51 protein-coding genes (2 of these 51 running past the window's edge) are annotated in these 56948 nt (G+C 63.3%); 31 read left to right on the forward strand and 20 right to left on the reverse strand.

The annotated features are described in order from the left end of the window. The 3 genes in view from AVE30378_RS18325 to AVE30378_RS18335 are tightly spaced (at most 23 nt apart) and all read left to right on the forward strand, a layout consistent with a single transcriptional unit that may run on beyond the window. Window positions 1–358, forward strand: partial view of a shikimate kinase gene (locus AVE30378_RS18325; protein ID WP_129242277.1) — the 3' portion only. 284 nt of this gene lie to the left of the window's left edge; 358 of the gene's 642 nt are visible here — the last part of the coding sequence; the start codon falls outside the window, past its left edge; the stop codon is at window positions 356–358. Beyond that, window positions 355–1431 (forward strand): 3-dehydroquinate synthase, encoded by a 1077-nt coding sequence (gene aroB / locus AVE30378_RS18330; protein ID WP_129242278.1) that lies wholly within the window; start codon window positions 355–357, stop codon window positions 1429–1431. Before AVE30378_RS18325 ends, aroB begins: the two co-directional genes overlap by 4 nt. A gap of 23 nt (window positions 1432–1454) precedes the next feature. Beyond that, a complete protein-coding gene (locus tag AVE30378_RS18335; protein ID WP_129242279.1) occupies window positions 1455–2582 on the forward strand; it encodes a deoxyguanosinetriphosphate triphosphohydrolase in 1128 nt (375 codons plus the stop codon). A gap of 28 nt (window positions 2583–2610) precedes the next feature. Here the strand turns inward: AVE30378_RS18335 and AVE30378_RS18340 are convergent, their stop codons facing one another. Beyond that, the gene (locus AVE30378_RS18340; RefSeq protein ID WP_129242280.1) at window positions 2611–3804 is read right to left on the reverse strand and encodes a M20 aminoacylase family protein; all 1194 of its coding nucleotides are present in this window, start codon (window positions 3802–3804) and stop codon (window positions 2611–2613) included. A gap of 32 nt (window positions 3805–3836) precedes the next feature. Continuing rightward, complete coding sequence (locus AVE30378_RS18345) at window positions 3837–4838, reverse strand: tripartite tricarboxylate transporter substrate binding protein (protein ID WP_129242342.1); 1002 nt, start codon at window positions 4836–4838, stop codon at window positions 3837–3839. A 129-nt stretch (window positions 4839–4967) separates the two neighbouring features. Here AVE30378_RS18345 and AVE30378_RS18350 point away from each other — a divergent pair, with 129 nt between their 5' ends. Continuing rightward, window positions 4968–5870, forward strand: a complete 903-nt coding sequence (locus AVE30378_RS18350) for a LysR family transcriptional regulator (RefSeq protein WP_129242281.1) — start codon at window positions 4968–4970, stop codon at window positions 5868–5870. Window positions 5871–5878: 8 nt separating this feature from the next. Here the strand turns inward: AVE30378_RS18350 and AVE30378_RS18355 are convergent, their stop codons facing one another. Further along, window positions 5879–6541, reverse strand: a complete 663-nt coding sequence (locus AVE30378_RS18355; protein WP_129242282.1) for a glutathione S-transferase family protein — start codon at window positions 6539–6541, stop codon at window positions 5879–5881. A 4-nt stretch (window positions 6542–6545) separates the two neighbouring features. Next, a complete protein-coding gene (gene uvrA, locus AVE30378_RS18360; RefSeq protein WP_129242283.1) occupies window positions 6546–9431 on the reverse strand; it encodes an excinuclease ABC subunit UvrA in 2886 nt (961 codons plus the stop codon). Window positions 9432–9608: 177 nt separating this feature from the next. On the opposite strand from uvrA, the gene AVE30378_RS18365 reads away from it, so the two are divergent. Both AVE30378_RS18365 and ssb read left to right on the forward strand, forming a co-directional pair. Continuing rightward, window positions 9609–10793 carry an MFS transporter gene (locus AVE30378_RS18365; RefSeq protein ID WP_129242284.1) on the forward strand — a complete coding sequence of 395 codons (1185 nt, stop codon included), beginning with the start codon at window positions 9609–9611 and terminating at the stop codon, window positions 10791–10793. Window positions 10794–11095: 302 nt separating this feature from the next. Beyond that, on the forward strand, window positions 11096–11611 hold the full coding sequence (gene ssb, locus AVE30378_RS18370) for a single-stranded DNA-binding protein (protein ID WP_129242285.1): 516 nt from the start codon (window positions 11096–11098) through the stop codon (window positions 11609–11611). Window positions 11612–11715: 104 nt separating this feature from the next. On the opposite strand, the gene AVE30378_RS18375 is transcribed toward ssb, so the two are convergent. Beyond that, complete coding sequence (locus AVE30378_RS18375) at window positions 11716–12813, reverse strand: glycosyltransferase (RefSeq protein WP_129242286.1); 1098 nt, start codon at window positions 12811–12813, stop codon at window positions 11716–11718. After that, window positions 12813–13175 (reverse strand): hypothetical protein, encoded by a 363-nt coding sequence (locus AVE30378_RS18380; RefSeq protein ID WP_129242287.1) that lies wholly within the window; start codon window positions 13173–13175, stop codon window positions 12813–12815. Before AVE30378_RS18380 ends, AVE30378_RS18375 begins: the two co-directional genes overlap by 1 nt. Before the next feature lie 402 nt (window positions 13176–13577). Here AVE30378_RS18380 and AVE30378_RS18385 point away from each other — a divergent pair, with 402 nt between their 5' ends. From AVE30378_RS18385 to AVE30378_RS18395, 3 genes are all read left to right on the forward strand, one after another. After that, window positions 13578–13883, forward strand: coding sequence for a DUF4148 domain-containing protein (locus AVE30378_RS18385; RefSeq protein WP_129242288.1), 306 nt, complete (start codon window positions 13578–13580; stop codon window positions 13881–13883). Window positions 13884–13955: 72 nt separating this feature from the next. After that, a complete protein-coding gene (locus AVE30378_RS18390) occupies window positions 13956–14261 on the forward strand; it encodes a DUF4148 domain-containing protein (RefSeq protein WP_129242289.1) in 306 nt (101 codons plus the stop codon). Window positions 14262–14392: 131 nt separating this feature from the next. After that, on the forward strand, window positions 14393–14989 hold the full coding sequence (locus AVE30378_RS18395; protein WP_129242290.1) for a TetR/AcrR family transcriptional regulator: 597 nt from the start codon (window positions 14393–14395) through the stop codon (window positions 14987–14989). A 79-nt stretch (window positions 14990–15068) separates the two neighbouring features. Here AVE30378_RS18395 and AVE30378_RS18400 read toward each other — a convergent pair whose 3' ends face one another. From AVE30378_RS18400 to AVE30378_RS18410, 3 genes are all read right to left on the reverse strand, one after another. After that, window positions 15069–15929 carry a cysteine hydrolase family protein gene (locus AVE30378_RS18400; protein ID WP_129242343.1) on the reverse strand — a complete coding sequence of 287 codons (861 nt, stop codon included), beginning with the start codon at window positions 15927–15929 and terminating at the stop codon, window positions 15069–15071. 258 nt (window positions 15930–16187) lie between these two features. Next, the gene (locus AVE30378_RS18405) at window positions 16188–16805 is read right to left on the reverse strand and encodes a TetR/AcrR family transcriptional regulator (RefSeq protein ID WP_129242291.1); all 618 of its coding nucleotides are present in this window, start codon (window positions 16803–16805) and stop codon (window positions 16188–16190) included. A gap of 111 nt (window positions 16806–16916) precedes the next feature. Continuing rightward, the gene (locus AVE30378_RS18410; RefSeq protein ID WP_129242292.1) at window positions 16917–19091 is read right to left on the reverse strand and encodes a malate synthase G; all 2175 of its coding nucleotides are present in this window, start codon (window positions 19089–19091) and stop codon (window positions 16917–16919) included. Window positions 19092–19329: 238 nt separating this feature from the next. On the opposite strand from AVE30378_RS18410, the gene glcC reads away from it, so the two are divergent. Further along, window positions 19330–20094: a transcriptional regulator GlcC gene (gene glcC / locus AVE30378_RS18415; protein ID WP_129242293.1), complete on the forward strand. Its 765-nt coding sequence runs from the start codon at window positions 19330–19332 to the stop codon at window positions 20092–20094. Window positions 20095–20120: 26 nt separating this feature from the next. Here the strand turns inward: glcC and AVE30378_RS18420 are convergent, their stop codons facing one another. From AVE30378_RS18420 to AVE30378_RS18440, 5 genes are all read right to left on the reverse strand, one after another. Further along, window positions 20121–21242, reverse strand: a complete 1122-nt coding sequence (locus AVE30378_RS18420) for a saccharopine dehydrogenase family protein (protein WP_129242294.1) — start codon at window positions 21240–21242, stop codon at window positions 20121–20123. Window positions 21243–21446: 204 nt separating this feature from the next. Further along, the gene (locus tag AVE30378_RS18425; RefSeq protein WP_129242295.1) at window positions 21447–21839 is read right to left on the reverse strand and encodes a DUF4148 domain-containing protein; all 393 of its coding nucleotides are present in this window, start codon (window positions 21837–21839) and stop codon (window positions 21447–21449) included. Between the two features lie 320 nt (window positions 21840–22159). Then, complete coding sequence (locus AVE30378_RS18430) at window positions 22160–22564, reverse strand: DUF1090 domain-containing protein (RefSeq protein ID WP_129242296.1); 405 nt, start codon at window positions 22562–22564, stop codon at window positions 22160–22162. Between the two features lie 66 nt (window positions 22565–22630). Then, on the reverse strand, window positions 22631–23557 hold the full coding sequence (ubiA, locus tag AVE30378_RS18435) for a 4-hydroxybenzoate octaprenyltransferase (RefSeq protein ID WP_129242297.1): 927 nt from the start codon (window positions 23555–23557) through the stop codon (window positions 22631–22633). A gap of 285 nt (window positions 23558–23842) precedes the next feature. After that, window positions 23843–25039 (reverse strand): aminotransferase-like domain-containing protein, encoded by a 1197-nt coding sequence (locus AVE30378_RS18440; RefSeq protein WP_129242298.1) that lies wholly within the window; start codon window positions 25037–25039, stop codon window positions 23843–23845. Window positions 25040–25215: 176 nt separating this feature from the next. Here AVE30378_RS18440 and AVE30378_RS18445 point away from each other — a divergent pair, with 176 nt between their 5' ends. The 12 genes from AVE30378_RS18445 to clsB all read left to right on the forward strand — a co-directional run bounded on the left by AVE30378_RS18445 (window position 25216) and on the right by clsB (window position 38555). Continuing rightward, window positions 25216–25701, forward strand: coding sequence for a GAF domain-containing protein (locus tag AVE30378_RS18445; RefSeq protein ID WP_129242299.1), 486 nt, complete (start codon window positions 25216–25218; stop codon window positions 25699–25701). Window positions 25702–26199: 498 nt separating this feature from the next. Beyond that, a complete protein-coding gene (gene dapA, locus AVE30378_RS18450; RefSeq protein WP_129242300.1) occupies window positions 26200–27093 on the forward strand; it encodes a 4-hydroxy-tetrahydrodipicolinate synthase in 894 nt (297 codons plus the stop codon). Between the two features lie 125 nt (window positions 27094–27218). After that, window positions 27219–27995, forward strand: a complete 777-nt coding sequence (locus tag AVE30378_RS18455) for a sterol desaturase family protein (RefSeq protein ID WP_129242301.1) — start codon at window positions 27219–27221, stop codon at window positions 27993–27995. Then, on the forward strand, window positions 27955–28887 hold the full coding sequence (locus AVE30378_RS18460; RefSeq protein WP_129242302.1) for a fatty acid desaturase: 933 nt from the start codon (window positions 27955–27957) through the stop codon (window positions 28885–28887). The genes AVE30378_RS18455 and AVE30378_RS18460 overlap by 41 nt, the downstream gene beginning before the upstream one ends. A 34-nt stretch (window positions 28888–28921) precedes the next feature. Beyond that, entirely contained in the window at window positions 28922–30847 is a 1926-nt protein-coding gene (locus AVE30378_RS18465; RefSeq protein WP_129242303.1) for an iron-containing redox enzyme family protein, read from the forward strand. Beyond that, window positions 30844–31740, forward strand: a complete 897-nt coding sequence (locus tag AVE30378_RS18470) for a DUF6999 family protein (RefSeq protein WP_129242304.1) — start codon at window positions 30844–30846, stop codon at window positions 31738–31740. The genes AVE30378_RS18465 and AVE30378_RS18470 overlap by 4 nt, the downstream gene beginning before the upstream one ends. A 127-nt stretch (window positions 31741–31867) precedes the next feature. Further along, complete coding sequence (locus tag AVE30378_RS18475) at window positions 31868–33151, forward strand: putative Na+/H+ antiporter (protein ID WP_129242305.1); 1284 nt, start codon at window positions 31868–31870, stop codon at window positions 33149–33151. 222 nt (window positions 33152–33373) lie between these two features. Then, the gene (locus AVE30378_RS18480) at window positions 33374–33679 is read left to right on the forward strand and encodes an FmdB family zinc ribbon protein (protein ID WP_129242306.1); all 306 of its coding nucleotides are present in this window, start codon (window positions 33374–33376) and stop codon (window positions 33677–33679) included. 15 nt (window positions 33680–33694) lie between these two features. Next, the gene (locus AVE30378_RS18485; RefSeq protein ID WP_165360234.1) at window positions 33695–34360 is read left to right on the forward strand and encodes a DUF502 domain-containing protein; all 666 of its coding nucleotides are present in this window, start codon (window positions 33695–33697) and stop codon (window positions 34358–34360) included. A gap of 41 nt (window positions 34361–34401) precedes the next feature. Next, complete coding sequence (gene aspS / locus AVE30378_RS18490; RefSeq protein WP_129242308.1) at window positions 34402–36189, forward strand: aspartate--tRNA ligase; 1788 nt, start codon at window positions 34402–34404, stop codon at window positions 36187–36189. Window positions 36190–36480: 291 nt separating this feature from the next. Continuing rightward, window positions 36481–37347 carry an endonuclease/exonuclease/phosphatase family protein gene (locus AVE30378_RS18495; protein WP_129242309.1) on the forward strand — a complete coding sequence of 289 codons (867 nt, stop codon included), beginning with the start codon at window positions 36481–36483 and terminating at the stop codon, window positions 37345–37347. Then, window positions 37344–38555, forward strand: coding sequence for a cardiolipin synthase ClsB (gene clsB / locus AVE30378_RS18500; RefSeq protein WP_129242310.1), 1212 nt, complete (start codon window positions 37344–37346; stop codon window positions 38553–38555). The genes AVE30378_RS18495 and clsB overlap by 4 nt, the downstream gene beginning before the upstream one ends. 11 nt (window positions 38556–38566) lie before the next feature. Here clsB and AVE30378_RS18505 read toward each other — a convergent pair whose 3' ends face one another. The 4 genes from AVE30378_RS18505 to AVE30378_RS18520 all read right to left on the reverse strand — a co-directional run bounded on the left by AVE30378_RS18505 (window position 38567) and on the right by AVE30378_RS18520 (window position 42568). Beyond that, a complete protein-coding gene (locus AVE30378_RS18505) occupies window positions 38567–39436 on the reverse strand; it encodes a DMT family transporter (RefSeq protein ID WP_129242311.1) in 870 nt (289 codons plus the stop codon). 19 nt (window positions 39437–39455) lie between these two features. Next, complete coding sequence (locus AVE30378_RS18510; RefSeq protein ID WP_165360229.1) at window positions 39456–40808, reverse strand: MFS transporter; 1353 nt, start codon at window positions 40806–40808, stop codon at window positions 39456–39458. A 99-nt stretch (window positions 40809–40907) separates the two neighbouring features. Next, complete coding sequence (locus AVE30378_RS18515) at window positions 40908–41477, reverse strand: SRPBCC family protein (protein WP_129242313.1); 570 nt, start codon at window positions 41475–41477, stop codon at window positions 40908–40910. Between the two features lie 86 nt (window positions 41478–41563). After that, window positions 41564–42568 (reverse strand): acyltransferase family protein, encoded by a 1005-nt coding sequence (locus tag AVE30378_RS18520; RefSeq protein ID WP_129242314.1) that lies wholly within the window; start codon window positions 42566–42568, stop codon window positions 41564–41566. 203 nt (window positions 42569–42771) lie between these two features. Here AVE30378_RS18520 and pseG point away from each other — a divergent pair, with 203 nt between their 5' ends. Further along, entirely contained in the window at window positions 42772–44295 is a 1524-nt protein-coding gene (pseG, locus tag AVE30378_RS18525) for a UDP-2,4-diacetamido-2,4,6-trideoxy-beta-L-altropyranose hydrolase (protein WP_129242315.1), read from the forward strand. A gap of 46 nt (window positions 44296–44341) precedes the next feature. Here pseG and AVE30378_RS18530 read toward each other — a convergent pair whose 3' ends face one another. Next, entirely contained in the window at window positions 44342–45181 is an 840-nt protein-coding gene (locus tag AVE30378_RS18530; protein WP_129242316.1) for a hypothetical protein, read from the reverse strand. Between the two features lie 705 nt (window positions 45182–45886). On the opposite strand from AVE30378_RS18530, the gene AVE30378_RS18540 reads away from it, so the two are divergent. Then, window positions 45887–47893 carry an acyltransferase family protein gene (locus AVE30378_RS18540; protein ID WP_129242318.1) on the forward strand — a complete coding sequence of 669 codons (2007 nt, stop codon included), beginning with the start codon at window positions 45887–45889 and terminating at the stop codon, window positions 47891–47893. Window positions 47894–48078: 185 nt separating this feature from the next. On the opposite strand, the gene AVE30378_RS18545 is transcribed toward AVE30378_RS18540, so the two are convergent. Next, window positions 48079–49281 carry a phytanoyl-CoA dioxygenase family protein gene (locus AVE30378_RS18545; protein WP_165360230.1) on the reverse strand — a complete coding sequence of 401 codons (1203 nt, stop codon included), beginning with the start codon at window positions 49279–49281 and terminating at the stop codon, window positions 48079–48081. 480 nt (window positions 49282–49761) lie between these two features. Between AVE30378_RS18545 and AVE30378_RS18550 the strand changes: the two genes are divergently transcribed. The 7 genes from AVE30378_RS18550 to AVE30378_RS18580 all read left to right on the forward strand — a co-directional run. Further along, window positions 49762–50136: a hypothetical protein gene (locus AVE30378_RS18550; RefSeq protein ID WP_129242320.1), complete on the forward strand. Its 375-nt coding sequence runs from the start codon at window positions 49762–49764 to the stop codon at window positions 50134–50136. Between the two features lie 472 nt (window positions 50137–50608). Next, complete coding sequence (locus tag AVE30378_RS18555; protein WP_129242321.1) at window positions 50609–50965, forward strand: MarR family EPS-associated transcriptional regulator; 357 nt, start codon at window positions 50609–50611, stop codon at window positions 50963–50965. Beyond that, complete coding sequence (locus AVE30378_RS18560; protein ID WP_129242322.1) at window positions 50962–52128, forward strand: nucleotide sugar dehydrogenase; 1167 nt, start codon at window positions 50962–50964, stop codon at window positions 52126–52128. Before AVE30378_RS18555 ends, AVE30378_RS18560 begins: the two co-directional genes overlap by 4 nt. A 20-nt stretch (window positions 52129–52148) precedes the next feature. After that, window positions 52149–53147, forward strand: coding sequence for a UDP-N-acetylglucosamine 4,6-dehydratase (inverting) (gene pseB / locus AVE30378_RS18565; RefSeq protein WP_129242323.1), 999 nt, complete (start codon window positions 52149–52151; stop codon window positions 53145–53147). Then, window positions 53147–54313, forward strand: coding sequence for a UDP-4-amino-4,6-dideoxy-N-acetyl-beta-L-altrosamine transaminase (gene pseC, locus AVE30378_RS18570; RefSeq protein ID WP_129242324.1), 1167 nt, complete (start codon window positions 53147–53149; stop codon window positions 54311–54313). Before pseB ends, pseC begins: the two co-directional genes overlap by 1 nt. A gap of 14 nt (window positions 54314–54327) precedes the next feature. Next, entirely contained in the window at window positions 54328–55200 is an 873-nt protein-coding gene (locus tag AVE30378_RS18575) for an aldo/keto reductase (protein ID WP_129242325.1), read from the forward strand. Next, window positions 55197–56948, forward strand: the 5' portion of a protein-coding gene (locus tag AVE30378_RS18580; RefSeq protein WP_129242326.1) for an aminotransferase class III-fold pyridoxal phosphate-dependent enzyme. The gene runs 276 nt beyond the window's last position; the window shows 1752 of its 2028 coding nt (coding positions 1–1752); it begins with the start codon at window positions 55197–55199; its stop codon lies off the right edge, out of view. Before AVE30378_RS18575 ends, AVE30378_RS18580 begins: the two co-directional genes overlap by 4 nt.

Genomic DNA, 56948 nt, shown 5'->3' on the forward strand with positions numbered 1-56948 from the left:
TTTCCGTCGCCGGGAAGCCGCCGCCTTGGAAGAGTGTACCCAACGGCGCAACATTATTCTTGCCACCGGCGGGGGTGCCATCCTTGCGGCGGAGAACCGCCTGCGCCTGCGCGAGCGCGGCATCGTGGTCTATCTGCGGGCCAGCGTGGACGAATTGTTCCGCCGCACCAGCCGCGACCGCAACCGTCCCCTCCTGGCCACCGCGGACCCGCGCGGCACCCTGCGCGAGCTGATGACCCTGCGGGAGCCCCTCTACAAGGAAGTGGCCGACATGGTCGTGGAAACGGGGTCCATGCCCGTCCACACCCTGGTCAAGGCCCTGCTGCCGCAATTACAAGTCTTTGAGAAGCGCATATGAACGTTGTTCAAGTCGATACCCCGGGCGGAAGCTACCCCATCCACATCGGCCCGGGCCGCCTGGACGCCCTGGACCAGTGCATTCCCGCCGACGCCACCGCGATCGCCGTGGTGACCAACCCGACCGTCGCGGCCTTGTATGGCGAACGCGCCGAAGCCGCGCTGGCGCGGACGGGCAAGCGGGTGCTGCGCATTGAATTGCCGGACGGCGAGGCCCACAAGGACTGGCAGTCGCTGAACCTGATCTTCGACGCGCTGCTGGCCCAGCGCCTGGACCGCCGCTGCGTGCTGGTGGCGCTGGGCGGCGGCGTCATCGGCGACATGACGGGTTTCGCCGCCGCCGTGTACATGCGCGGCGTGCGCTTCCTGCAGGTGCCCACGACCCTGCTGGCCCAGGTGGATTCCTCGGTGGGCGGCAAGACCGCCGTCAACCATCCGCTGGGCAAGAACATGATCGGCGCGTTCTACCAGCCGATCGCCGTCGAGATCGATACCGACGTGCTGGGCACTCTGCCGGCGCGCGAGGTGTCCGCGGGCCTGGCCGAAGTGATCAAGTACGGGCTGATCCTGGACCCGGCGTTCTGGACCTGGTGCGAGGAAAACGCGCAGAAGCTGCGCGCGCTGGACCCGGACGCCATCGCCCATGCCATCCGCCGCTCGTGCGAGCTGAAGGCGCAGGTGGTGGGCAAGGACGAGCGGGAATCCGGCCTGCGCGCCATCCTGAACCTGGGCCACACGTTCGGCCACGCCATTGAATCGGGGCTGGGCTATGGCGCCTGGCTGCACGGCGAGGCGGTCGGTTGCGGCATGGTGCAGGCCGCCGAACTGTCCGCCGACGTCACCGGCTTCGACCGCGGCGACGTGGCGCGCGTGCGCGCCCTGGTGGCCGCCATCGGCTGCCCGGCCGTGGCGCCGGACCTGGGGGCGGACCGCTGGCTCGAACTGATGCAGGTGGACAAGAAGACCGAAGGCGGCTCGATCCGCTACGTACTCATGACCCGCATCGGCGCAGCCGTCATGCAGCCGGCCCCCGACGATGCCGTGCGCGCCGTCCTGGCCCGCACCACCCAATAGCCGCGCGGGAGACGGTGTTGCAGATGAAAGAACTGGCTTCCTATGCATCCCATCCGTCTCAATCGCGCGGGCGGACCTACGCCGAGCCGCCGCCGGAAAATCGGACGGAGTTTCAACGCGACCGCGACCGCATCGTCCATTCCGGCGCGTTCAGGCGCCTGGAATACAAGACCCAGGTCTTCGTGAACCATGAAGGCGACCTGTTCCGCACCCGCCTGACGCACAGCCTGGAGGTGGCGCAGATCGCGCGCACCCTGGCGCGCAGCCTGGGCCTGTCGGAAGACCTGACCGAAGCCATCTCGCTGGCCCACGACCTGGGCCATACGCCTTTCGGCCATGCGGGCCAGGACGAGTTGAACGCCTGCATGCGCGAGCTGGCGCCCGAGGCCGGCGGCTTCGAGCACAATCTGCAAAGCCTGCGGGTGGTGGACGAGCTGGAAGAACGCTACGCGGACTTCAACGGCCTGAACCTGTGCTTCGAAACGCGGGAAGGCATCCTCAAGCACTGCTCGGCCGCGCATGCGCGCCAACTGGGCGAAGTGGGAGAGCGCTTCCTGAACCGCACGCAGCCGTCGCTGGAAGCCCAACTGGCCAACCTGGCCGACGAAGTCGCCTACAACAACCACGACATCGACGACGGCCTGCGCTCGGGGCTGATCACGCTGGAACAACTGAAGGACGTGTCGATCTTCGAGCGGCACCACGCCTTCGTGCTGGAACGCTATCCCGGCCTGGCCCCGCGCCGCGCGGTGGCCGAAACCATACGCCGGATGATCAACACGCTGATCGTCGACCTGACGCAGACCTCGCTGGCGCGCATACGCGAGTTCGCGCCCGCCACCGCCGCCGACGTGCGCCGCGCGCCGCCGCTGGCGGGCTTTTCGGACGAGATCCGGCGCGAGGCGGACGAGTTGAAGAAATTCCTGTTCGACAACCTGTACCGCCATTACCGCGTCCTGCGCATGACGACCAAGGCGCGGCGCATCGTGCGCGAACTGTTCGTCGCGTTCCTGGACGACCCGCGCCTGCTGCCGCCCGACTACCGCCGGTCGGCGTTCAACGAACAGGCCCGCGCGATCGCCGACTACATCGCCGGCATGACGGACCGGTACGCCATCCGCGAACACCGGCGCCTGTTCGACATGAGCTGACGCACCCCGCCCGCGCGGCGCCGAGGCGTCAGCCCGCCAGGTAGCGCTGCGCCAGCAGCACCCAGTACGCCGCGCCCACGGGCAGGCTGTGGTCGTTGAAGTCGTAGCCGGGGTTGTGCACCATGCAGGCGCCGTGGCCGCTGTTGAAGCCGTCCGGCGAGCCGTCGCCGTTGCCGACCAGCAGGTAGGAGCCGGGCACTTCCTCGAGCATGAAGGCGAAGTCTTCGCTGCCGGTGAGCGGCCGGGTCTGCGGATCCACCTTGGCGGCGCCCACCAGCTCCACCGCCACCTGGCGCGCGAAGTCTGTTTCCGCCGGCGTGTTCACCAGCACCGGATAGCCGCGCAGGTAGTCGATAGTCGCCCGCACCTGGTAGCTGGCCGCCTGGCTGTGGACGAGTTCGGTGATGCGCGCCTGCAGCGTGTCGCGCACCTCGCGGTCGAGCGCGCGGACGCTGAGCTTGAGCGTCGCGGTCTGGGGAATGACGTTGTTGGCCTTGCCGGCATTGAATGCGCCGACCGTGATCACGGCCATGTGCAGGGGGTCGATATTGCGGGCGACGATGCTCTGCAATCCCAGGACGATGGCCGATCCGGCGACGATGGGATCGGCGGCGCGGTGCGGCACCGCGCCGTGCCCGCCCACGCCTTCCAGCACGATGGTGACGTTGTCGGACGACGCCATGGCGGGGCCGTCGCGCAGCAGGAGGTGGCCTTGCGGATGGCCCGGCATGTTGTGCATGGCGAAGATGGCGTCGCACGGATACTTGCGGAACAGCCCGTCTTCCATCATGCGCTTGGCCCCGCCCAGGCCCTCTTCGGCGGGCTGGAAAATCAGGTTCAGGGTGCCGCTGAAATCGCCGTCCCTGGCCAGGTGGTGCGCCGCCGCCAGCAGCATGGCGGTGTGGCCGTCGTGGCCGCAGGCGTGCATGACGCCTTCGTTGCGGCTGGCATGCTCCAGGCCCGTGGCTTCCTGGATGGGCAGGGCATCCATATCGGCCCGCAGGCCCAGGCGCCTGGCGCCGGCGCCGCGGCGCAACTGGCCGACCACGCCGGTTCCGCCCAGCCCGCGCTCCACCTCGTAGCCCCACTGCGCCAGGCAATGCGCCACCAGATCGCTGGTGCGGAATTCCTGGAAGCCCAGTTCGGGGTTGCGGTGGATATCGCGCCGGATCGAGACGAACTCGTCGGCCTGGGCGGTCACGGTCTGCAGAATGGGATGCATGGAAGGTCGTTCCTGGTGGGGAGGGCGCGCGGTCACGGGTTGCCGGCCAGTTGCACGTGGCTGGAGATTTCTCGGAAGCGCTCGGTCTCGGCGCGGTACATGGCGTCCGCCTGCTCCGCGCTCATCGGCGCGGAGACTTCGATGTTCTGGTATTGCAGGCTTTCCTTCACCGCGGGGTCCTGCATGGCGGCGTTGAGCGCCGCGTGCAGTTGCAGGACCACGTTTTCCGGGGTGTCGCGCTTGACGAAGTAGCCGGTCCAGGTGGTGAAGTTGAAGCCCTTGAGCGATTGGCCTTCGTTCACGGACGGCACCGCCTTGAGCGCTGGCAGCGCGCTGCGTTGCGGATCCAGGCTGGCCAGCAGCTTGATGCGGCCCTGCTCGGCCAGCGCCACCTGCTGCTGCGACAAGGGCAGGATGGCGATGTCCACTTGCCCGCCGCCGAGGTCCTGCATCAGCGGCGCGCCGCCCTTGTAGGGCACGTGGACCATGTTGGCGCCGATGGTGCGGGCCAGGTGCTCGCCCAGGACGTGATAGAGGGAGCCCACGCCCACGCTGCCGAAGGTGAGCGGCTGCGAGCCCGAGCGCGAACGCGCCAGCGCGACGAGTTCGTCGGCGTTCGCGGCCGGCAGATCGCTGCGCGCCACGACCACCAGGGGCGCCATGCCGATCATCTGCACCAGGCGGAAATCCTCGCTCTTGAGCTTGACCGCGGGATTGGCGATGGGCGCGAGGATCAGTTCGTTGGGAGACCCCTGGAACAGGTAATAGCCGTCGGGCCTGGCCGTCAGGACCTTCTGCGCGCCCAGCGCGCCGCTGACGCCGCCCAGGTTTTCCACCAGCACGGGCTGGCCAAGCTGTTTGGACACGGGCGGCGCCACGACGCGCGCAATGGCGTCGGACGCGCCGCCGGCCGGGTAGGGCACCATCATCATGACGGGCCGGCTGGGATAGTCCGCGGCCTGGGCGCCCTGGCCCAGCAATGCGGCGCCCAGCGCCAAGGCACAGCCGGCCAGGCGCAGGCGGTTGAAAAGCATGTTCACGGGTTCCCCTTTTTGGCATGGTGGTGTCGTGATCGCATGCTAGGGACAGCGCTCGCTAGTTGTCTAACGAATTGTTATTCTGGAAGCTAGAAAAAAAACTCATACTTGAGTGGAGGCCGGGCCATGAACCTCAAGCAGCTCGAACACCTGCTGGCGGTCGCCGAAGCGGGGTCCTTCAGCCGCGCGGCCGAACGCCTGCACCTGACCCAGTCGGCGCTGAGCCGCAGCATCCGGATACTGGAAGAGGACCTCGGGGCGCGGCTGCTGGACCGCATGGGCAAGCGCACGGAACTGACGCCGCTGGGCCTGACCGTCGCCGGCCGCGCCCGGCGCATCCTGTTCGAGTCGGCCGAATTGCGCCGCAGCGCCGAATTGCTGACCCAGGGAGACCGCGGCGCCATCAGTATCGGCCTGGGTTCGGGGCCGGGCGCCATGCTCATGACGCCCCTGCTGGCGCACGTCGCGCAGCGGTATCCGCAATTGCGCCTGGAGGTGATGCGCGGCTCGCTGGAGGCGCACCTGGCGCTGCTGCGCCAGCGCCGGCTGGACGCGCTGGTGGTGGATACCCGCGGCATCGTGCCGGCGGCCGACCTGCGCATCGAGCCTGTGTCGCAGATGCGGGCCGGCTTCATCTGCCGCCCCGGCCATCCGCTGGCGCGCGCCGCGCGCCCGCCGCGTTTCGCGGAGATCGCGTCCTATCCTCTGGCGTCCACCTTCCTGGCGGCCGACACCGAACGGATCCTCGTCGAGCATTTCGGCATCGAGGCGGATCCGCAAACCTCGGTGCGCCTGCGCTGCGACGAAATCGGCAGCCTGCTCGAAGCGGTGCGCGTGTCCGACGCGGTGTTCCTGGGCATCGTGGGCGCGGCCCGGGCCGGCATCGAGGCGGGAGAATTGGCGGAGCTGCCGGCCGACCCGCCGCTGCGCAGCCACGCCCTGTTCGCGCTGGTGACCCTGACCGGCCGCACCGAGGCGCCCGCGATGGGGCTGCTGCGCGAATTCGTGGCCGAGCGGCTGCGCGACTGAGCCGGGCTTCAGCGATGCTTGCGGTAGGGCTCATCTTCGGGCACGAAGGTGGCTTCGGCGCGCGCGTCCTGCATCCAGGACTGCATGGCCGGCAGGGCCAGCACGGCGTCCATGTAGTCGCGCACGGGGCCCGCCGCCGGGATGCCGTAGGTGGTGAACCGGGACACCACGGGCGCGAAGAACGCGTCGGCGATCGAGAAGGCGCCGAACAGGAACGGCCCGCCGCCGCCGAATTCGGCGCGCGTGTCCTGCCAGATGGCGTGCATGCGGGAAATGTCCTGGCTTGCGGCCTCGGGCAAATCGATGCCCGGCAGATGGGCTTCGATGTTCATCGGCAACGCCTCGCGCAGCGCGCCGAAGCCGCTGTGCATCTGCGCCGCCAGCGAACGCGCCCGCGCGCGGGCGCGGACGTCCTGCGGCCACAGGCGGGCCTCGGGATGGCGCTCGGCGGCGTATTCGCAGATGGCCAGGGAATCCCAGACGGCGAAGTCGCCGTCCAGCAGCACGGGCACCAGGCCGGCGGGCGACACCGCGCCCAGCCGGCGCGAGAATTTCTCGGTGAACAGGCCGAGCTTCTGCTCCGTGAACGGGACGCCCGCGGCGCGCAGGGCGATCCACGGGCGCATGGACCACGAGGAGTAGTTCTTGTTGCCGATGATCAAGGTGTACATGCCGCTATCCCTCATGCGTTGAGTGCACGGGCAGCCGGCCCGGCGCGCGGCGCAGGAGCTTGCCCAGGTATTGCCCGGTATGGCTGGCCTCGGTGGCCGCGACGTCCTCGGGCGTGCCCTGCGCCACCACGTAGCCCCCGCCATCGCCGCCTTCGGGGCCCATGTCGATGACCCAGTCGGCCGTCTTGATGACGTCCAGGTTGTGTTCGATGATCAGCACCGTATTGCCGCTGTCGACCAGTTGGTTCAGCACCTGCAACAGTAGCTCGATATCCCGGAAATGCAAGCCCGTCGTGGGTTCGTCCAGGATGTACAGCGTGCGGCCGGTGCTGCGGCGGGACAGTTCCTGCGACAGCTTCACGCGCTGCGCTTCGCCGCCGGACAGGGTGGTGGCGCTCTGGCCCAGCCGGATGTAGGACAGGCCCACGTCGATGAGCGTGTGCAGCTTGCGGGAGATGGCCGGCACGGATTCGAAATATTCGAGCGCCTGTTCGACCGTCAGGTCCAGCACTTCGCTGATGTTGCGGCCGCGGTAGCGGATCTCCAGCGTTTCGCGGTTGTAGCGCTTGCCGTGGCAGACGTCGCAAGGCACGTACATGTCGGGCAGGAAGTGCATTTCCACCTTGACCACGCCGTCGCCCTGGCAGGCCTCGCAGCGGCCGCCCTTGACGTTGAAGCTGAAGCGCCCCGGGTCGTAGCCGCGGGTCCGCGCTTCCGGCACGCCGGCGAAGAGTTCGCGGATGGGCGTGAACAGGCCCGTGTAGGTGGCCGGGTTGCTGCGCGGCGTGCGGCCGATGGGGCTCTGGTCCACGCTGATGATCTTGTCGAAATTCTCCAGCCCCTGCATCGACACGTAGGGGGCGGGCTCGCTTTGCGCGTGGTGCAGTTGCCGCGATACGGCGACGGCCAGCGTGTCGTTGACGAGCGTGGATTTGCCCGACCCGGAAACGCCGGTCACGCAGACCAGGCGGCCCGACGGGATGCGGAGTTCCACGTTCTTCAGGTTGTTGCCGCTGGCGCCCGACAGCTCCAGCCAGGGCAGATCGTCGCTGACGGGGCGGCGCGCCGGGATCGCGATGGCGCGCGCGCCGCTGAGGTACTGGCCGGTCAGCGAGGCGGGATCGCGCTGCACGGTTTCCGGATCGCCTTGCGCCACGACTTCGCCGCCGTGTTCGCCGGCGCCCGGCCCCATGTCCACGACCCAGTCGGCCATGCGGATCATGTCTTCGTCATGCTCGACGACGATGACGCTGTTGCCGAGGTCGCGCAGGTGCTGCAAGGTGCCGATCAGGCGGTCGTTGTCGCGCTGGTGCAGGCCGATGGAGGGCTCGTCCAGCACGTACATCACGCCGGTCAGGCCGGAGCCGATCTGGCTGGCCAGGCGGATGCGCTGCGCTTCCCCGCCGGAGATGGTGTCGGCGCTGCGGTCCAGCGACAGATAGTTCAGGCCCACGTTGTTCAGGAAGCTCAGGCGCGCCTCGATCTCGCGCACGATGCGCTGCGCGATTTCCTGCTTGGCGCCGGTCAGGCTCAGCTCGCGGAACCACGACAGGCAGGTCGACAGCGGCATCGCCTCGACCTCGTAGATGGCCTGGCCATGGCGCTCGCCGCCGCGCGGATCCTGGCCGATCAGCACGTTGCGCGCTTCCGGGCGCAGGCGCGAGCCGGCGCAGTCGGGGCAGGTCTTGATGTTGCGGTACTTGCCCAGTTCCTCGCGCACGGTGGCGGAATCGGTCTCGCGCCAGCGGCGTTCCAGGTTCGGGATGACGCCTTCGAAGGTGTGGCGTTTTACCGTGCTGCGGCCCTTCTCGTTCAGGTAGAGGAACGAGATCTCTTCTTCGCCGGAGCCGTACAGCACCTTCTCGCGCAGCGCTTCCGGCAGTTCCTCGAAGGGCGCCTCGATATCGAATTCGTAATGGGCCGCCAGGCTGGTCAAGAGCGAATGAGTGAACGCGTTGCGGCGGTCCCAGCCGCGGATGGCCCCCGCGGCGAGGCTCAACTCCGGAAAGGCGACCACGCGCTTGGGGTCGAAGAATCCGACCTGGCCGATGCCGTCGCAACTGGGGCAGGCGCCCATGGGGTTGTTGAAGCTGAACAGGCGCGGTTCCAGCTCGGGCAGGCTGTGGCTGCACACCGGGCAGGCGTAGCGGCTGGAGAAAACCTGTTCGCGCCCGCCGTCCATGTCCAGCGCCAGCGCGCGGCCGTCGGCCAGTTGCAGGGCGGTTTCGAAGCTCTCCGCCAGGCGCTGCTTGCTTTCGGGCTTGATGCGCAGCCGGTCGATCACGACATCGATGTCGTGTTTCTCGGTTTTCTTCAACGGCGCCATGCCGTCGATTTCCATCATCTGGCCGTCGACGCGCAGGCGCACGTAGCCCTGCGCCTGCAGGCTGGCGCATTCGTCCTCGAAACTGCCTTTCTTGCCCCGGGCGATCGGCGCCAGCACGGCCAGGCGTGTCTCGGGCACCCAGGACAGCACCGCGTCCACCATCTGGCTGACGCTTTGCGCCTGCAGCGGCAGGCCGTGGTCCGGGCAATAGGGCGTCCCGACCCGCGCATACAGGAGGCGCAGGTAGTCGTGGATCTCGGTGATGGTGCCGACGGTGGAGCGGGGGTTGTGCCCGGCCGCCTTCTGCTCGATCGAGATCGCGGGCGACAGCCCTTCGATCAGGTCCACGTCCGGCTTGTCCATCAGTTGCAGGAATTGCCGGGCGTAGGCGGAAAGGCTTTCCACGTAACGTCGTTGGCCCTCCGCGTACAGCGTGTCGAACGCCAGGGAAGACTTGCCCGAGCCGGACAAGCCGGTGACGACCACCAGTTTGTGGCGCGGCAGGTCCAGCGAGACGTTCTTGAGATTGTGGGTGCGGGCACCCCGAATGCGTATCGCGTCCATCGGGCTCTTAAGCGGTTTCAAAGGCCAACTTGGTACTATAGCGCGCCGAATCCCCCCGCGTTCGGGGCAGTCCTTCAGCCCGGATTGGCCCGGGGCCGGCGCCGCACCGTCAAATCAGACCGTGAGCGTATGAAATCCACGCGCGCGAACAGCCCTAGTCATTGTTGAAATTTCCGCATGCCGGCAGATAAAAAACTGAAATTGACTCCTTCCGAGCGTCGCGCCAGTGTGGCGCTGGCCGGCCTGTTCGCCGCGCGGATGCTGGGACTGTTCCTGTTGCTGCCCGTCTTCGCCGTGGCCGCCAGCGGCATGCCGGGCGGGGACGATCCGGCGCGCGTGGGCCTGGCGCTGGGCATGTACGGCCTGACCCAGGCCTTCATGCAGATTCCCTTCGGCCTGGCGTCCGACCGCTGGGGGCGCCGCCCCGTGGTGCTGTTCGGCCTGCTGCTGTTCGTCGCGGGCAGCATCGTCTGCGCGCAGGCCTCGGACGTGTACTGGATCACCATCGGCCGCGCCATCCAGGGCGCCGGCGCCATTTCCGCGGCGGTCACCGCCTGGCTGGCGGACGCCACCCGGGACGAAGTGCGCACGCGTGCCATGGCCATGGTGGGCGGATCGATCGGCCTGTCCTTCGCCGTGTCGCTCGTCCTGTCGCCCGTGCTGGTGGGCTGGTGGGGCCTGTCGGGCCTGTTCTGGACCATCGCCTGTCTGGGCGTCATCTGCCTGGGCGTGGCGCGCTGGGTCGTGCCCGTGGTGCCGCGGACCCAGGCCCGCGCCATGCAGACGGCCAGGCCGCGGGAAGTCCTGACCCACCGCGACCTGCTGCGCCTGAATTTCGGCGTTTTCGTGCTGCACCTGATCCAGGTGTCGCTGTTCGTGGTGGTGCCCGCGCTGCTGGCGAAGGTGGGCGGGCTGGACGCGCGCGAACTCTGGAAGGTCTATCTTCCGGTCATCCTGGTGTCCTTCGTGCTGATGGTGCCCGTGGTGTTCGTCGCGGAAAAGCGCCGCGCCCATCGCGGCGCCCTGCGCGCCGCCGTCGCGGGGCTGATCCTGGTGTGCGCCTTGCTGCCCGCCGCCAGCCACGGCTTTTACACGCTGGCCGCCGCGCTGACGGGATTTTTCGTTGCCTTCAATGTGCTGGAGGCCCTGCAGCCGTCGCTGGTGTCCCGAGTGGCGCCGCAGGCCTACAAGGGCCTGGCGCTGGGCTTCTACAACACAGCCCAGGCCGCGGGCCTGTTCGCCGGGGGCGCGCTGGGAGGCTGGCTGGCCGCGCATTCGGGGGCAAGCGCGGTGTTCCTCGCCGCGGCGGTCCTGTCCGCGGTCTGGCTGGCGGTGACCTGGGCGCTGCGGCCGCTGGCCTGAGGCCGCGCGGCGCTTCGGCTGCCCCCGGGGCCGGGAAAGTCGAGGATCGCACGCCGAACGGCGCTCAACAGCCGGCAAATCCAGCGGAGGGGCGGGTGGTTTTGTCACTATTTCCGTTTGGCGCGGCGCCCCCTTTTCGTCGATAATAGACATCAATCTAGGGCTTCACCCGGCGTCGCCGGTCATCGTGATGATGACCGGCGTGTTTCATGAAGCCGGTCTTCAACATCGCTTTTATGTTGTTGCCGGCGCGCTCGCGGCAACGCACAGGCGCAGGCTGTCAACAACAGAGGGACAACGGCATGGCATCGGTTAACAAAGTCATACTCGTGGGCAATCTGGGACGCGACCCGGAAGTCCGCTACAGCCCCGACGGGGCGGCAATCTGCAATATGTCCATTGCCACCACCTCCACCTGGAAAGACAAGGCTTCCGGCGAACGCCGCGAAGAAACGGAATGGCACCGCGTCGTCATGTACAACCGCCTGGCTGAAATCGCCGGCGAATACCTGAAGAAGGGCCGCTCGGTCTACATCGAAGGCCGCCTGAAGACGCGCAAGTGGCAAGACAAGGACACCGGCGCTGACCGCTACAGCACCGAAATCGTCGCCGACCAGATGCAGATGCTGGGCGGCCGCGAAGACGGCGGCGGCGGTGGCGCCAGCTATGGCGGTGGCGGCGGCTACGACGACGCGCCGCGCCAGCAGCGCGCCGCCCCGGCGCAGCGCCCGGCGCCCCAGCAGCGTCCGGCTCCCGCGGCGGCCCCGGCCAGCGGCGGCGCCAACCTGGCGGACATGGACGACGATATTCCGTTCTAAGCCGGGAACAGGCCTGGTTCTGTAAAAAATCTGAGCCCAACCATTGATTTGGTTGGGCTTTTTATTCGTTCGTGAAAGTTTGCGCTTCGCGCTTCAGTGGATCTTTAGCGCTTCAGCCAGGACAGGTAGGCACGTTCCATGGCTTCCGCCATCGCTGCGACCGTGAACTTTGGCTCCGTCGCAATATGGCGTGCCCCTGCTGCCCCCATGCGCGAACGCAGGGCTGAATCTTGAATCAGTCTTCCCAGCGCCTGTTCCAAGGATGCGACGTCTCCGTAGGGCACCAAAATACCCGAAACACCGTGCTGAACAACTTCAGGCACTCCCCCGACATCGGTTCCCACTATTGGGAGGCCATAGGCTGAAGCCTCGATAAATGAGGTACCCAGTGCTTCAAATTGAGTCGGCAGCGAAAAGATATCGGCCCCGGCAAGAACGTTGGGGATATCGGTCCGCCGGCCCAAAAAATGTGTGCGGTTCCCTATCCCGAGCGAATCTGCCAGGCGGGTCAATGGCTGGAGTTGTGAGCCTTCTCCGGCGAATACCAAGTGGAGATGCTCGTGGCTCCGCATAAGGGTCGCCATGGCTTCGATCAACAGCGCTTGGCCTTTCTGTTGCCGAAGATGCCCAACGCAGACTACTACGATGGCGAACTGATCCAGACCGAGTTCGGCTCGCAATGTTGAGCTTTCGGGACGAGGGGGCAGATTCACCGCAGTGAATACCGTTTGTAGGTCTCTTTTTGCGACGCCACGCTCCCGCATCTGTTTGGCTACGTATTCGCTTATCGCCACGACCTTATGAGGGAGTCCCGTATAACTCCATAGCGACCCGGGAGGCTTGGCCAGATGACGTGTCCGGACAATCAACGGGGTTCCCGCCAATCTTGCAGCCAACGCGGCTATGACTGTATCCCGGCGGCTATGTGTGTTTAGCACGTCGTAGCCACCGCGCCGCAGTATGCGCCAGATCTTGCACACGGACCGCAAGTACCCTGCGGCGCCGTCCATGCGTACCGTATGAACGACAAATCCCTCGTCGGTCAGCTTGGCCTGCAGACCGCTTCCTGGCTGGCAGATGGCTTCGACCAAGTGCCCGCGTTCGCGCATTCCCATCATTTCCTTGAGGATCCGATGCTCCTGCCCACCAAAGGAGGTTGCCGCTTCCGAGTGAATTATCCTTAGGGCTCGCTGGGTATACATCAGTAGTCCGCATCCCTCAAGATAGCAACCAAAAGCGTCTCGATATAAGTGACGTCCGCCAGGGAGAATCGCCCTATGTTGGGCACCTCCTGCCCTTCGGTTACCGAGACGATGGCGTCTCCCTTCTTGGCGACCATTCCACCAGAATCGTCAATAAAAAATATCCAGCCATTACTATGGATTTGAGCGACTGTATTCGAAGGGGTAAGCAATGTAGCCGAATATGGGGCCACTGCTTGCGTTGCGTATGCAGGAATCTGATCCCGCAACCAGGCATCGACCAGCCTTAGCGCCCGGTTTTTGCCCGGATCAAAGGTGTATCTGCATACTGGGGGAAGCGAAGTGCGGTGGTTTTCATGCATCGAACTAACTAGCGCTCAATTGTGAACAACCGAATATGTTAACAAACGTCAATGATTTGAAACGGAATCCCAAATTGCCAGCCCAAGGTATTGGGACCGGATGAAGGGTGCGGGGGCGCATTTCACAGCATATTTCTAGCTGTTCGTGGTTTGGACGGCTGATGGCGTGGGCTGACCGAAAGGGTTCGATAACCACATGCAAGAAATGTTTGGTTTCACAATTCTGCTTGGTTCATCTATCTAGTAGTAGGTAAGATTCATCCATCGACGCAGCGAACCCAACAGACCCGCCGCCGCCGACACCAGAAATACAGTAGTCCGCTTTTTTATTTCCCCGTTCATCTACCTACAAGTAGATAGTTTATCTGAAACCCAACACGAATCCTTATCCGGAGATTGACCATGAAGACCCTCGTATCCGCCCTGATCCTGTCCGCCTCGTTCATCGGCGCCGCCCAAGCAGGCGAACTGGACTATCCGCCTGCCCTGAATACGCAAAGCACGGTCACCCGCGCCCAGGTACAGCAGGAACTGGCCGCCGCCCGCGCCAACGGTGAACTGGTATCCGGCGAAGAAGGCTACGCCGCGACGACCTTTGCCGCCGCTGCCGACAAGACCCGCGCCCAAGTACAACAGGAACTGGCGGCCGCCCGCGGCCAAGGCCTGACCGAAAGCGCCGAACTCGCCTACCCGCCCGTGCAAGGCTGATTTTTTCCCTGGATATCTATCTACACATAGATAGCACCACAAATCCCATACCGACCCTTTTGGAGATTGACCATGAAGACCCTCGTATCCGCCCTGATCCTGTCCGCTTCGTTCATCGGCGCCGCCCAGGCCGGCGAACTGGACTATCCGCCTCCCCTGAACACGCAAAGCACGGTCACCCGCGCCCAGGTGCAGCAGGAGCTGGCCGCCGCCCGCGCCAACGGTGAACTGGTATCCGGCGAAGAAGGCTATGCCGCGACCGCGTTCGCCCATGCCGGCGACAAGACCCGCGGCCAGGTGCAGCAAGAACTGGCGGCCGCCCAGGCCCACGGTTTGACCGACAGCGGCGAACTGGACTATCCGCCCGTGCAAGGCTGATCAGGATGCCGACGCATGCGGGCCCCGGGGGGCGGGACGATTCCCGGCCGGGGTCCGCGCGGGCGTTATGGCGGCGACGAGAACCGCCGGAACCGGTGACGAACCGACCTATTAGTAGGTAATATTCAGCCATGGACACTCCTACCCCCACCACCACCCGCGAACTGCTTCTGGCCCACGCCGAGAAGCTGATTCGCACGCGCGGATGCAACGGCTTCAGCTACCGCGACCTGGCTGAGCACGTGGGCGTAAAGACGTCCAGCATCCACTATTACTTTCCGGGCAAGGACGACCTGCTCTACGAGGCCGTCGAAGCCTATAGCGCGCGCGCCCTGGCCGGAGTGCGCGGCATCGATACGACGCAGTCCGCGCAGGCGCAGCTCGACGAATACCTGTCGCTGATGGAATCGCGCGCCTGTGGATCGGGCGAACTCTGTCTGGGCGGCATGCTGGCCGCCGAGGTCAATTCGCTGCCCGAACGCGTGCGCGGCGCCCTGCAGGGATTTTTCCGGGCGCATGAAGCCTGGCTGGCCCGTGTGCTGGCCGAAGGCGCGGCGCAGGGCACGATGAAATTCTCCGGCACGCCCGAGGCGGCCGGCCGCGCGGTGTTCGCCACGGTGCAGGGCTGCATCCTGGTGTCGCGCCTGTTCCAGCAGCCGGCGGCATTGTGCGAGGCCATCGGCGCCCTGTACGTGCAATGCGAAGGAAAGGCGGACAAGGCCGGCTGACGCGCCCGGTCCCGCCTGTTGCCGACGGCCGCCATGCGCACTGCAGGCGGCCGTTGCGTTTGCGTTTGCGCTTCCGCGATCAGGCCGCCAGCAGGGCGCGCGCCATGTCAACGCTGGTCCGCTGCTGCACGCCCAGATCCCGCACGCGCTGCTGGAATGCCGCCTGTGCGTCGGCGAAGCCGGCGACGGGGCTCATGCAGTCCGTCAACAGCACCAGGCGGGACAGGTCGCGGCCGGGCAGATGCTCGGCCAGGTGTTCGACGGTGGCCTTGACGCAATGGCTGCCGGCTTCGCCCGCGATGAGGATGAGCTCGGCGCGGTCCAGCGAATCCAGCAGCCCGCGGTTGAGCTGGCTGCGGGGATCGTCGGCATCGGGCACTTCGGCCATCAGCGCGCTGTAGTGCTCGGTCCAGGGATTCGTGCCCTTGGGCACCTTGCGCACGATGAACTGGCGCTCGTCCTCCCAGCGGCTGTAGGCGGCCCGCACGTCCGCGTGCACGTTGTGGCCCCAGGTGCCGATCTCGCAATGCACGGGCCAGACCATCAGCGTATAGCGGCCGCGCGCTTCCAGTTCATCGAGGTAGGACAAAGTGCGCGGCAGGTCGTCGACATGACGGGGCCGGAACGCGCCCGCGCGCACCTGCGCCGCGGTGATGGGCGTGAACGGCGCGACGGACTGGCCGTCTCCGGTGCTCCAGAACGTCGGGTGCGCGATATCCAGCCGATGGTGCGAATCGAGCGTGACCGTGATCGACGTCAGCACGGACGCGGTGGCGTCGATGAAGCGCGCCAGCCGCAGCATGTCGGCGTGCGCGCCCGCGACCGGCAAGGCGGGCGCGCAGGGGATGCCCGTGAGCGGGTCCGCCGGCAGATAGGCCGGCGGCAGATCGCAGAAGTCGTTCTGCGGGTCGATGATCAATAGATGATTGGAGCGCGGCATGACGGCGTTCGGCGAAGGCGAACTGGAAATATAGAACGGGACGGCCATGGCGATCTAGAAAAGTACCAGATGCTCGGCGCGGTCCGGCAGTTGGCGCAGGAGGGCGCGCCATTGCAGCCAGATTCTTGCCCCGGCCGAGACGGCGATGATTGCGATGACGATCCACATGGTCAGAGACTCCATAAAATTTCGCACGAGTGTGCGAAATCAAGGGAAAGCAATGCGCCCTGCGGCAACCGCTGTGCGGGCCGGCGGGCGCTACTCGATGTACTTGAAACTGCGGTAGGTGGAAATCAGGCGTTCATAGGCGGCCCGCACACGCTCGTGGGCCTTCGGATCCCGCAGGAAGCGGGCGTCGTGCATCAGGCCGATCATCAGGCTGTAGACCTCGAACACGAGCTGTTCGGGATCCGTGTCCGGCCGCAAATGGCCGGCTTCCAGCGCCTGGTTCACGGTACGCACCATGGCCGCGCGCCACCGCTTGAGGTTGCTTTCCAGCACCGAACGCAGCGGCGAATCCACGTCGTCGTATTCGAACGCGCCCGCCACGTAGATGCAGCCCGTCAGCATTTCGACGTTGCTGGCGCGCTCTATCCACAGCGAGACCAGGGCATTCAGGCGCGGCAGGCCGCGGGGAAAGGCCAGGGCCGGCGTGAAGACGGCGGCCACGAAGCGGCGGTCGTATTCGTCCAGCACCGCCTGCTGCAAGGCCTCCAGCGAGCCCACCCGCGAGAACACGCCGCTCTTGCTGATGCCCAGGCGCTTGGCGACCTGGCCGAGCGACAGGCTTTCCATTCCCTGCGCGGCGGCCATGTCCAGCGCGGCATCCACGATGGCCGCGAAGGTCAGCTCGCTTTTTTCAGTCTTGGCAGTCATTGGCGAAATTTAGCACGACCGTGCGAAATTGACATCGTTTTCTTGGAATCCGCGCGCAAAAAAAACCGGACAGCGCCGCTGTCCGGTCGTCTTGCCTCGGGGGCCGGGAGGTCAGGCCTGGGCGGCCTTGAATTCCAGGCGGTACTTGTGCAGCAGCGGTTCGGTGTAGCCGTTGGGCTGCGTCAGCCCTTCGAACACCAGCGCGCACGCGGCCTTGAACGCGAGCGAGGTGTCGAAGTGGCCGGCCATCGGACGGTAGAGCGCGTCGCCGGCGTTCTGGCCGTCGACCACCTTGGCCATGCGCTTGAACGTTTCCAGGACCTGTTCGCGGTTGGTCACGCCGTGGCGCAGCCAGTTCGCGATGTGCTGGCTGGAGATCCGCAGCGTGGCGCGGTCTTCCATCAGGCCGACGTTGTGGATGTCGGGCACCTTCGAGCAGCCCACGCCCTGGTCGATCCAGCGGACCACGTAGCCCAGGATGCCCTGGACGTTGTTGTCCAGTTCCTGCTGGATGTCCTCGGCGGACCATTTGGACCGGTCGCCGACGGGGACGGTGAGCAGGCCGCTCAGCAGATCGTCGCGCACGCTGTCCAGCTTGATGCCTTCCAGTTCCTGCTGGACGGCCTGCACGTCGACCTGGTGGTAGTGCAGCGCGTGCAGCGTGGCTGCCGTGGGCGACGGCACCCAGGCCGTGTTGGCGCCGGCCCTGGGATGCGCGATCTTCTGTTCCAGCATGGCGGCCATCAGGTCCGGCATGGCCCACATGCCCTTGCCGATCTGGGCGCGGCCGCGCAGGCCGGCGTCCAGTCCGACCAGCACGTTGTTGCGTTCGTAGGCCGTGATCCAGGCGGTGGACTTCATGTCGCCCTTGCGCAGCATGGGGCCGGCTTCCATGCTGGAGTGCATTTCGTCGCCGGTGCGGTCCAGGAAGCCCGTGTTGATGAAGGCCACGCGGGCGGCGGCGGCCTCGATGCAGGCCTTGAGGTTGATGCTGGTGCGGCGCTCTTCGTCCATGATGCCCATTTTCAGGGTGTTGCGCGGCAGCTTCAGCAGGTCTTCGACGCGGTCGAAGAGTTCGCTCGCGAAGGCGGCCTCGGCCGGGCCGTGCATCTTGGGCTTCACGATGTAGACGGAACCGGTGCGCGAGTTCAGCTTGCGCTCGCGGTCCTGCAGCGCGGCCAGGCTGGTGACCACCGCGTCCAGGATGCCTTCGGGAATCTCGCGGCCGTCGCGGTCCAGGATGGCCGGGTTGGTCATCAGGTGGCCCACGTTGCGCACGAACATGAGCGAACGGCCGTGCAGGGCCAGCGCGGAGCCGTCGGGGCGCGTGTACTGGCGGTCGGCGTTCAGCTTGCGGGTGAAGGTCTTGCCGCCCTTGGTGACTTGTTCGGTCAGGTCGCCCTTCATCAGGCCCAGCCAGTTGCGGTAGATCTGGACCTTGTCGGCGGCGTCCACGGTGGCGACGGAGTCTTCGCAATCCATGATGGTGGTCAGCGCGGCTTCCACCAGCACGTCCTTGACGCCCGCGGCGTCGGTGCCGCCGATGGCGTGGGCGCGGTCGACCTGGATCTCGAAATGCAGGCCGTTGTTCTTGAGCAGGATGGCCGAGGGCGCGGAGGCGGAGCCCTGGTAGCCGACGAACTGCGAGCCGGACTTCAGGCCGGTTGCGCCGTCGGCCAGCGCGACGCGCAACTGGCCGTTTTCGACGGTGTAGCCGCGCGCGTCGGCGTGCGAGCCCTGGGCCAGCGGGGCGGCGGAATCCAGGAAGGCGCGGGCGCGGGCGATGACGGCGGCGCCTCGTTGCGGGTTGTAGCCGCCGCCCGTGTCGCCGGGCGTGGCGGGGATGGCGTCGGTGCCGTAGAGGGCGTCGTACAGGCTGCCCCAGCGCGCGTTGGCGGCGTTCAGGGCGTAGCGCGGATTGGACATGGGCACGACCAGTTGCGGGCCGGCCTGCTGCGAGATCTCGGTGTCGACGTTGTCGGTGGTGGCGCGCACCGTGGCGGGCTGCGGCAGCAGGTAGCCGATGCCTTCGAGGAACTTGCGGTAGGCGGCGGGATCCGCGATGGGGCCGGGATTGGCGCGGTGCCAGGCGTCGAGTTCGGCTTGCAGGCGGTCGCGCTCGGCCAGCAGCGTCCGGTTCTTGGGGGCCAGGTCTTGCACCAGGGCCGCGAATCCTTGCCAGAAACCGTCGGCATCCAGGCCGGTGCCGGGCAGCGCTTCCTGTTCGATGAATTGGTTGAGATCGGCCGCCACTTGCAGGCCGTGGTGCTGGATGCGTTGAGTCATGCGGTTCTCTAGCGGTAAGTGAAGCTGGCCGGCGCCGCGCGCCGGGCGGATCTGTCGTGACATCATCGTTCGCGCCTGCCGCAATGTCCATATCAAAACCCGCTGGTCATACCAGTTTATTTTTGCCGCCTCAGGCAAAGCGTCGATTTTTATGTTTTTATATCAGCTACTTACCGAGGCTTGATTTGCTGGCTCCTGCTGGGACCGAGCTTGGTCATACCACTGGTCCGGAGAGCGAATGTACGCGGAAACAGAAGAAAAACCCCGCCAGGTGGCGGACGAGGTCGCCGAGCGCATCGAACGCCTGATCCTGGACGGCGTGCTCAAGGCAGGCCAGGCGCTGCCGTCCGAACGGCGGCTGACCGAAAAACTGGGCGTGTCGCGCACGGCGTTGCGCGAAGGCCTGAAGCTCCTGCGCGCGCGCGAGATCATCCATACCTCGCAGGGCAAGGGGTCGTTCGTGGCGCAGATCTCGAAGGTGGACGCCGGGCCGTTGATGCATCTGTTCAATTCGCAGCCGCGCACCCTGTACGACCTGCTGGAAGTGCGTTCCCTGCTGGAGGCCGAATCGGCGCGGCTGGCCGCCATCCGCGGCACCGAGGCGGATTTCATCATGATCCGCCGGCGCTATGACGAAATGGTGGCGGCGCAGGGCGCGGACACCGACACGACGACGCACGCCCACCTGGACCACGCCTTCCACCTGGCGATTTGCGAGGCTTCGCACAATCCGGTGCTGGTCCATACCCTGCAATCGCTGACGGACCTGCTGCTGGGGTCCGTGTTCGCCTGCGTGAACAACCTGTACCACCGCCAACCCGAAAAGCGGCAGATCGACCGGCAGCACACGCGGCTGTTCAACGCGGTGACGGGGCGCCAGCCCGAACAGGCGCGCAAGGCGGCGGCGGATCACGTGGACAGCGTGCGCCAGAGCCTGTCGGACATCGAGCAGGAAGAGCAGCGCCTGGTGCGCGCCACGCTGCGCCTGGAAGGCTGGACCTAGGCGCAGCGCGCGCCGGATCGGCCGACTCAGCGGTCGGCCGTGGCCCTGCCCGCCAGGGCCAGCGGCTTGCCCGCGTAGACCCGGCCGTAGCGGTTGTGCGCGAAGGTCTCCAGGTCGATGGCTTCCTGGCCCACGAACCCGCGTTGCGGCAGGACGCCCTGCGCCACCAGGTCGAGCGCGGCGCAGATGCCCGCGGCGGTGGATAGCTGGATCGCGCTGAGGCGATGGCCGTCGACGTCCGCGCCGAAGATGCGGACCGGGTAGGACTCTTCCTCCAGCCGGCCGTTGCGGCGGCCCGACGCCGAGGCCTGGATCACGATCACGTCCTGTTCGGTGGTGGGGATGGCCGCCTCGAAGATTTCCTTGAGCAGATCGCGGCGGTCGCGCAGGCGCAGATCGTTGAGCAGCAGTTTCATGATGCCGCAGTGGCCGGGGTAGCGCACGGACTTGTAGTCCACGTTGCGCGCGCGGCCGAGCAGGGTGGCGGGCAGGGTGCCCAGCCCGCCCGAGGTGTTGAAGGCCTCGTATTCCACGCCGTCCAGCGCGAAGGTCTCGTAGCCTTCCAGGGCCGGCACGCTCGTGAGCTGCCCGTCGACGATGGCCTCGCACGGGTTGCAATATTCGTTGATGAGCCCTTCCGTGCTCCAGGTCAGGTTGTAGCGCAGGCTGTTGGAGGGATAGCGCGGCAGGGCCCCGACGCGCATGCGCAGGTCCAGCAGCGTATCGAAGCGGCGCGCCAGCGCATTGCCGACGATGCCGATGAAGCCGGGCGCCAGGCCGCATTGCGGCATCAGGACGCTGCGGGCATCCTCGGCCAGCGCCTGGATGGCATGCGTGCTGGCCACGTCCTCGGTCAGGTCGAAATAGTGCACGCCGGCCTTTGCGCACAGGCCGGCAACCGCGATGGCGCGGTGGAAGGGCAGTGCGTTGACGACGGCGTAGCGGCCCTCGATGCAGCGCGCCAGCGAATCGTCGTCCGAAATCTGCCGGGTTTCGCAGCCCAGCTCGGCCACGGCGCGCAGCCGGGCCGGATCCTGGTCGGCGACCAGCACCGAGTAGTCGCCGCTGCGTTCCAGCATCAGCGCGATGGCGAAACCGATTTTTCCGGCGCCCAGGAGGAGGACAGGACGGGGGGAGGCGGTGGACATGGTGCGGGCTCCTGCGGGTAAGAGGGAGGGAGTGGCCTCATCCTATGCCCGCGCACTGTCGATGTGTAGATATCAAATAGTCGTATCGGCCATAGGTAACGTTGATTCGACTTAATTGGATGTCGAATCGTCAAAAACAAAACCCCCCGGCATATGCCGAGGGGCTCTGGGGGGCGCTTGCGTGGCCGTGGCGGCCACGGGGAATTAGCTGCCCAGGGGCGGGTAGTCCAGGTTGCCGAAGGTGACCAGGCCTTCCGACTTGGCTTGCGCCAACTGGGTCTGGACCTGGGAGCGGGTCAGCGAGGTGGCGTGTTCGGCAGCGGCGACGGGCGGGTAGTCCAGGTTGCCGAAAGTCACTTCGCCGGCATTCCTGGCCTGGGCCAGTTCGGCTTGGACCTGTTGCGAAGTCAGGCCCGACGTCTGGGCGATGGGGGCGGGATAGCCTTCTTCGCCGAACGTGTACTGGCCCGACACCTTGGCTTGTTGCAGTTCGGCCTGGACCTGAGCGCGCGTGGGGCCCTGGTCGGCTTCGGCGGCTTGGGCGCCGGCGGCCAGAACGGACATGGACAGCATCAAAGCGGTAGCAAGGGTTTTCATGGCAGACCTCCGATGTCTTGAGCTTGGGAGCCGAACCGCTGACGTGATTGCCGGGGGTTCGCTTGCTGTGTCCCGATGAGATGCATTCTGTGCCCAAATAGTCCTGGGATAAACCCTTATTACCTGAAAACATCTTTCCAAAATATAGGCTAATCGGTTTTTATCTTACCGATTGACACCATGTATGGTGATATTTCCATTTGATGACGCAATGGCCGCGGCCCGCGCCTGAAGGCGGGCGCGAGGCGGAGGAGGAGGGGGAAGAGGGGGGAAAGCGGCGCGCGGCCCGGGACGAGGCCCGGGGCCGGCAAAGGGGAAGGTCAGCGGTTCAGTTCGGCCAGCGCGGCGTCGTATTCCGCCTTGGCCTCATCCAGCTTGCGCTGGGCCTTGTCGATCTTGTCCTGCTTGCCCTTGTCGCGGGCTTTCTTGAGTTCGCTTTCGCGCTCGGAGACCTTGCTCTGTTTTTCCCGCACGTCTGCCTCACGCTGGGATTGCAGGCGGCTGTCGGTGCAGTTTGCCTTCGCTTCCGCCAAGGCCTTGCGCAAGCCGGCTTCACGGCGGGTATTGTTCTGCGCCTGCGCGGCGGCGATGTCGTTTTCGATGTGGCAGAACTTGGCGGCGCAGCCGCGCTGGGCCGAGCAGTCGCCGGCGGCTTGCGCCGGGACGGCCGCGATGGCGGCGGCGGCCGCGGCCGCCAGGGCCAGGGGTTTGAGCAAAGCGGGCATGCGGGCCTCCGTAAGGCGTTGAGGAAGGGCTATCATCGCCCGGGCCGGCGCGCCAGGCAATGCGCTTCAGCGGATCAGCGTGCCGGCCAGCGCCGCGGCCACCAGCAGCGCGCCCAGCCAGAGGTTGGCGCGGAACAGCATGAAGTTGCGGTCGGGGCGCTGGATGTCGAACACCTTCAACTGCCATGCCAGATGCGCCGCCACCGCGGCGATGCCGGCCTGGTAGGCCCACGACAGGCCGATGGCGTAGCCGCCCCACGACCACAGCACGACGGTCGCCAGATAGAAGCCGCCGATCCAGAGCTTGCCCCGGTCGCCGAAGCGCATGGCGGTGGAATGCAGGCCCAGGCTGCGGTCGTCCCGCACGTCCACATAGGCATAGATGCTGTCGTAGCCCACTTGCCACAGCACGGCCCCCGCCCACATCGCGACGGCGGCGAGCGGCACGTGGTTCTGGGTATCCGACCAGGCCATCAGCATGCCCCAGTTGAAGCAGATGCCCAGCACGACCTGCGGCCAGTACGTGACGCGCTTGCACAGGGGATAGATGAAGACGAACGGCAGTACCGCAACCGCCAGCCAGCGGCTCATACCGTTCAGGAAGAACAGCAGCGACCCGCAGACCAGCAATTGCCCGAGCAGGAACCAGACGGCGTGCTTCATGGTGAGCTGGCCGCTGGTCAACGGGCGGAAGCGCGTGCGTTCGACGTGCTTGTCGAAGTCGCGGTCGCACATGTCGTTGACGGTGCAGCCGATGCCGCGCATGAGCAACGCGCCCAGCGAAAACACGATCAGCCGTTGCAGGTCCGGCAGGCCGCCCGCGGCCTGGACCAGCGCGGCGATGGCGGGCAGCAGCGTCAGCCAGGTGCCGATCGGGCGGTCCAGGCGGCAAAGGCGGGCATAGGGCCGCCACGATTTCGGCAGCCAGCGTTCGACCCAGTCGGTGAAGACGATGTCGCTGAGGTCGACGGGAGATTGTTGGGGAGCGCTCACTGTCACGGCGAAACGGAGTGGGGAAAACCGACAGCATAAAACAATGGCGGCCCGGGCATTGCGCCGAGCCGCTCCGTATGCCGCGGTGCCCGTGCTTCGCCTGTGTCTGACACCCGAGGAGCACTGACGCAAGCCGTGGCATCACCCATACGGGTGTCAGACACTTGTTGCATCTCCTCCACATGCCGCCGTTGCGCCCCCAAGCGGGGCCGCACGGATCCGGCTCCGCCGGTCCGTAGCGGCGCCCCCCTGGGGGGGAAGCGCCGCAGGCGCTTCGGGGGGGGCCTACTCTTCTCGAAGCAGCTTGCCCAGGATGGCGATGCCGGTGCGGATCTTGTCTTCCGGCACGGTGGCGAAGCTCAGGCGCAGCGTGTTGGACTTGCCGGCGCCGCAGTAGAACGGCGCGCCGGGCACGAACGCCACATTCTGCGCGATGGCCTTTTCCAGCAGCTTGGTGCTGTCGATGTGCTCGGGCAGCGTCAGCCAGATGAACATGCCGCCTTCCGGCTTGGTCCACGTGACGGTGGACGGGAATTCGCGCGTGATGGCGTCCAGCATGCAGCTACCCTGGGCGCGGTAGATTTCGCGCACGTTGGGCAGGTGTTCGTTCAGGAAGCCGTCCTTGACGATTTCGTACACGGCCATCTGGGTCAGCGTCGGCGTGTGCAGGTCGGTGGCCTGCTTGGCCTGCACCAGCTTGTTGATGAGCGGGCGCGCGGCGGCGATGTAGCCCAGGCGCAGGCCGGGGGCCAGCACCTTCGAGAACGTGCCCAGGCGGACGACGTTGGCGCCGTATTCGGCGGCCAGCGCGATCAGGCCCGGCTGCGGCTCGCCCGCGTAGCGCAGTTCGCCGTAGGGGTCGTCTTCGACGATCGTCAGGTTCAGTTCCGCGGCGCGCTTGACCAGCGCGATGCGGCGTTCCAGGTTGAGCGTGCGGCCGGTGGGGTTCTGGAAGTTGGGCAGCGCATACAGGAAGCGGGCGCCATCGGCCAGTTCGGGGGTGATGGCTTCCGGGATCAGGCCGCCTTCATCGGTGGGCACTGGCGTGAACTTCGGCTGGTACAGGCTGAACGATTGCAGGGCGCCCAGGTAGCTGGGGTCTTCGACGAGCACCTTGCTGTCCTTGTCGATCAGCACCTTGCCCAGCAGGTCGAGCGCCTGCTGCGAGCCCGACACGATCAGGATCTGGTCGGCGGCGACGTTCGCGCCGGCGCTGTTCAGGTCGTCGGCGACCCATTGGCGCAGCGGGGCGTAGCCTTCGGTCGGGCCGTACTGCAGGGCGGCGCGGCCGTTGGTGGCCAATACCTTGTCGAATGCCTCTCGCACCACTTCTACCGGGAAGCCACCGGGCGCCGGCAGGCCGCCGGCGAACGAAATGACTTCGGGACGCTCGGTTACCTTGAGGATCTCGCGGATGGCGGAGCTGGTGAGTTGCTGGGCGCGTTCCGAGAAGGAAAACGCAGGTTCGAGAGGCTTGTCCATGGAGTGCTTCTTGATCAAGAAGGGGTAGGAAGAGACGGGCTTTTTTTTCCCTTCGGGAGGCCCGGTTGAAAAAATCGGCGAAAAGTATTGTCCCATATGGAGGCGGCCCGGCCCCCATAATGGGCGAAACCCCTAAAATCACCTGCACCGATAATCGCCTGTACAGTTACATTTCCATGTTCGAAGCCGCCCCCATCACCGCCGATTCCAAGGCCGCCCTGTATGCCGAACTGGCCGTCCAGGCCCGCGCCCTGCTGGAAGGCGAGCGCGACCGCATCGCCAATGCCGCCAACCTGAGCGCGCTGGCCTACCAGGCCCTGCCTCAGTTGAACTGGGCGGGTTTCTATTTCTACGACGGCGCCGAACTGGTGCTGGGCCCGTTCCAGGGCAAGCCGGCCTGCGTGCGCATCCCGCTGAACCGCGGGGTGTGCGGCGCCGCCGCCAGCCAGCGCCAGACGCAACTGGTGCCCGACGTGCACGCCTTTCCGGGCCACATCGCCTGCGACGCCGCTTCGCGTTCCGAGATCGTCGTGCCGCTGGTGCTGGACGGCAGGCTGATCGGCGTGTGGGATGTGGACAGCCCGGTGCCGGACCGCTTCGACGAAGACGACCGCAAGGGGATGGAAGCGCTGTGCGCGGTGTTTCTGGCCAGCTTGGGGTGAGTGGCTGCTGGGCGGGTGGTGTCAGACACCCGGGGAGATAGGCTTCGGCATGGGCGGCCATCTCGTATGGGTGTCTGACACCGGCCTAATGTCTGACACCATCCTCAAGATGGCACGTGTCTGACACCCGTACGAGACGCACCGCATCCTGCACCAGCGCTTCCCGGGTGTCTGACACTATGTTTGCCAGCCGCCGTTGACACCGCCCTGCGCTCCCGGTAGATTTCCGTTTCTTGCGCCACCCGCAGTTCCCAATTCCATGATCCGTCAGGCCAGCCAATCCGCTTTCCCGTTCCGCGCCCTGGGCGCGGCGCTGGCTTGCGCTGGCCTGAAATCCAAAAAACAGCCGCTCGTCTGACCGGAGCATGCTGTTCCGTCAGATGGGCGACGGAACAGCGGCCTCCTGGCGGCGCTTGGCGCCGTCCGCGCGTCCCCCTGATATCCCGAGCACTTCTGTACGGTCCAACCACGGTCCGCTTACACCGAAGGAGTGTTCACATGCAATCTCACCAATCTCCGATCCAGGGCGTCTGGGTGCCTCTCGTCACGCCGTTTTCCGGCGGCGCCGTGGATGGCGGAGCCTTGCGCCGCCTGGTGCGCCACTACGCCGCGGCCGGCGTGGACGGGCTGGTCGTGTGCGGCAGCACCGGCGAAGCCGCGGCCCTGGACGATGCCGAACAACTGGCCGTGCTGGACGCCGTGCTGACGGAAGCGGGCGCGCTGCCCGTCATCATGGGCCTGGCGGGCAACCACCAGGGACACGTGCTGCAGCGCCTGGCCGCGTTCGGCACGCGCCCGCTGGCGGGCATCCTGGCGCCCGCGCCGTACTACGTGCGCCCCGGGCAGGAAGGCGCCGCCGCCTATTTCCGCTGCCTGGCCGATGCTTCGCGCTTTCCCCTGGTGCTCTACGACATTCCCTACCGGACAGGCGCGACGCTGGACACCTCGACCCTGCTCGCGCTGGCGGCGCATCCGAACATCGCCGCGATCAAGGATTGCGGAGGGGCGCTGGACAAGACGATCGCGCTGATCGCCGACGGCAACATGAACGTGCTGGCGGGCGAAGACCTGCAGTCCCTGACCGTGCTTTGCCTGGGCGGCGCCGGCATGATCGCGGCGGCGGCGCACATCCGTCCGGAGCTGTTCGTGGCCATGCACCGCGCCGTGCGCGCGCAGCAACTGGACCAGGCCAGGAAGCTGTTCCATGCGCTGGTCCCGGTGATCCAACTGACGTTCGCCGAGCCCAACCCCGGCCCCGTGAAGGCGCAACTGGGCCGCCAGGGCCTGCTGAGCGCGGAACTGCGGCAGCCCATGCCGCGCGCCAGCGAAGTCCTGGCCGCTCGCCTGGATGCGGCGGTAACCGGCTTGAACCGCCTGTATCCCGGCCAATAGTCCCTGCCACGCGGGAACAATCCGCCAGCTTTGTGGCGTTCAGATTCATTTGGTAATAAATGACCCGCCTGGAAGCTGACGGATTGCTTATGATGCGGCCATTCTCCGGGTAAAAAAAAACGTTCATGGCCCAAGCTTTTGAAGCCTTGTCCGCCTGGCAGGTCATGCTGGCGGGCTTGCTGTTTTTCGGCGGCATCTATCTGGTCTTCGGCGCGGCCACCTGGCTGTTGACGCACTACCTCCTGCCCGCACTCGGCATCGGGCGCGCGCTGGATCCGCGCCCGCTCGCGCCCGGCCAATTGCGGCGCGAGTTCGCCCAATCCGGCCTGTCCATCCTGCTGTTCGGCACCGGCATGATTTTCCCGTGGGGCCTGCTGCAACTGGGATGGGCGCGCCTGGACCCGGATGCCGGCTGGCGGCAGATCCTGGCCGAGATCCTGGTGCTGGTGGCCTGGAACGACGTGCACTTCTGGATCAATCACCGCCTGCTGCACACCAGGCCGCTGCGCCGGTTCCACCTGCCGCATCACCGTTCGGTCGTGACCACGCCGTTCTCCACCTACAGCTTCCATCCCATCGAAGCCCTGATGCTGGGCAACGTCATCCTGCTGCCCATGGTGCTGCACGATTTCAGTTTCTGGTCGCTGGTCTCGGTGCCGCTGTTCAGCCTGTTCTTCAACTGCATCGGGCACGCCAACTACGACTTTTTCCCCCGCGTGTCCTATGCGCACTGGTTCGCCGCCAGCCGCCGGCATCATCTGCACCATGCCTGCTACAACGGCAATTACGGCTTCCAGTTCACCTTCATGGACCGCCTGTTCCGCACCCGGCTCAAGGCCGAGGCGGCGGCGCCCCAACTGGATGCCTTCCGGCAGCGAGAGTCGCTTGGCGGGCGGGCCTGAGGCGCCGCGCCGGCGGCCAGCGCTGCGCAACCGGCGCGACTGGCAAAGCCTTGCCTACCTGGCCGCCCTGCCGGCGCTGGCGGCCTGGCAATGGGTGCACGGGTTCTGGTGGCCCCTGTATGGGCTGATGCTGTTCCTGACTTTGGGCATCGGCGTCATCCACCATAACCACACGCATCTGCGGATGTGGCGCGGCCGCCGGGCCAATCGCATCACCGACTTCTGGATCACCCTGCTGCAGGGGCATCCGACGTTCGTCTTCTATCCGGCCCACGTGGCGAACCACCACCGCTACCGGCACGGCGCGGGCGACGCGGCGCGCACCTACCGCTTCGGCGGCGACACGAATCATCTCTGGGGCTATCTGATCCACCCGCTGCAGGCGGTGTGGGTGCTGTATCCGCTGTTCTTCGCCTGGCTGGGCCGCCTGCGCCGCCATTGGCCGGGCGCATGGCGCTACTGCATGGCGCAGTACGGCGCGTGGCTCGGCCTGTGGGGCGGCCTGCTGGCGGTGAACCCCGCCAAGGCGCTGGTGTTCGTCATCGTTCCGCAGTTGCACGGCCTGCATTGGCTGCTGGCCACGAACTACCTGCAGCATGCGCACGCCGACGGCGGCCCCCGGTCCGTCGCCGGCCTGGACTACGCGCGCAATTTCGAAGGGCTGGTCAATCCGTTGTTGTTCAACATCGGCCTGCATACCGCGCATCACGAGCATTCGCGGGCGCACTGGTCCGAGCTGACCCGCCTGCATCGCGAGCGCTACCGCGGCCGCGTGCATCCGGCCTTGAACGAGCGCGGACTGACGCCCTATATGTTCCGCGTCTTCGTGCTGGGCACGTTCGTGCCGCGTTTCCGCAGCCATTCGCGCATGGCGCCCGAGCACGTCCGCTAGCGCCGCCACCCCATTCTTTCACTAGAGACCCGCCATGCCCATTGCGTTTCATCGTGTCTACCTGGAGAGCGCCGGCTATTTCATGCCGGGAGAGCCCGTGTCCAACGAGGCCATGGACAGCTACATCGCGCCGCTGAACCGCATGTCCGGCCGGATCAAGAGCCGCATCCTGGCCGAGAACGGCATCAGGCAACGCCACTACGCAATCGATCCCGAGGGCGCCACGGTATTCACCAATGCGCAGTTGGCGGCCAACGCCATCCGCGATTGCCTGCGGCGCGGCGACAGCGATCTGTCGGCGGTGTCGCTGCTGGCCAGCGGCTCGTCCGGCGGCGACGCGCTGATGCCGGGATTCTCGAACATGATCCAGGGCGAGCTGGCCGCGCCGCCCATGGAGACGCTGTCGGTGCACGGCATCTGCGCGGCGGGCGTCTCGGCCATCCAGGTGGCGGCGCAGGGGGTCGAGATGGGCGGGCACGCCAGCGCGCTGGCGGTGGCCAGCGAACTGCCGTCGCGGCTGTTCAAGCGCTCGCGCTTCGCCGCTCGGGGCTACGACGCGGATTTCGATGCGCACTTCCTGCGCTGGATGCTGTCGGACGGCGCGGGAGCGGTGCTGCTCGGCAATACCGGACGGCCGCTGCCCGGCGCATCGCAAGGCGTGCGCCTGCGCCTGAAGTGGGTGCACCAGCGCTCGTTCTCGGGCGACTATCCCGTGTGCATGCAACTGGGGCTCTCTGCCGACCGCAAGAATGGGCACCTGGACTATCCGTCGTGGCACGAAGCCGAGGCCGACGGCGCGCTGTCCCTGCGCCAGGACATCCGGCTGCTGCCGCACCTGTTCGATATCGGCATCCACGAATACGCCAAGCTGGTGCGCGACGGCTGGCTGGATCCGGACCAGGTGGACCATTTCCTGTGCCATTACTCGTCCGAGAAATTCATCCCCGTGGTCGAGGACCTGATGGAGAAGGCGGGCCTGGTGATCCCCCGCAGTCGCTGGTTCAGCAACCTGGCCTGGCGCGGCAACACGGGGGCCGCCTCCATCCTGATCATGCTGGCGGAGTTCCTGGAAACGCGCGAGGTGAAGCCGGGCGAGCAGATTTTCTGCTACATCCCCGAATCGGGACGCTTCATGGCGGCCTACATGCTGCTGGAGGCCGAAGCGGTCCATGCCAGCCCAGTCGCCGCCGGCGCGCCTGCCGCGGCGACACCGCGCGACGCTGCGAACAGCGGCGATGCCGAGGCGATCGCGCCGCCGCACGATCCGGACATGGCGCCGCAGGGGCTGGGCCAACTGCTGACCGAACTGGCCGCGATCTGGCACGACTACCGTTCGCGCGTCTGGCGCACGCCGGTGGTGCGGCGTTTGCGCAACCGCCAGTTCCAGACGGCCGACTACCTGAACTGGATGGAGAACTGGATTCCGCAGGTGCGCGAAGGCAGCAAATGGATGCGCGAAGGCGCGGCCTCGCTGTCGGAGCAATATGCGCCGCTGGCCGCGCTGATCGACATGCACGCCGGCGAAGAGCAGAACGACTTCCAGATCCTGTTCCAGGACTACCGCAACGCGGGCGGCGCGGTGGACAGCATCGACGCCCTGCGCCGCAATCCGGGCGGCGAGGCGCTCAACGCCTATCTGCACGGCCTGGCGGCCACGCGCGATCCGATCGGGCTGTTGGGCGCCATCTACATCATCGAAGGCACGGGCCAGCGCATCGTGCCGGCGCTGCTGCCGCTGCTCAAGGCCAGCCTGACATTGCCGCCCGATGCCTTCCGCTTCCTGGAATACCATGGCCACAACGACGAACACCACCTGGCGCGCTGGCTGTCGGCGGTGGAGCTGGCGCTGGACTGCGACGAGGACGGCCGGGCGGAGCAGCGCATCGTCGATACCGCGCGCCGCACGGCCGCGCTGTACCTGATGCAGTTTCATCACGTAATGGAGGACGAGGGGGCATGAACCAGGAACCGGAATTCCTAGCCCAGGGGCACGATCCCGCCGATCCCAGTCCCTGGCTGGCGCTTTACCTGGACCGCAGCACGCCCTTGCCGGACAAGGTGAAGAAAGCGTGGCTGACCGATTCCAGTTGCGCCTCGCGCCAGTACCTGCTGCCGTTCCTGCGGCCGCTGGCGCGCGCGTTCATCATCCTGATCCAGATCGTCAAGACCTTCCTGCCGCGGCGCTGGTCGCATTCCAGGCTGCTGCACCGCATCCTGGCCTGGGGACTCAAGCGCTTCGTCTCGCCGCAGGCCAACTGGCTCATCCTGCGGCACTTTCACCTGGGCGCGCAGATCCTGTCGTTCATCGCGGCCAATTCGCCCGTGCCCATCACGACCACGCCGCTGGAGCCGCGCGACATCGACGATCTGAAGGACGATCTTTTCGTCAAGCACGATCTGAACCTGTTCAACTTCGTCATCCGGCTGAACCAGGCGCTGCGCGACGCCGGCATGGAGATGCACGCGCCCGAGCGCGTCGACTTCTCGATGATCCGGGACCCGGACCTGTCGCTGGACGACATGCCCCGGGGCAAGCTGAACTTCCTCGACCTGCAAAGCGCCATCGAGCTGTTCACGCCGCTTTACCAGTTGCTGCTGACCGATAACGATTTCTGGCGCGCGGCCAATTCGCTGCAGCTCGACGAGACCATCGGCATCTATGCGGCCAAGCTGCTGGGGGCGCCGCAGCACCTGATCCTGGTCAACAACAACCATCCCCTGGTGCCGATGTCGACCCTGCGCGCCGGCTACCGCCTGGTGCTGCATGGGCTGTCGACCGAAATGCTGCACAGCCTGCTGATGGAGATGAAGGCGGCCCAGCAGGGCGGGGAATCGCCCGCGCCGATCGCGTAGGGCCTGGCTTCATCGGTGTTGACCCTGCGTTACACGGCGGGGTGCTTGCGCTATATTGCGACCCTTGTCCGCAGGCCCGGCGGACGGCGTCCGTGCGCTTCGAATCTTTCTACCGGAAGTCTTCCACATGCCCCAGACCCTTGAAGTCATCGCCACACTCCTGTTCGCCGTGGCGGTTCTTCATACCTTCTCGGTTCCCGTCTTCGCGCGGCTGGCGCATCGCGGCGGGCCGCACGCGGGTTTCTGGCATCTGTTCTCCGAGGTGGAAGCCGTCTTCGGCGTATGGGCATTCGTGCTGATCGTGGCGATGGCGGCGCTGGCGGGGCCGTCGCGCGCCATCGACTACATGGACACGCGCAACTTCACCGAGCCGCTCTTTGTCTTCGTCATCATGGTGGTGGCGGCCAGCCGGCCCATCCTGGAGCTGGTCGGACTGCTGGTGCGGCTGGTGGCCCGCGCGCTGCCCCTGCCGCGCGAGCTGGCCACTTTCTTCGTCGTGATGTCGCTCGTGCCGCTGGGCGGCTCGTTCATCACCGAACCGGCCGCCATGACGCTGGCCGCCATCCTGCTGCGCGACGCCTATTTCCGCGCGAGCGGCCGCGCGGGCTTCAAGTACCTGACGCTGGGGGTGCTGTTCGTCAACGTATCCATCGGCGGCGTGCTGACGTCCTACGCCGCGCCGCCCGTGCTGATGGTGGCCTCCACCTTCGGCTGGGACTCCGCCTTCATGCTGCAGCACTTCGGCTGGCGCGCCGCGTTGGCCGTCTGCCTGAACGCCGGCCTGCTGACCCTTGTCTGCCGCAAGGCGCTGCTGGAGCGCTCGCTGGGCACGGGCGGCGGCGTGGACGCCCCGGAAGGCGCGGATTCCCGTCCTCCGGTGCCCGTCGTGGTCATGCTGGTGCACCTGGCCTTCCTGATCGCCGTGGTGCTCAGCGCGCACCATCCGGCCATCTTCCTGGGCCTGCTGATGATGTTCATCGGTTTTTCGGAGGCCTACAAGCGCCACCAGAACCGCCTGATGATCAAGGAAGGCCTGATGGTGGGCTTCTTCCTGGCCGGGCTGGTGGTGCTGGGCGGCCTGCAGAAATGGTGGCTGCAGGGCCTGCTGGGCGGCCTCGAGCCCTTCGTCCTGTTCTGGGGCGCTACCGCGCTCACGGCCATCACCGACAACGCGGCGCTGACCTATCTGGGCTCGCTGGTGGAAGGCACCGGCGAGGCCTGGCGCTACATGCTGGTGGCCGGGGCGGTGACCGGCGGCGGGCTGACGGTCATCGCCAACGCGCCCAATCCGGCGGGCTTCGCCATCCTGAAGAACCACTTCCCGGACGGCAGCATTTCCTCCGGGCGGCTGTTCCTGTCGGCCCTGCTGCCGACCTTGGTGGCGGCCGCCATGTTCCTGCTTCCCGTATAGGCCGCCCGGCCCGCCGCCGGAGCCTCCGGGAAGGCCCGGCGGGGGCGGACACCGAGGGTTCATGAAAAACCGCTAAAATTCAAGACTTTCCCCGTATTTTTTTCCGGCCTCGCCCACCCGCCGCTTCGGCCCGGATCCGGTTCCCACCCGATCCGACCCCCGGATATTCCGTCCGGCGCCAGGCGGCTTTTGATATGCCGGGCCCGCGCCTGGGAGCCCTCGATGCCCATCTACGCTTACAAATGCAGCGCCTGCGGCCATGCCAAAGACGTCTTGCAGAAGATTTCCGATGCGCCGCTTTCGGTTTGCCCCGAATGCGGCCAGAGCACGTTTTCCAAGCAGGTGACCGCGGCTGGATTCCAGCTCAAGGGCTCCGGCTGGTATGTCACGGACTTCCGTGGCAACGGCGGCGGCCAGGGCGGTTCGGCCAGCCCCTCGGCGCCATCCGAGAGCGCCGCGCCCGCGGCGGCGCCGGCCGCGGCGCCGGCAGCCCCCGCGGCACCCGCCGCGGGCAGCTCCGCCTCCTAGAGCGCCCCGATGCGTATGCGCGTCATCAAGAAGTACTTCATCACCGGCCTGCTGATCTGGGTTCCCCTGGTCATCACGGTGTGGGTACTGGGCCTGCTGGTCGCCACCCTGGAAGGGTTCGTGCCCGGCTTTTTGTCGTCCGAATCGCTGTTCGGCATCGACATTCCCGGTTTCCGCTTCGTCCTGGTCGTGGCGGTGGTGCTTCTGACGGGCATATTCGCCGCCAACCTGATCGGCCGCACCATGGTGGACCAGTGGGAAAGCCTGCTGGGCCGCATTCCCCTGGTGCGGTCCATCTACAACTCGGTCAAGCAGGTCAGCGATACCGTGCTGGCGCCGAACGGGCAGGCATTCCGCCGCGCGGTGCTGGTGCAGTATCCGCGCGCCGGTAGCTGGACCATCGCATTCGTCACCGGCACGCCCAGCGGCGAAGTGGCCGACCTGCTGGCCAGCGACCACATCAGCGTGTACGTGCCGACGACGCCGAATCCCACGTCGGGTTTTTTCCTGATGATGCCTCGCGCCGACGCCATCGACCTGCAGATGAGCGTGGACGCGGCCCTGAAGTACATCGTTTCCATGGGCGTTGTCGCCCCGGCCCAGGCCTCGGCGCCCGCGGGCCGGCCGGTTCCGCCCGTCCCGGCGCCCGGCGTGCAAGACCCGCCTCGCGCCGATTCGTAACCCTTACGCTACAACCAAGCACATAAACGGAGTCATCCCGCATGCGTACCTGCTACACCGGCCAGGTTTGCCGTGACCATCTCGGCCAGACCGTCACCCTGTACGGCTGGGTGAACCGCCGCCGCGACCACGGCGGGGTCATCTTCATCGACTTGCGCGACCGCGCGGGCCTGGCGCAGATCGTGTTCGATCCGGACAACGCCGCCTTCGCCACCGCGGAGCGCCTGCGCAACGAATTCTGCATCCGCGTCACCGGCCTGGTGCGCGAGCGTCCGGCGGGCACCGCCAACGCCGAGCTGGCCTCGGGCGAAATCGAAGTGCTCTGCAAGGAAGTCGAGATCCTGAACGCGTCCGTCACGCCGCCGTTCCAGTTGGACGACGACAACCTGTCGGAAACCACCCGCCTGACGCACCGCGTGCTGGACCTGCGCCGTCCGCAGATGCAGCGCAACCTGATGCTGCGCTACCGCGTGTCCATCGAAGTGCGCAAGTTCCTGGACCAGTTGGGCTTCATCGACATCGAAACCCCGATGCTGACCAAGAGCACGCCCGAAGGCGCGCGCGACTACCTGGTGCCCTCGCGCGTGAACGCCGGCCACTTCTTCGCGCTGCCGCAATCGCCGCAGCTATTCAAGCAGATGCTGATGGTGTCGGGCTTCGACCGCTACTACCAGATCACCAAGTGCTTCCGCGACGAGGACCTGCGCGCCGACCGCCAGCCCGAATTCACCCAGATCGACTGCGAAACCTCGTTCCTGAACGAAGTCGAGATCCGCGAGATCTTCGAAAGCATGATCCGCCACGTGTTCAAGGTGGTGCAGGACGTGGAACTGCCCACGCCGTTCCCGATCATGCCCTGGACCGAAGCCATGCGCCGCTACGGTTCCGACAAGCCGGACCTGCGCGTGAACCTGGAATTCACCGACATGACCGACGTCATGCGCGACGTGGACTTCAAGGTGTTCGCCGCCGCCGCCACGGCACCGGGCAGCCGCGTGGTCGCCCTGCGCGTGCCGGGCGGCGCCGAGATGTCGCGCAGCGAGATCGACGGCTACACCCAGTTCGTCGGCATCTACGGCGCCAAGGGCCTGGCCTACATCAAGGTCAACGACGTGGCCAAGGGCCGCGACGGCCTGCAATCGCCCATCGTCAAGAACCTGCATGACGCCGCCCTGGCCGAACTGGTCAAGCGCACCGGCGCGCAGGACGGCGACATCATCTTCTTCGGCGCCGACCGCGAGAAGGTCGTCAACGACGCCATCGGCGCGCTGCGCGTGAAGATCGGCCACAGCGAATTCGGCAAGAAGACCGGCCTGTCCGCCGCCGGCTGGAAGCCGCTGTGGGTGGTCGACTTCCCGATGTTCGAGTACGACGAGGAAGACGGCCGCTACACCGCCGCCCACCATCCCTTCACCAGCCCGAAGGACGGCCACGAGGACTTCCTGGAATCCGATCCCAGCAAGGCCTTCGCCAAGGCTTACGACATGGTGCTCAACGGTTGGGAAATCGGCGGCGGCTCGGTCCGTATCCACCGCGAGGAAGTGCAGAGCAAGGTGTTCCGCGCGCTGAAGATCGGCGCCGAGGAAGCCCGCGAGAAGTTCGGCTTCCTGCTCGACGCCCTGCAGTACGGCGCGCCTCCGCACGGCGGCATCGCCTTCGGCCTGGACCGCATCGTGACGATGATGACCGGCGCCGAATCGATCCGCGACGTGATCGCCTTCCCGAAGACCCAGCGCGCGCAATGCCTGCTGACGCAGGCGCCGTCGGAAGTCGACGAGAAGCAACTGCGCGAACTGCACATCCGGTTGCGCAACGTTGAAGTGAAGTAGGCTATTTTCCCCCCCCCCGAAGCGCCGGAGGCGCTTCCCCCCCAGGGGGGCGCCGCTACGGACCGGCGGAGCCGGATCCGTGCGGCCCGGCTTGGGGGGTTGCTTGCTGGCGGCGGGGGGCCTCGAATGGCGAGGCGGTCCGCCGGTTTGCGGGCAACGGGCACGAATGCGGGAACGCGTCTTTGAATTGGAGTAATCTGGCAAACGCCGCCGGGTTGGCGGTGTCTGGCCGGGGCTCTCTCTTGGAGCGCGGCCGGCGGTTTTCCTGCTTAGAGAGGCGCCATTTCCTCTATGTCGCTCATTCGTGTCGTCAGCTACAACATACACAAGGGCCGTTCGGCGTTAGGCCGTCGCGACTCCCTCAATGAACTGCGCCTGGGCCTTTACGGCCTGCGTCCCGACCTGGTCTTCCTGCAGGAAGTCCAGGGCCGCAACGAGCAGAAATCCTTGCTCGACGCCCAGCACGAATCCCTTGCCGCCGCGCTTCGGCTGGATGTGGCCTATGGCCGCAACGCCATCCGCAGCGAGACGGACCACGGGAATGCGCTGTTGTCGCGCTTTCCCATTCTCGGCCACGAAAACCAGGATATTTCCGACCACCGGCTCGAGCAGCGCGGGCTGCTGCACGCGCGGATCGAACTCGATGGGCGCGCGGTGCATTGTTTCGTCGTCCACCTGGGCCTGTTCGCCGGCAGCCGCGGCCGCCAGATCCTGGCGCTGACCGAGCGCATCCGGCGCATGGTGCCGGACGGCGAGCCGATCCTGGTGGCGGGCGATTTCAACGACTGGGGCGACCGTCTTGCGCCCCTGTTCGTGCAGCAGCTCGGCCTGTACGAAGTGTTCTCGCATGCCCCGCGCAGCCATGGCGGCGAACTGCCGCGCCTGCGCGATTCGGTCAGGCGCCTGAGCAACGCCTTGCGCGGACTGCCCAACAGCGGCATTTCCGTCATGGAGCGCACCAACCAGTTGGGCATGGACGGCAGTTCGCGCCTGCTGCTGCCGCCGCCGCGCACCTTTCCCGCCGTGTTCCCGTGGTTCCGCCTGGACCGCATCTATCAGCGCGGCTTCGCGGTGCGCAGCGCGCGCGTGCTGCGCGGGCGGGAATGGGCAAGGCTTTCCGACCACTCTCCTTTGCTGGCTGAACTGGAACTGCCGTGAGGGCCGAGCAGGTCAAGCTGGATTGGACGCTGGGCAACGACATCCGGTTGCTGCAGAACGGTTCCGACTTTTTCCCCGCGCTGTGCGCCGCGATCGACACGGCCCAGGTCAGCGTGCACCTGGAAACCTACATCTTCATGCCCGACCGCACCGGCTCGCGGGTGCTGGACTGCCTGGAGGCGGCGGCCCGGCGCGGGGTCAAGGTACGCGTCGTGCTGGACGGCTTCGGCAGCGCCGAGAACGTCGATGCGCTGCGCACGCGGCTGACCAACGCCGGCGCGCAGTGCCGGATCTTCCGCCCGGAACCGCGCTGGTTCGCCCGCTACATCCCGTCGCGCAGCCGCCTGCGGCGCCTGCACCGCAAAGTCACCGTCGTCGACGGGCAGATCGCCTTCATCGGCGGCATCAACATCATCGATGACTACGACGACCGGGACCCGGCGGACGGCATAACCGGCCCCCGCTACGATTTCGCCGTGCAGGTGCGGGGGCCGCTGGTTACCTCGGCCGCCTATGCCCAGGAACTGCTGTGGGTGAGGCTGAACTGGGCGCGGCTGCGGCGCCATCCCCGGGACTGGAACCGCATGCGGCTGCTCAAGCCGCGCCATGCCTCCGTCGCGCCTTGCGGCCAGTTGCGGGCCGCGCTGGTGCTGCGCGACAACCTGCGGTTTCGCCAGACGTTCGAGCGCTCCTATCTCTACGGCATTTCGCAGGCGCGCCGCGACATCCTGATCGCCAACGCGTATTTCTTTCCGGGACGCCAGTTCCGCCGGGCGCTGGCGAAGGCCGCCGCGCGCGGGGTGCGCGTGCGCCTGCTGCTGCAGGGCAAGGTGGAATACCGCATGCAGTACCACGCCACGCGCTCGCTGTACGACCAGTTGCTGCGCGACGGCATCGAGATCTACGAATACATGCCCAGCTACCTGCACGCGAAGGTGGCCGTCATCGATAACGTCGTGACCGTGGGCTCGTCCAACCTGGATCCCTTCAGCCTGCTGCTGGCGCGCGAGGCCAACGTCGTCGTGGACGACCAGCCGTTTTCCTGGGACTTGCAGGAACGGCTGGAGGCGGCCATCCGCGACGGCGGGCGCTTCATCCGGCCGCTGGAATACCAGCGCCGCGGATGGGTGCGCCGCTGGGTCGACGCGGTGTCCTACACACTGCTGCGGATCGGGGTGGCGCTGACGGGGTCGTCGGACAAATACTGAGCCGGGCCGCTTCAGGCGCGCCGCTTCAGCAGGCCGAGCGCCAGCGCCGTGCCGGCCAGGATGATCGCGGCGCCCGCCGCGATCGACGGCGTGATGCTTTCGCCAAGGAACCACGCGCCCCACACCACGCCGAAAATCGGCACCAGGAACGTCACGCTGACGGCGCCGGTGGGGCCGACGTTGGCGATCAGGCGGAAGAAGATGATGTAGGCCGCGCCGGTGCACACCACGGCAAGCAGGATCGTGGCTATCCAGGCTTGCAGGGAGGCGGGGGATTCGGGCCAGAACCAGATCGCCAGCGGCAGCAGCGCGAGCGACGCGCCCACCATGCTGCCGGTTGCATTGGCCAGGGCGTCCACGCCGGTCAGGAAGCGCTTGGTCCAATTGGCGGCGATGCCGTAGAACACCGGCGCCGAGACCGCGGCGAGCACCGCGGGCCCCGTGCCGCCGGCGTTGAAATTCAGCTTGTCCCAGACGAGCACGACGATGCCCACCACGCCGATCATCAGGCCGAGCGAGCGCGCCCAGGCCAGCCTGTCCCCGAGCCACAGCCAGCCGATGACGGCGCCCCACACCGGGGTCACGGCATTGGCGACCGACAGGAACCCCGCGCCCAGGGATTGGGCGGCGTAGGCGTACAGCAGGAACGGCACGGCCGCGTTCAGCATGCCCACCATCAACAAAGCCTTCCAGTGCTTCGCGATCAGCGGCAGCTTGCCGCGCCACAACGCGGCGGGCAGCAGGAACAGCGCGGCCAGGCCCACGCGCAGTTCAATCAGCGCCACGGGGCCGAATTCGGCGACGGCCACGCGCATGAAGAGGAAGGAGCCGCCCCAGACGGCGGCCAGGAGCAGCAGGTCCAGCAGATTGCGTCCACGCATGTTCGGTCCCGGGCTTGCCTTATTTCCGGCTCGTGGCCAGGTTTTTCATCTTGACCCTGTGCGCCAGCAGGGCACAGGTCAGCGACAGGACGATACACAGGACCAATCCGGCACGCACTCCGTTTAGTACCGTGCTGTGCGAAATAACGATGCCGACCACCGCCGTGCCCAGCGCGCTGCCGATGGCGCGCGTGGTCTGGACCAGCGCGGACGCCACGCCCACGTCGCGCCGCTCGCTCAGCATCTGCATAAAAAGGGTCAGATTGGGCAAAAGAAAGCCCAGCGCGCAGCCGTTGACGAAGAACGCCGCCAGGATCCACCAGGCGGAGGTGCCCGGAGAGATCAGCAGCACCATCAGCGATCCGGCGGCCAGCAGGCCGCCGCCGAACACCATCAGGCGCTGCGGCTCGGACTGCTTGGGGAACAGCCGGCCGTTGATGATGCTGCCGACCGAGATCGCGGCGACCAGCGGCGTCAGCAGCAGCCCGGCTTCGCTGGGCGTGTAGTTCAGTACCTGTTGCAGCAGCAGGGGGCTGTAGAAAATCTGCACGAACATGACCGCGCCCACCATCATCGCCGCCATATTCAGCAGGCGCGATTCCTTGGCGGACAGCACGCGCAGCGGAAAAATGGGGGAGCGCACGCGGCGCTCGATGGGAATCAGGACGGCGATGGCCGCCACCCCCATCGCGGCCAGCAGCGCGCCCAGCAGGGGGTGCGCGTGGTCGCCGCCGGCAAAGGCCAGCTCCAGCGCGGCCAGCGGCGCGCCCACGGCGACGACGAGCAGGATCGCCCCCAGCCAGTCGATCTTGCGGCTGCCGTCGTGCACGGGCCGGATGCGGGGGAAATAGCGCGCCAGCAGAAAAAAGGCGCCCGCGGCGGCGACCGGCGCGATGAAGAAGGCCGCGCGCCAGCCCAGCGCCTGCGTGGCGGCGCCGCCCAGGACCGGGCCGATGCCGCTGGCCATGGCGAAGGCGGCCGACACCAGCGCCATCCAGCGCACCCGCTGCTTCGCGTCGGGGAACAGGTCGGCGGGCGCGGCGAACGCCGTCGCGATCATCATGCCGCCGCCGATGCCCTGCAGCGAGCGGAACACGATCAGTTGGGTCATGGTCTGGGACAGGCCGCAGGCGATGGAGCCCAGCGCGATGATAAGCACCGACAGCAGCATCAGGGGCTTGCGGCCGAACATGTCGCCCAGCCGTCCGAAGACCAGGATGGACGCCGCGGTGGCGAGCAGGTAGCCCGTTCCCACCCAGGCATACAGCGCCATGCCGTCGAGCGCCTCGGCCACCCGCGGCAGGGTGGTGCTGATGATGGTGGAATCCAGGGCCGCCAGGACGACGGTGGCGGAAACCCCCGCCATCCCCATCAGGAGGTCGCGTCGCGAATGGGCTGGGGGCGTAGGGGAAGGCGGTGAGTCGGGCGGCGTCGTCATGCCGCAGAGGATATCACCGGCGAGTCAGGGTTTTCACTTGTAGAACGTGTGGTAGCCCCAGAAAACCGCGATGACCAGGATCACCATAATCCAGGACCAGCGCGAATTCGACAGCCCGCGCGCCTCGGGTTCGGGCGGCGGCGGGGGCGGCGCGAGCCGGGGCTGGCCCGACATGTGGTCGATGAAGGCGGCGAAGAACTTCTGGATGATCTTGTCGCCCGCCTTCAGCAGCAGGCTTTCGCCGCATTCGGCCAGCTTGCCGCCGGCCATGCAGGCGACGGTGTAGGCCACCCGCGTGCCCTCGTCCTTCGTGCTGAGGTTGATCTGCGCGGTCCCGATGGCCAGGCAGGCGGCGCGCCCCTTGCCTTCGAAGGCAAGCGTACAACTGTTGTGAGGGTCCACATCGGACATCAGGATCTCGCCGTCGTAGTCGGTGTCGATTCCGGCGACCTTGGCGCGGAGCTTGACGGCGTACTCGGTCGGGCTGAGCCTGACCACCTCCACGCAGCCGGGGATGCATCGCTGCAGCACGGCCGGATCTGTCAACGCGTCCCAAGTCTGGTGCTGGGTAGAAGGAATCCACTGGGCATCGGCAATGCGCATGGCTGTCTCCTTGCTGGTGCTGCTTGTTTTTATTATGAACCCAATTTTTAAGAAACTCCATAACTCACCAAGCCGTGCAAGTTATATCAGGCCGATACCGGCTTATCGCGGCCTAATCCTGGCAATCGTCTGCCCAGGGCCTGAGCGGGCAATTCGACGCAGCGGTATGCCAGCCATGCTACGCAGATGCTGACAGCAATCGAAAACCAACGCCAAATTTCGACGGGCATGCCCAAACGATGACCAATCACGGATAGTTCCACAAATACGGGCGCATGCACGAGGTAAAGTGAATAGGACGCATCCCCCACCTTGAGCAACGGCGAAGGAAACTTCATGCCAGCTTTTTCCGCCGCGACCAGAAAAGATATTAGCGAGCCGAAGCCGATGGCGAAAAGGGGGTGTCGCAGCCAGCCGGGCAGTCCGATGACGTTGTAGATTAGGAGCAGCGCAATTGTCAGGACACATAGGCAAACAAGCCCCGATGCGGCTGGAAGTACATTGCGCAACCGGTACGCGGCGATACCTGCTGCGAAATAGATTTGTGCGTACGAAAACAGATGATAATCCCAATTCGTCCACCAAAGGCCGGCCGCCCATAAACAAGACAAGGCCACCAATAATCCCATCGTGCCGAAAAAAGGCACGATCAGCGCCGCGAGCAGGTAAAACAGCACTTCATGTTCTAGGGACCAGCCAGGTGAAAGCAGTGGATAGGGCTCCATAGGGAATATCAGGAAGCTCTGGACTATCCCGATAGCGCCCAAGGTGCCGATTTCTGTCGCGTAGCGATGCGTTATCAGCGTCCAAAGCAGGATTACTGTCAGGATTGTCCAATATAACGGTGCAATTCGCCAGACGCGTTTTAGCAGGAACCGGCTGGCGTTGAAATGCTGAGTAGACGACACGACGTGACAAATGATGAAACCGGATATGCAGAAGAATAGATCTACTCCTATGTACCCGAAATCAGAAACCAGGGGGATGCGAAATAGCCGATCGGAGGCCCATGATGACGCCCAATGCGAATGGAAGACTACGACAGTTAATGCTGAAATGGCCCGAAGCGCCTGAATAGATTGATATTGCATAGGTTGGAAACGCGGAAAAAGGTTGGGGAAAACATAGCCCGATCTCCTGGCTTTCCCACTGTACGGAGCCGGTTGTAGAAAGGAGACAATTCGTACATGCTATAGCACTTGAGTGCCTCACTACTCTTATTGGCATCCCAGCGCAGATTCGAACTCATCTACAATAGCCGTAGTCTTTCCTGTGATTCTCTCGATAGGTTTCTATGCCCCGGCCGTTTCCCGTTATCGCCATTAGAGCCGATGCTTCGACCCAGATTGGAGCGGGGCATATGATGCGCTGCCTTGCGCTGGCGGACGGCATTGCTCAGCGGGGCGGACAAGTCCATTTTCTTGTACGACGGCATCCATCCCATCTTGGAGACCTGATCGAGGCCAAGGGGTATATCCTGCATTGGCTTGTCGACGTGGGGAACGAGGTTGGCGAGGAGCTGGGCGGTTATGGCAAATGGCTCGGCGTCACGCAAGCGCAAGATCGGGATGCCTCCGCGCAGGTGCTTAGTCAGGTCCGTCCAGACTGGCTCATTGTCGATCATTACGCACTTGACGCCGAATGGGAGACGCCATTGCGTCGTTGGGTTGGCGGCCTCATGGCTATTGATGATCTGGCCGACCGCGATCATGATTGCGACGTGTTGCTGGATCAGAACTATTTTCGTGACCCGAATCGATATCAGGGGCGGGTGCCGGCGCATTGTATTCAATTACTGGGTCCAGGCTACGCGCTTTTGAGGCCAGAGTTTCACGATCTGAGGCGCCGCAATCGTGTTCGCGACGGAAAAGTGAGCAAGATCTTGGTAGCGTTCGGTGGCATGGATCAGGCCGACTATACCGGGCGCTTCTTGGAAGCCTTCGAGCCGCGCACAGATGAATGTTCCATCGATGTGGTTATCGGGGGAGGTAACCCGCAACGTGCCCGCCTGCAATCGTTGTGCGCATCTCGGCCGGACGTGCGTCTGCACATTCAGTCTGCCCGTATGGCGGAACTGATCGCCAAGGCAGATCTTGTGGTTGGCGCGAGCGGCACAAGCAATTGGGAGCGATTTTGTTTGGGGGCGCCGGCAATCGCTGTGGCGGTGGCGGAAAATCAGGTGCCTGTGCTGTGTGAGCTGGAACAGGATGGGCTGGTGCTTGGGGTGTCGCCAGAGTCGCCCGATCAGGTCGCGGACTGCGTGAACCTGGTGAAGTATGCCCTGCACCAGCCGGCATTGCTGCGAGGCTTGAGCCGGCGAGCGGCCGCTCTGGTAGATGGTAGAGGGGTCCAGCGACTCATCCGTCAATTGCTTCCTGCCTCCATTGCCTTGAGGCGTGCAGGACCGGATGATTGCTTGCGGATTTATGCATGGCGCAATGCACCTGAAACTCGCGAACATTCCCATGCGTCTGCGCCCATCGACCTAAGCACGCATCAGTCATGGTTCGACGCTACGTTGCGCCATGAAGACCGCGTGCTGCTGATTGCCGAAATTGTTGGGGAACCGGTCGCCGTGGTGCGATTTGACTTGGCTGGCGCTCGGGCGATGATCTCCATTTACCTTACGCCGGGCAATCATGGAAAGGGCCTAGGCGGGGCGGTCATTCGGGAGGCGACCCATTGGCTGTTTGAGTGGAGCGCCGAAATCTCGCATGTCGTGGCAGAGGTCCGCGCTGGAAATAACGCATCGCTCAACGTTTTCCGCGATGCACAGTTCAAGCTTGATTACAGCGTCTTTATCAAGACTCGAAATTGATCGACGCAGGGAAGTGCCCGCCATTCGGGCAAGCGAGGAATCATACCTAGGGCCGTCCTGCGCGAACGATCTGTCGAATCAACGCGTATAGCACTCCGACAAGCAGGCCAGCCAACAGCCCGGCGAGCAGCGTGATGCGAACTTTCGGCAATACGGGTGTATTCGATGTATACCAGGGCGCGAGCAAAGTGGTTGGATTACGATTGATAAAGGCAATATCGTTCTCGATCGAGTTCAGCCGATCCCGCTGTGCGTAGATGTCGTCACGTGCAATCAAATAGACGACAGACTTTTCCTGCGCAGAGTCCATCTTTTTGATCATGTCTTGGTTGCTGTCCATCCGGGCCACCGTGTTGGCTCGCTGTTCTTCAAGAGATTTGATAACCGGGGCGTTCAGGGCTGTCTGCTGTTGGCGCACCATTTCGAAGACGGCCTCCGCGCAGCGCTGGGCCACGGTCGGGTCTTGACGCCGAACGCGCAAATCAATGGCTCCCGCAGTCAGGCGGTTGACTGTGGGTCTGACGATATTCAACATCGCTTCGCGATTCAAGGCGCCTTCGTTTTCAGCCTCACACTGCTTTATGACTGCTTCAGGGTATGTTGTCGGTATCTGCAATCTGGCGATTGTTAAAGACGTATCTTCAACGGCGGCTTGGGGTGTCGAGGAGTCCTTGCGTGCATTTGTCGATGACGTCGTCAGCGCATTTTTTATTAGCCCGACTGTTTCGTATTGCCTGGGAGTAGTCCAGATATGCACGGCTCCCACTAACAAGCCAATAGCGCCACAGCTAAAAATGACGATTATGTTGTTTCTGAAAAACGTAATGATGTCACTAAGACTGAATTCGTTGCCTATGGGTGTCTGGACGCTGTGAGAATTGTTCATATCTTCGTTTAACGGCACGGATGGGGCATTGTAGACGTGGGCAGGGAATGCAGCTGTATCTGACTGTTGCTTTGTGAGGTTTCGCTGGAACCTAGGAGTCTGCCCGGCCGAAAAAGGTCGAGAACACAAAGGCTTGGCAAATTACAGGCATGCCCGAAAATTGCCTGCTTTACGAGCCGCAATAACAACAACTACTGCCAGACACCTCGTAAGACTGGCTGTCCGAAGGGCTCTCAGCGCACTTCATCAGTGACAGCGTCGACAGCCTGGACCTGAGCGCCATGCGCGACAAGCCAAGGGCGGGCCGCGCAACCAGCCCTCTCACCCAGGATGGCCAAGGTGCGGATCTATGGCTACGCCCAGGTGCCTTCAGCTTGCGCAAGCTGGCCGCGGAGAGCAATCTTGCAGGCCAGAGAGGGTCGAAGCAGCGAGTCGGGGCTAGGCTTGCTGCTTGCGGCACGCTGAGCGTGCCAGTTCAAAGTCGCTTCAACGCTCGCGAAATACGGCGCCGACGCTCTGGGTCGTCATCAAGTGCAAAACTGCGTGTGTAGAAATCCAAAAACTCCTGCCGCGCACACTCTTAGCGCGCCGCTTGCGTCAAGGCGTTCGGCGTTCCCCTGGGCTCGGTGGACACGCCTGGCATGAATATTTCTCGGGCAGGCCGATGTAGAATCGCTGCCCTGAGAGAACCACTACACAATAACGATGTTTGCCTATAGACGTGAACTTGATGGCTTACGCGCCATCGCCGTACTGACCGTGTTGTTTTTTCATGCGGGATTCAGTGCTTTTCCTGGCGGATTTGTCGGCGTTGATATTTTTTTCGTCTTGTCAGGCTATTTGATCGTGTCCCTCATTTCTGAGGAAATGTTAGGAGGGACGTTCTCATTCAGGGCATTCTATGAGCGCAGAATTCGGCGCTTGCTGCCGCCCTTGCTGCCTGTACTTCTACTGACAGGCGCGGCGGGTTTCATTCTCCTCAGCGACAAGCAGTTCGCCAATTTGACCGAGAGCCTGTTGGCATCTTTAGGCCTAGCTTCCAACTGGTACTTCCTTTCAAGCGTAGGCTACTTTGACGGCCCTGGAGAATTAACCCCGCTGCTTCATATGTGGTCTTTGTCTATCGAGGAACAGTTTTACCTGATATTTCCGTTTTTTCTGGTAATGGCCAACCATTTGAAAAAGCAATGGCTATTATCCGGGTGCCTGGTGTTACTGCTGATTTCTTTGGGTTTTTCCGAGGCACTGGTCAACGCAAATCAGAGGGACGCTGCATTCTACAATTCATTCGGCCGATTTTGGGAATTGCTACTGGGTGCATCCGTGGCATTGGCCAAGTTACCGGCTCCTCGCCGCGCGGTTGCTGATGTCCTGGAGTTCGCCGGGAGCGGTATGGTCCTGACCGCGGTTTTGGTCTATACGCCAACCACGCCATTCCCTGGCGTTTCTGCTGTTCTACCTACGGTCGGGGCGGCGCTGATCATTGCGGCTTCAGGTCAAGGGCGTGTCATATCTCCGCTTCTGAAATCAAGGATTCTCGTTGGCGTCGGATTGATTTCCTATGCACTGTATCTCTGGCATTGGCCGATTATGGTATTTGTAAAGGTGATGAATCCCGCCGCAGGATCGAAAGTAATGGGGGGCGCGCTTGGAGCCACCTTTTTGCTTGCCACAACATCGTACTTTCTGGTTGAAGCACCCGTTCGGCGGAAGGTTCTCTTTCCTATGCGTCGGACCGTGTATGCTGCTGCGGCGGCGGCAATTGCCACGATGGCCGTCCTAACGACGGTTGCGAACGGCGAGTTCTTCAAACCGTTAAGGGTGGTTGCAGTCGATAGAGCCCTCAGCGCTATGTATGACGTGAGGCGTGCGGACGCGATCGCTACTATTCAAGCATCGGGCGATTACTACCAGAAGAACTTGAATCTGAACTATAACGGAAATTCGGGCCCCTATGACGCGAAGACGTTTGCTGACTACACCTGCAGCTATGACGAGGGCAATACAGCCTCCCGTCTCTATGATTGCCTTGTCGGGCACGCCAAATCTCACAATGTGCTGGTATTGGGCGATAGTATCGGGCGTGACACTTTGTGGACATTGCGGCGTGCCTACCCTGGCCAGAATTTCCTGATGTTGCACCAGTCCGGCTGTCCGCCCAGTGACTGGCATCGTGAGGGCGATGCTGTCGGGTGCTTTACTGGCTCTGCCGATCTGCTAGGGCGGGTTCGAAGCGTGGTTCAGATTGATGGTGTGATTCTGGCATTCAGGTATCGGCCGTCCGATTGGGCCGAGGTCGAAGCAGGCCTGGATATGGCGCGGAAAGTGAGTCCCAACGTCATTCTGCTGGGAGTATCTGCCGTGTTTGCGCAGCCGGTGGGCAGTTTTCTCAGGTCGCTTCCCAAAGGGTCGCCGGTGCCTCGGTCGGTGGGCAAGCTCGATCCAAGCATGGTGGGCTGGGACTATGTTGCGATCGCTGATCAGGCGAGGCTGATGGCAGATCGTCATGGAGTCGCATTCGCAGACACGAGTCCGTTTTACTGCAAAGGTCAGGAATGTGCGCTTTGGAAAGATAATTCTTACCAGATGCCTATATATTGGGACAACCAGCACTTAACTGATTTTGGTATAGATGCATTTTCTCAATTTTTGCGCACGCAGGTGGATATGGTTCAATTTGCCGAGCGGGTAGGGATGCAGAGACGACCTTAGAGGCCTTTTTTGGGGTGGTAGGCGCACTCGTGCTATTTGTGGTCGTATTGCAGGTGCCCCGCTTAACGGCGCGCCATCTTCTTCACCGCGAACAAGGTCGAAGTTGTCACGGCTGGGTTCAGGCCAAGCAAGGTCGATGTTCTGTTGGTGACTGAATCCCAACCTCTTGGCTCGATCTAATAGACTTAAACGCGAGTCAGTTGACGCAACCGCCAAGGCAAAATGACTTGTTGCACAATACGCGACCGAATTCGGTCCAACAACGTGGCAGGCTTGGCTTGATCGAAAGTCGCCTTATAACGATTGCGCGCGAGACTGTCGTAGTTCTGCAGTAGACGCGCTGGCGCTCCCAGTTGGGCTATTGCCTCGTATTGCGCCGGCGAAAGGTCTTCGAACGGCTCAATAGGCGACATATATAGAGATGCGGCATACTCGAATTGCAACATGCAGCGATAGCCGCTCTTGACCGGCAATCCTTTATGGACGGCACTTGTGTCGCCAAAAATAATCGTGCCGGCGGGCCCGGTAACCGTCTTCAGACGGTGGGCATCAAAATATTCAAGCACGTTTTCATCAGTCAGCCGCGTTGAAAAGGGCACTCCGCGAGTAAACAACTCGTCAATATGGCTACCATCCACATAGCAATGCGGACCGTTGCTCTCACGAACATCAGTTAGGTAGATGAACACCTTGAGGAACTTGGTAAACTCTTTATCTTGGTGGTACAGTTGGGCACTTGCTGATAATTGGCTTTTATCGCCTTTGCCAGCGAAAGATAGCCAGATGTTTGTTTGCACATGCACCGGCGTACAACCAAAATAGTTGGTCACCATCGACAATATATAGGGATCAAATGCGAGGCTAGAAAGTAGCGGGTTGTGCGTCGCTTCATTCAAATCTTTCAGCCAAAACGTGCCACTTTCTGTCTCCTCTCCCATTGAGCCGAGACGATACAGTTCTTCACCACTCCGCAAGGCCGAGCCCGGCTTCTTCTCATAGAACGAAAACTTAGCGATCTCGTCTCTGATCGCCCCCTGCGTTTGAGCTGGAAGGCTATGATCGGAGACAAGATAGCCGTGGTTGCGTAGCAACGTGATTTGGTCATCAAGTTTGCCAAGCGTTCCAAAAATAGCCGAAGAGGGAGCTTGGTCGGGGACAGGATGCCGTAGTGCCAATATTTTTGCGGCAAGAGCATTTAACGAATGGTTGAACTGATAGAAGTCCATTTCGAACCTATTGCGCAGGGCGAAGCCGTCACCCCCATGTACCTCATACTGTAAAAAATTGGCAAGTGCCCGTTGCTGGGAAAGCTTCAGGTTTTCACATTCGGTAGCAATGTCATGGGGCACTGGATAGGCGTCAAGCAGTGCTTTCAATTTCGGATTCATTGTATTGACCATTGGAATAGGTGCCCCAGGTGAACCGGATTTTACCGTTCTTTCGCGGTGGCGGTTTAGGACCAAGCACCAGGGCTTGCGGGAGGGCGCCAGCAGCGCCAACGGCTAAGAGTCTGTGCGACAGAAGGATGTCGAGAGCGTAAAGACCTGGCAAATTACAGGCGTGCCCAAAAATTGCCGGCCTTACGCGCCGCAACAACGACTGCTGCCAGACGCCCTGCAAGACTGGCTGTCTGAAAGGTACCTGGCGTACTTCACCAGCGATAGCGTCGTGAGCTTGGATCTGATGGGCGCATTCCACGCGCGATACGTCACGGGCGGGCCACGCAACCAGCCCCTTCACCTGGTCATGATGGCAAAGGTGCGGATCTACGGCCATGCGACGGGCACCATCAGCTCGCGTAAGCTGGCCGCCAAGCTGCAGTGCCAAGGCGGCCGAAGATCTGGAGAAGAGCGGCCCCGAGGGTAGCCTTGCCCGGGGAGATCAAGCGCCGGGAAGACCGTCTCGACAAGCTACGGCAGGAGAAACCTCAGCAAGAGGCCGATGCAGCACGCGGGCGCAGCAGGGATGATGAGCGCAAACCGTGCAATAAGAACGGCAAGCCCAAGGGGCGCTACAAACGCGACTTCGGTGTTCCTAAAGACAGCGGCGAGGAGGGCTTCACCGACATGGACACTCGGATCCTGAAGCGTGCCGGAGGGGGGTACGACTATCGCTACAACGCGTATACGGCGGTGGAGGAGAAGGTGCAGATCGTGACCGGGTTGAAAATGCCTGAATGTCAGGTGGTGAATCAGGGACGTGCTGGGGTTCAGGCAGTTCGGCTTGCCGGGGGGGCACGCTGAGTGGCTCAAGCCTGCTTTAACGCTCGCGAAATGCAGTGCCAGACGCTCTGGGGGGGGGGGCGTCAAGTGCAAAACTGTGTACAGAAATCCCCAAACTTTTGTTGTGCGGGGTCTTAGGGACGAGGGTTTATTAGCTCGGCACTGTGCGCGCAATGGAATTTTTACGATCAAGTTTGTTCCCTTCACCTCCGAAGGATGTCTTGCGAATGTTACAATTGGAGTGTTGTGTAATGCTCGAATTGGGGAGCATACTCTTGCGCGCTTGCTGGCCCGTCTTCTTCAAGATTGGCCTCGCACAAGATTTGCGAACGTTGCGCGACAAGTGGTTACTCATATGAGGGGGTGTCTTTAGTTTATTCTAGATAGGCACGTTCAGTTTGTTCATGATTTGAACGAATGCCTTTTCTGTATTTGGGAAGAGCAACGGCAAACGAGTCGGTCCCCTCCTTTTCACTCCGCTTCTAGCTTGTATATGATCGATCACCGGCTCAAATCTCAGGAAGACACGAATTTTAGAGTGATGAAGTGTTTGGAAGAGAATCCGGACATTACCCAACGCGAGCTTGCGAAACAGCTCGGAATCAGCTTGGGTGGTGTCAATTATTGCATCAAGGCCTTGATGGAAAAGGGTTTGGTGAAGATGCAGAATTTCAGCCATAGTAAAAATAAGTTCGGCTATGTATATCTGCTGACGCCTGCCGGTATTTCTGAAAAGGCTGCGCTTACTACACGCTTCCTCAAGAAAAAGATGCAAGAGTACGAGGCTATCCGTATAGAGATCGAGGCTCTGAAGAAAGAAGTGTCAAAAATGAATGGAGCCAATGAATGAAAATTGCCATCGCGGGCAGCGGGTATGTTGGCCTGTCCAATGCAGTACTGCTGGCCCAACACCATGAAGTCGTGGCCCTCGACGTGGTGGCTTCGAAAGTGGATATGCTGAACCGGCAGGAATCTCCAATTGTGGACGCCGAACTCGAACACTACCTGAAGACCAAAAGCCTTAATCTACGGGCGACCTTGGATAAGGCGGACGCCTATCTGGGCGCGGACTTTGTAATTGTGGCGACGCCGACTGACTATGATCCAGAGTCGAATCACTTTGATACTCGAAGCGTTGAAGCGGTCATCAAAGATGTCATGACGCTGAATCCGGAGGCGGTCATTGTTATAAAGTCCACTGTTCCTGTCGGGTACACTGAGAAAACGCGCAGCGCACTGGGTTGCCGTAACTTGTTCTTTTCGCCAGAGTTTTTGCGGGAAGGCAAGGCCTTATACGACAATCTCTATCCGTCGCGAATTATTGTCGGTGAGCAATCGGCACGCGCCGAGATATTTGCAAATTTACTCAAAGAAGGGGCGTTGAAAAAAGACATCCCTATCCTCTACACCAATTCGACGGAAGCGGAAGCCGTAAAACTGTTCTCGAATACGTTTCTGGCGATGAGGGTAGCGTACTTCAACGAGCTCGACACCTACGCAGCTACACATGGTTTGGATTCACGCCAGATCATCGAAGGGGTGGGCCAGGATCCGCGCATCGGCAATCACTATAACAATCCGTCTTTTGGCTACGGCGGCTACTGCTTGCCCAAGGACACCAAGCAGCTGCTTGCTAACTACCGTGATGTTCCACAGAATTTGATCCATGCGATTGTCGAGTCCAACACGACACGCAAGGATTACATCGCTAATAGCATCTTGGCGCGCAAGCCGCGAATCGTGGGTATCTATCGCCTGATCATGAAAAGTGGTTCGGATAATTTTCGTGCGTCTAGTGTTCAGGGAATTATGAAACGCATCAAGGCCAAGGGCGTGGAAATTATCGTGTATGAGCCCGCTTTGATCGAGAATGAGTTTTTCCATTCTAGCGTGATACGAGATTTGGATGAATTCAAGCGACGTTCGGACGTAATTGTCGCCAATAGGATGAGTCCCAAGTTGGTCGACGTTGAGTCGAAGGTATATACCCGCGACCTATTTGGAAATGATTGAAATCAACGGGGTTTAATAAAATGTTTGAAAATAAAACCATACTAGTTACGGGCGGCACGGGGTCATTCGGCAATACCTTCGTTCCGATGACCCTGGCTAAGTACAACCCGAAGAAGATCATTGTCTTCTCGCGGGACGAGATGAAGCAGTGGGATATGGCGAAGAAGTATCAGAAGGATGATCGCATCCGCTTCTTCATTGGTGACGTGCGTGACAAGGATCGGCTTTACCGCGCGCTGGACGGTGTGGACTACGTTGTACACGCTGCAGCGACCAAGATTGTTCCGACTGCTGAATACAACCCGTTCGAGTGCGTGAAGACCAATGTCATTGGGGCCATGAACTTGATTGATGCATGTATCGATAAGGGTATCAAACGGGTTGTGGCCCTTTCCACCGACAAGGCGAGTAGCCCTATAAATCTGTACGGCGCGACCAAACTTGCATCGGATAAATTGTTCGTTGCGGGCAACTCGTACTCAGGCGGACACAACACACGATTTGCTGTCGTTCGCTACGGCAATGTTATGGGGTCGCGTGGTTCCGTCATTCCGTTCTTTATGTCCATCAAGGACAAGGGCGTGCTGCCGATCACCGACCCGCGGATGACACGTTTCATGATCTCGCTGGAAGAGGGAGTGGAACTTGTCTGGCATGCCTTCGAAGACATGGAAGGCGGCGAGATCTACGTCAAAAAGATTCCGTCCATGAAGGTCTCGGACCTGGCGCGGGTCGTTGCCCCTAACGCGAAGCAGGAGGTTATCGGAATCCGACCTGGCGAGAAGTTGCACGAGCAGATGATTAGCGCCGAGGACGCACACTACACGTACGAGTATCCTGAGCATTTCAAGATATTGCCAACGATCAACGAATGGGCAACTTGTCAGAAGCGCATCAAGACTGGGAAGAAGGTGGTTGAGGGTTTCGTTTATGCCAGCGACAATAATAGCGAGTGGATGCGGGACGAAGATCTGCAGGACTGGATCGACAAGAATCGTGAAAAGATCGGAGTCATCTGATGCAATCCATCCCGTATGGCCGCCAACATATCAATCAGGCGGATATCGACGCCGTCGTGCAGGTTCTGCAATCGGATTACCTGACGCAAGGTCCTGCAGTGCCGAAGTTCGAAAGGCTTCTGGCGGACTATTGTGGTACCGCACACGCGCTGGCCGTCAATAGTGCGACATCGGCGCTGCATATCGCATGTCTGGCACTAGATTTGGGGCCAGGTGATTGGCTTTGGACCTCCACGGTCACGTTTGTGGCATCAGCCAATTGCGGCCTGTATTGCGGCGCCCAGGTTGATTTCGTGGATGTTGATTCGCGGACGTACAATCTGTGTCCAGTTGCGCTGGAACGCAAGCTTGAGCAGGCCGAACGGGAAGGGAAATTGCCGAAGGTCGTGGTGCCGGTGCACCTAACGGGGCAGGCCTGTGATATGCGAGTGATCCACGCGTTGGGCCAGCGCTACGGCTTCAGGATTATCGAAGACGCGTCCCATGGAGTGGGCGGACGTTACCGGGACCGGCCGATCGGGGCATGCGAGTACAGCGATATCACGGTGTTCAGCTTCCATCCTGTCAAGATCATCACGACAGCTGAGGGGGGCATTGCGATGACCAATAACGACGGGTTGGCCGAGCGCATGGCGCTTTTGCGCAGCCATGGCATTACGCGGGATCCCGCGAAAATGACGCACGAGCCGGATGGCGGCTGGTATTACCAGCAAATCATGCTGGGCTACAACTACCGCATGACGGAATTGCAGGCTGCATTGGGTGTAAGCCAGATGGATCGTCTGGACGAATTTGTTTCTCGGCGCCATGTGCTTGCGCGCCGATATGACGCTTTGCTTGCGAATTGCGCCGTGACCGTGCCATGGCAGCACCCGGATACATACTCCGGCCTGCATCTCTATGTTGTCCGTGTGCAGTTGGACAAGATCCGCCGTACGCATCGGCAAGTCTTTGACGAGATGCGTGAGAAAGGCATTGGCGTCAATCTGCATTACATCCCTGTGCATCTACAGCCGTACTATGCCTCCATGGGCTTTCAGGCAGGCGATTTTCCCGAAGCCGAGCGCTATTACACGGAAGCGATTAGTTTGCCGATGTACGCGACTTTGCAGGAGTCCGAGCAAGACCGCGTTGTTGACGTGTTGCGTGAGGCGCTGGGCAACTGAGCGGGGGATCTGCGATGAATCAGCGTTTAGCATTGGGAACTGCGCAGTTCGGCTTGGCCTACGGCATTGCTAATCAGACCGGACGTGTCGCGCCGGAAGCAGTCGAGCGCATTCTGGCGGAGGCCAGGTCGGCGGGGGTCGATACGTTGGACACGGCTGTCGCCTATGGCGACAGCGAGTTGGCGCTGGGGGAGGCGGGGGTGGCAGGCTGGCGAATTATCAGCAAGCTGCCCGCGGTTCCCGACAATTGCGGGGATTGCGGCGAGTGGGTGCGCAACCAGGTCGACGGTTCATTGCAGCGTTTGCGCGTCGGCGCGTTGTATGGACTCCTGTTGCATAGGCCCGAGCAGTTGCTAGGTCCCCACGGCCCTGCGCTGGCGTATGCGCTTCGCAGACTGAAGCAAGATGGCGTCGTGGAGAAAATTGGCGTTTCGATCTATGCGCCGCAAGAGCTTGCGACCTTGTTGCAGGCCCTGGATATAGACATGGTGCAAGCGCCATTTAACTTGCTGGATCAACGCATGCTCGAGACGGGCTGGGCGGATCGCCTGAAGACTGCTGGTATTGAGTTGCACGTACGGTCTGTTTTTCTGCAAGGTCTGCTCCTGATACCGCGTGAGTGCCGGCCCGCAAAATTCGACCGCTGGGGTGGCGTATGGCAGGAATGGGAGCGCTGGCTGCGTGCCGAGGGCCTGCTGCCTATGGACGCTTGCTTGCGCTTTGCCTTGGCTGCATCGGCAGTAGATAAGGTTGTGGTCGGTGTGGACAGCGTGGAGCAGCTGCGCGGCATTCTGGATGTTTCACATACGCCATTACGGGATCTACCATCCTGGCCGACGCCCGTAGATACCGATTTGCTCAACCCCGCTCGGTGGACTTCACTATGAAGATCGTAGCGATTGTGCAGGCGCGCATGGGCTCTACGCGCCTGCCCAACAAAGTCATGAAACTCATTGGCGGCACGCCGATGATCGAGTTGCTGCTGGCACGCTTGTCGCACTCACAGGAGATCGATGAAATTGTCGTTGCAACCTCGAACACTAGACAGAACGACCCGTTGGTTAGCCATGTTCGAGCTTTGGGGTACCAATGCCATCAGGGAAGCGAAGAGGATGTATTGGATCGCTACTATCAGACCGCACGGGCAAGTTTGGCCACGACTGTGGTTCGGATCACGGGTGATTGCCCGTTGATGGATCCTGCTTTAGTCGATCAGATGATCCGGGAGTACAAGGCAGCAGGAGTAGATTACTTCTCGAATGTGAATCCTCCGACCTATCCGGATGGTCTAGATATCGAAGTTTTCAGCTTTGCCGTGCTGGAGCGGGCAGCTAAGGACGCATCGGAGCCATTTGACCGCGAGCATGTCACTCCTTATTTGCGAGTATCAAATCGCTTTAGTCAGGCTAGTGCTCAGGGCGAAGAAAATCTTTCGGGATTGCGTTGGACGGTAGACGAACCCGCCGACTTTGACGTGATTTCCCAAGTGTTCGCGCATTTCGCGCCAGAGATTCATTTTACGTGGCAGCAAGTGCTGGATTTACAGCGCACTCGGCCGCAATTGTTTTCTGCCAACAAACAACTTATCCGAAACGAGGGAGCCAATATGGGCACCGGTCAAAAACTTTGGAAGCGCGCCAAGCAGATCATCCCGGGAGGGAACATGCTCTTGTCCAAACGGGCAGAAATGATGCTGCCAGATCAGTGGCCGGCGTATTTCAGCAAGGCGAAGGGCTGCCGGGTGTGGGATCTGGACGGTAACGAGTACGTTGACATGTCGTTAATGGGCGTGGGCACAAACAGTCTGGGCTATGGTAATCACGAAGTCGACATGGTGGTGCGCCAAGTGGTTGAGCTTGGAAACATGACGACCCTGAATTGCCCCGAAGAAGTTTACCTGGCCGAGAAGCTGATCGAAATGCATCCTTGGGCCGACATGGCGCGATTTGCCCGGTCGGGTGGTGAAGCCAACGCGATCGCCATTCGCATCGCACGTGCGGCGTCCGGCCGCGACAAGGTTGCGGTTTGCGGCTACCACGGCTGGCACGATTGGTACCTGTCGGCGAACCTGGGCGAAAATGAGAATCTTGCGGGCCATTTGCTGCCAGGCTTGGAACCAAATGGTGTACCGCAGAACCTGCGCGGAACAGTATTCCCTTTCACCTACAATAACTACGCCGAGCTTGAAGCATTGGTAAGCGCCCACGATATCGGTGTCATCAAGATGGAAGTCGTGCGTAATAAGGGCCCGGAGGACAACTTCCTTCAGAAGGTTCGCAAGCTGGCCACTGATCGCGGTATTGTGCTGATTTTCGACGAATGTACCTCGGGCTTCCGGCAAACGTTTGGCGGATTGCACAAGATGTATGGGGTTGAGCCCGACATGGCTATATTCGGCAAGACGCTGGGCAACGGCTACGCGATTACCGCGACAATCGGCCGCCGCGAGATCATGGAGGCTGCTCAGTCCACCTTTATCAGCAGCACGTTCTGGACGGAGCGTATCGGCCCCGCCGCAGCGCTCAAGACGCTTGAAGTGATGGAGCGGACCAAGTCTTGGGAGACGTTAACCAAAATCGGCCTGGGTATCCGCGAGAGTTGGCAGAAACTGGCCGACAAGCATCGCTTGAAGATC

The organism is Achromobacter veterisilvae, assembly GCF_900496975.1.
Lineage (GTDB): Bacteria > Pseudomonadota > Gammaproteobacteria > Burkholderiales > Burkholderiaceae_B > Achromobacter > Achromobacter veterisilvae.

Coding starts and splice junctions, on each gene's coding strand:
- aroB (WP_129242278.1), top strand. CDS start 355: ATGAACGTTGTTCAAGTCGATACCCCGGGCGGAAGCTACCCCATCCAC.
- AVE30378_RS18335 (WP_129242279.1), top strand. CDS start 1,455: ATGAAAGAACTGGCTTCCTATGCATCCCATCCGTCTCAATCGCGCGGG.
- AVE30378_RS18340 (WP_129242280.1), bottom strand. CDS start 3,804: ATGCATCCCATTCTGCAGACCGTGACCGCCCAGGCCGACGAGTTCGTC.
- AVE30378_RS18345 (WP_129242342.1), bottom strand. CDS start 4,838: ATGCTTTTCAACCGCCTGCGCCTGGCCGGCTGTGCCTTGGCGCTGGGC.
- AVE30378_RS18350 (WP_129242281.1), top strand. CDS start 4,968: ATGAACCTCAAGCAGCTCGAACACCTGCTGGCGGTCGCCGAAGCGGGG.
- AVE30378_RS18355 (WP_129242282.1), bottom strand. CDS start 6,541: ATGTACACCTTGATCATCGGCAACAAGAACTACTCCTCGTGGTCCATG.
- uvrA (WP_129242283.1), bottom strand. CDS start 9,431: ATGGACGCGATACGCATTCGGGGTGCCCGCACCCACAATCTCAAGAAC.
- AVE30378_RS18365 (WP_129242284.1), top strand. CDS start 9,609: ATGCCGGCAGATAAAAAACTGAAATTGACTCCTTCCGAGCGTCGCGCC.
- ssb (WP_129242285.1), top strand. CDS start 11,096: ATGGCATCGGTTAACAAAGTCATACTCGTGGGCAATCTGGGACGCGAC.
- AVE30378_RS18375 (WP_129242286.1), bottom strand. CDS start 12,813: ATGTATACCCAGCGAGCCCTAAGGATAATTCACTCGGAAGCGGCAACC.
- AVE30378_RS18380 (WP_129242287.1), bottom strand. CDS start 13,175: ATGCATGAAAACCACCGCACTTCGCTTCCCCCAGTATGCAGATACACC.
- AVE30378_RS18385 (WP_129242288.1), top strand. CDS start 13,578: ATGAAGACCCTCGTATCCGCCCTGATCCTGTCCGCCTCGTTCATCGGC.
- AVE30378_RS18390 (WP_129242289.1), top strand. CDS start 13,956: ATGAAGACCCTCGTATCCGCCCTGATCCTGTCCGCTTCGTTCATCGGC.
- AVE30378_RS18395 (WP_129242290.1), top strand. CDS start 14,393: ATGGACACTCCTACCCCCACCACCACCCGCGAACTGCTTCTGGCCCAC.
- AVE30378_RS18400 (WP_129242343.1), bottom strand. CDS start 15,929: ATGCCGCGCTCCAATCATCTATTGATCATCGACCCGCAGAACGACTTC.
- AVE30378_RS18405 (WP_129242291.1), bottom strand. CDS start 16,805: ATGACTGCCAAGACTGAAAAAAGCGAGCTGACCTTCGCGGCCATCGTG.
- AVE30378_RS18410 (WP_129242292.1), bottom strand. CDS start 19,091: ATGACTCAACGCATCCAGCACCACGGCCTGCAAGTGGCGGCCGATCTC.
- glcC (WP_129242293.1), top strand. CDS start 19,330: ATGTACGCGGAAACAGAAGAAAAACCCCGCCAGGTGGCGGACGAGGTC.
- AVE30378_RS18420 (WP_129242294.1), bottom strand. CDS start 21,242: ATGTCCACCGCCTCCCCCCGTCCTGTCCTCCTCCTGGGCGCCGGAAAA.
- AVE30378_RS18425 (WP_129242295.1), bottom strand. CDS start 21,839: ATGAAAACCCTTGCTACCGCTTTGATGCTGTCCATGTCCGTTCTGGCC.
- AVE30378_RS18430 (WP_129242296.1), bottom strand. CDS start 22,564: ATGCCCGCTTTGCTCAAACCCCTGGCCCTGGCGGCCGCGGCCGCCGCC.
- AVE30378_RS18440 (WP_129242298.1), bottom strand. CDS start 25,039: ATGGACAAGCCTCTCGAACCTGCGTTTTCCTTCTCGGAACGCGCCCAG.
- AVE30378_RS18445 (WP_129242299.1), top strand. CDS start 25,216: ATGTTCGAAGCCGCCCCCATCACCGCCGATTCCAAGGCCGCCCTGTAT.
- dapA (WP_129242300.1), top strand. CDS start 26,200: ATGCAATCTCACCAATCTCCGATCCAGGGCGTCTGGGTGCCTCTCGTC.
- AVE30378_RS18455 (WP_129242301.1), top strand. CDS start 27,219: ATGGCCCAAGCTTTTGAAGCCTTGTCCGCCTGGCAGGTCATGCTGGCG.
- AVE30378_RS18460 (WP_129242302.1), top strand. CDS start 27,955: ATGCCTTCCGGCAGCGAGAGTCGCTTGGCGGGCGGGCCTGAGGCGCCG.
- AVE30378_RS18465 (WP_129242303.1), top strand. CDS start 28,922: ATGCCCATTGCGTTTCATCGTGTCTACCTGGAGAGCGCCGGCTATTTC.
- AVE30378_RS18470 (WP_129242304.1), top strand. CDS start 30,844: ATGAACCAGGAACCGGAATTCCTAGCCCAGGGGCACGATCCCGCCGAT.
- AVE30378_RS18475 (WP_129242305.1), top strand. CDS start 31,868: ATGCCCCAGACCCTTGAAGTCATCGCCACACTCCTGTTCGCCGTGGCG.
- AVE30378_RS18480 (WP_129242306.1), top strand. CDS start 33,374: ATGCCCATCTACGCTTACAAATGCAGCGCCTGCGGCCATGCCAAAGAC.
- AVE30378_RS18485 (WP_165360234.1), top strand. CDS start 33,695: ATGCGCGTCATCAAGAAGTACTTCATCACCGGCCTGCTGATCTGGGTT.
- aspS (WP_129242308.1), top strand. CDS start 34,402: ATGCGTACCTGCTACACCGGCCAGGTTTGCCGTGACCATCTCGGCCAG.
- AVE30378_RS18495 (WP_129242309.1), top strand. CDS start 36,481: ATGTCGCTCATTCGTGTCGTCAGCTACAACATACACAAGGGCCGTTCG.
- AVE30378_RS18505 (WP_129242311.1), bottom strand. CDS start 39,436: ATGCGTGGACGCAATCTGCTGGACCTGCTGCTCCTGGCCGCCGTCTGG.
- AVE30378_RS18510 (WP_165360229.1), bottom strand. CDS start 40,808: ATGGGGATGGCGGGGGTTTCCGCCACCGTCGTCCTGGCGGCCCTGGAT.
- AVE30378_RS18515 (WP_129242313.1), bottom strand. CDS start 41,477: ATGCGCATTGCCGATGCCCAGTGGATTCCTTCTACCCAGCACCAGACT.
- AVE30378_RS18520 (WP_129242314.1), bottom strand. CDS start 42,568: ATGCAATATCAATCTATTCAGGCGCTTCGGGCCATTTCAGCATTAACT.
- pseG (WP_129242315.1), top strand. CDS start 42,772: ATGCCCCGGCCGTTTCCCGTTATCGCCATTAGAGCCGATGCTTCGACC.
- AVE30378_RS18530 (WP_129242316.1), bottom strand. CDS start 45,181: ATGAACAATTCTCACAGCGTCCAGACACCCATAGGCAACGAATTCAGT.
- AVE30378_RS18540 (WP_129242318.1), top strand. CDS start 45,887: ATGTTTGCCTATAGACGTGAACTTGATGGCTTACGCGCCATCGCCGTA.
- AVE30378_RS18545 (WP_165360230.1), bottom strand. CDS start 49,281: ATGAATCCGAAATTGAAAGCACTGCTTGACGCCTATCCAGTGCCCCAT.
- AVE30378_RS18555 (WP_129242321.1), top strand. CDS start 50,609: ATGATCGATCACCGGCTCAAATCTCAGGAAGACACGAATTTTAGAGTG.
- AVE30378_RS18560 (WP_129242322.1), top strand. CDS start 50,962: ATGAAAATTGCCATCGCGGGCAGCGGGTATGTTGGCCTGTCCAATGCA.
- pseB (WP_129242323.1), top strand. CDS start 52,149: ATGTTTGAAAATAAAACCATACTAGTTACGGGCGGCACGGGGTCATTC.
- pseC (WP_129242324.1), top strand. CDS start 53,147: ATGCAATCCATCCCGTATGGCCGCCAACATATCAATCAGGCGGATATC.
- AVE30378_RS18575 (WP_129242325.1), top strand. CDS start 54,328: ATGAATCAGCGTTTAGCATTGGGAACTGCGCAGTTCGGCTTGGCCTAC.